This window comes from Kitasatospora sp. NPDC053308, from assembly GCF_055585785.1.
Genome location: NZ_JBVJJY010000003.1, coordinates 455,465 through 512,098, shown reverse-complemented (window position 1 = coordinate 512,098; position 56,634 = coordinate 455,465). Strand labels below are relative to the sequence as shown.

Here is a 56,634-nt window from a genome sequence, read left to right as displayed (position 1 = left end):
TGCCGGAGCTGGTGAGCGGACGCCGGCTGTTCCCCAGCGGGCAGGCGCCCCGGGGCGCGCCGCACTGCGCCGTGAACGGTCGTCCGGTCCCCGACTCCTGACAGATGACTCCTGACAGATACCGGGCAGTAGGCATACGCTTCCGGCGTCCTGACCCCTCCCCGGGGCCCGTCCCCCTCCAGGAGCGCACCGTGACGAGCTTCGCCTCCCTCGCCGAACTGACCGCCGCCGTCGGCACCGAGCTGGGCACCAGCGAGTGGCACACCATCGAGCAGCGGCAGATCGACCTGTTCGCCGAGGCGACCGGCGACCACCAGTGGATCCACGTGGACCCGGAGCGCGCCAAGGAGAGCCAGTTCGGCTCCACCATCGCGCACGGCTACCTCACCCAGTCGATGATCCCGGTGCTGGCGAAGGAGTGCTACGCCGTCGAGGGCGTGCGGATGGCGCTGAACTACGGCTCGGAGAAGGTGCGCTTCCCGGCGCCGGTGCCGGTGGGCACGGCGATCCGGGCCACCGCCGAGCTGGTCTCCGCCACCGAGGTGCCGGGCGGCGTCCAGGCCGTGGTCCGCTTCACCATCACCAGCGAGCGGAGCGCCAAGCCGCACTGCGTCGCCGAGACGATCACCCGTTTCTACGCGTGACCCCGTTCCGGCCTCGCTTGTTCCGGCCCTGACCCCGTTCCGGCCTGAGCCCGTCCCGACCGCGCCGCGACCGGGGCCGCTCCCGGCCGGAGCGCGGCCGGGGCACGGTGGGGCCGGGGCCCGGCCGGGTACGCCGATTGGACCGCGCCGGGCCCTCCACCGGGTCCGGACGGCCCACGGCGAGTAACCTCCGACGAGATGGTTGTCGTCCTGCAGCGGCCCCGCCCGCCGCTGCGGTGCGCGCCCCGGCCTGCCCGGTCGCCGTGACCGTCCTTGGAGGAGCCGTGCCCCGCCCCGCCCCGTGGTTCTCCCGCCTCACCGGTCTGGCCTCGCAGTTCGCCCCGCCGTCCGCCGGCCCCGCCGCCGACCGCGCCGTCCCCGGCCTGGCCGGGCTGCCCCGGGCCGCCTGGCACCGGGTCCGGACCGACGCCTTCGGCGCCGAACCCCGCGGCGAACGGCTGGCCCGGATCCGCCGCTCCCCGCAGTTCGCCGACGGTGCCTTCCGCAACCCGGTGCCCACCCGCCGCCTGGTGTACGAGCGCAGCCCGCTGGAGATCACCCGCGCCCAGCTGTCCGGGGACAAGACCCGCCGACTCCCGGCCGCCGCCGTCCCGGTGCACCGGCTGCTCCCGACCGACCTGGCCGAACCGCCGGAGTCCGGACTGCGGCTGACCTGGCTGGGCCACGCCACCGTGCTCGCCGAGATCGCCGGGCGGCGCGTCCTGCTCGACCCGGTCTGGGGCGACCGCTGCTCCCCGTTCGGCTGGACCGGCCCCAAGCGGCTGCACCCGGTGCCGCTGCCGCTGTCCGAACTCGGGCCGGTGGACGTCGTCGTGGTCTCCCACGACCACTACGACCACCTGGACATGCCCACCGTCCGGGCGCTGATCGGGACGGACGCGGTGTTCGCCGTGCCGCTCGGGGTCGGGGCGCACCTGGAGCACTGGGGCGTACCCGCCTCGCGGATCGTCGAGCTGGACTGGTGGGAGTCGGCGGAGGTCGCCGGGCTGACCCTGACCGCCACCCCGGCCCGCCACTACTGCAGCCGCGGCCCGCGCACCAGCGCGCTGTTCCTCTGGGCGTCCTGGGTGGTGGCCGGCGGCGGGCACCGGATCTTCCACAGCGGGGACACCGGCTACTTCCCCGGCTTCGCCGAGATCGGCCGCCGGCTCGGCCCCTTCGACGCGACGATGGTGCAGGTCGGCGCGTACAGCGACTTCTGGCCCGAGGTGCACATGACGCCCGAGGAGGGCGTGCGGGCGCACCTGGACCTGGGCGGCGAGCTGCTGCTGCCGATCCACTGGTGCACCTTCAACCTGGCGCTGCACCCGTGGGACGAGCCCGCCGAGCGGGTGGTCGCGGCCGCGCAGGCGCTCGGCGCCCGACTCGCGGTGCCCCGCCCCGGCAAGCCCTTCGAGCCCGCGGCACCGCCCGCGCTGCGCCTGTGGTGGCGGGCCGTGGCCGCCGCCGCGAGCGGCATCGAGCCGGTCGTCGGCCGGGCGGAGCCGACGGCGGGCACGGCGCCGGAGGCGAGTGAGCCGCGCGAGCAGGTGACGGAGTTCAGCTGAGGCCGTGCGGCTGACGGGGCCCGGCGAACAACTTTCAGCAGACAACTTTCAGCGAACAGATTTCAGCGAACAGATGATGAAATCTGTTCGCTGAAATCTGTTCGCCCCCGCCGGGGACGCCCCGGGACACCCCTGGATATTCCAGGCACTCCGGACACCGGGGACATCAGGGGCACTCATAACTGGAACGTGTTCTACGGACAAGCCCCCACCCCCGCCGGACCGCGAGGGCGTTACCCACGTCACACCACCACACGGTTGGCTTCTGCCACTATGACCTCGTGACCGACCTGACCGAATCGCCCGTCCGCACCGCCCGGGCCACCGGCGCGCCCTCCCCCTTCGCGGAGCTGCTGCGGCTGGAGCAGCTGGACGAGAACACGTTCCGGGGCCGCTGCCACGCCGGTGCCCCGATGCGCGCCTTCGGAGGCCACGTCGCCGCACAGGCACTGGTCGCCGCCGGACGCACCTGCGAGGACGGGCGCCCGGTGCACTCGCTGCACGGCTACTTCCTCCTGCCGGGCGACCCGACCCGGCCGATCGACTACGTGGTCGAGCGGGTGCGCGAGGGCGTCTCGTACACCACCCGCCGGGTGACGGCGGTGCAGAGGCGCAACGAGATCTTCTCGCTCTCCGTCTCGCTCAAGCACCCCGAAGCGGCCGCCGACCGGCACCGTGAGATGCCGACGCTGCCCGCCCCGGAGTCCCTGCCCGACGCCGTCGCCCACGCGCCCGAGGAGGTCCGCCGGATGGTCGCCGCGAGCGGCGGCTTCCGGGACCTCGACGTGCGCTTCGTCCCGCCGGGCGCCCCGGGCGTGCCGCCGTCCGTCCCCGGGCTGCTCCAGCAGTTCGTCTGGATGCGCACCGCCTCCCCGCTGCCCGACGGCGACCCGCTGCTGCACACCGCCGCGCTCGCCTACCTGTCCGACCTCACCCTGGCCTCCACCGCCGGGCTGGACGAGCAGCCCAACTTCTTCCAGCGCACCGCACCGCCCACCCTGCTGATGGCCTCGCTGGACCACGCGATGTGGTTCCACCGCCCCTTCCGGGCCGACGAGTGGCTGCTGTTCGCCCAGCGCAGCCCGTCCTCCTCGGACGGCCGCGGCCTGGCGCTCGGCGAGTTCTACGACCGGGACGGCCGACTGGTCGCCTCGGCCGTCCAGGAGGCGCTGATCCGCCGCCAGCCGTAGGCGCGCCCGGCCCGGTGACGGCCGGGCGAACGCGAGGGGGCCGGTCGGCGTCATACTCCTGAGCGGCCCCGCCCCGTATCATGGTGCGGGTGACCAAGGTTGACCTGTCACCACGGCCGGTGGAGGCGATGTCTCCGCGTCAGCTCGAACGCCGCGAAAGCCTGATCGCGGCCGCGCTCGCCCTGGTGAACGAGATCGGCGTCGAGCGGCTGCAGATGAAGCAGGTCTGCGAGCGGTCCGGAGTCGCCCTGGGGACGGCGTACCGCTACTTCTCGTCCAAGGACCACCTCCTGGCGGCGGCGATCGCCGAGTGGCACCGCCGACTGCTGGCGGACCTGGTGGCCGAGCTGCGCGGGCCACGGGCCGGGCTGGGGGACACCGACCGGGCGGTCCGGTTCGTCCGGGGCGGGATGCGCGCCTACCAGCGGCAGCCCGAACTCGCCCGGCTGCGGGTGGCCGTCGCCGCCTCCACCGACCCCTTCGCCAGCGAGGCCCTGCAGGGCATGGCCCGGGCCGACAGCACCGCCCTCCAGGCGGTGACGGCCGACGTGCCGGCCGCCTCCAGCGACCTGGTGCGGCACATCGTCGCCCATGCCTGGCAGGGTGAGCTGACCGCCTGGGTGACCGGCCGCACCACCCTCGGGGACGCCCGCCGTCGCCTGGAGGACGTGGTCCGGCTGGTGCTGACCCCGTACGAGACCCGGTACCCGGCCCCGTACGAGGTCCAGTCCACCGGCTGAGCCCCCGTCCGGCCCCGGGTCCGGACCGGTCGCTGACCCTCAGGCGGGTCCGGTCGGCCGTCCGGCCCCGGGGCGGGCTCGGACCACCGTCACCGGGTGGGCCACCACCGCACCGAACAGGTAGCCCTCCCGGTTGGGCTCCGCCCGCTCGGGCTGGCCGTTGCCCAGACGGTCCGTCGCGCGGGCGCGCAGCTCGTACCGGCCCGGCCGGTCAGGGCGCCAGTCGATGCTCCAGCGCGTCCAGTCGTCGGCGTGCGAGCCTCCCCGCAGCGCGGCGCGCCGCCAGGTCCGGCCGCCGTCGGTGCTCACCTCCACCCGGCGCACCGCCGCCGCACCGGACCACGAGCGCCCGTGCAGCCGGTGGCACCGGCCCACCTCCAGCACCGCGCCCGGCACCAGCTCGAAGGCGCTGCGGACCACCTGCACGCTGAGCGGCGCGCTCCCGCCGGGCGGATACCCGGGACCGAACATCCGGTAGAAGTCGGTGTCCCAGGGCGAGTGCAGCGGGTGGTCGGCGACCTCGATGCTGCCCACCCACTTGATCGAGGCGACGCCCACCCAGCCGGGCACCACCAGTCGCAGCGGCGCGCCGTGGTCGGGCGTCAGCGGCTCGTCGTTCATCTCGTACGCGAGCAGCGCGTCGTCCAGCGCCTTGGCCAGCGGCAGCGGGCGGCGCACCGGCCCGTGGTTGACGCCGTCGACCACGTAGTCCGCGTCCAGGCCGGTCGGCAGCAGGTCCACCGCCTCCCCGGTGAGCCCCGCCACCCGCAGCACCTCGGCCAGCCGGACGCCCCGCCAGAGCGCCGAACCGATCCCGCCGAGCGTCCACGGCGTCCCCGGCACCCGCAGGCCCTGCTGGCGGCGGAAGTAGTCGCGGCCGTTCCCGGCGCACTCGATCACCGCGCTGATCCGGGTGGCGGGCAGCGCCCGCAGTTCCGCCAGGTCGAACTCCACCGGGCGCTCGGCGGTCGGGCGGCCGCGCAGTCCGCTGCCGAACAGCCGCAGCCGCCAGGTGTCGGGGTCGATCAGCGGGGTGCCGGTGTGATTGCGGACGAACCAGCGCTCCACCGGCACGTGCCGCCCGACGGTGGCCGCGCCGTCGGCGTCCCGCAGGGCCTCCCAGCGCATCTCGGCGTTGGTGCCGTGCCGGACGAACCACTCGGCGGGCAGCGGCTTGACGATCCCGGGCGCGGCGCCGTCCGACGGGACCTCGCGGGGCGCGGCGCCGTCCGACGGGACCTCGCGGGGCGCGGCGTCGGACGGGACCTCGCCGGACGGGACCTCGACGCGCGCGGCGCCGTCGGACGGGACGATCCGGGGCGGGACGTTTCCGGACATGGGGCCTGGACACCTCCTCGGCGGCCGCACGGCCCGGGGCAACACCGGCGCGGCCGACGCGGGCACGGCGAGCGCCCCGGCGGCGGAGAGCGTTCGTACGGTACCCGAACCGCACTCCGTCCCTCAGCGTAGGCGCTCCGGAGCGGAACGTGACCAGGGCGTCGGTCCCCGACCGCCTTCGGATCGGCTGCGGATCGCCCTCCGGATCGCCTGCGGATCGCCTGCGGAGCCGCGTACTTGACCTTCTCACCAGTGTGAACGCCTACCGTCCCCGATGTCGAAGGCACCCCCGCCGGATGCGCCACCGCACGCATCACCGCGAGCGCCCCGGGAATGCCGCCGGAACCACCACGAAGGAGCACCGTCATGCCGTCCGTCACCCCGCCCGCGCCGCTCGCCAGGACCGTCCGGGGCTCCGGCCCCGGCCTGCTGCTCGCGCACGGCGCCGGCGGCAGCGCCCGCGACAACTGGGGCCCGCTGCTGCCCGACCTCGCCGCCCACCGCACCGTCGTCGCCCCCGACTACCCCGGCTCCGGCGACAGCCCGTACGAGCCCGGCGCGCTCACCCTGGACGGGCTGGCCGATCGCCTGGTGGCCGCCGCCGACGAGGAGGGGCTGGAGACCTTCGACCTGGCGGGCTACTCGCTCGGTGCCGCCGTCGCCGTCCGGATCGCCACCCGCCACCCCGAGCGGGTCCGCTCGCTGCTGCTGCTCGCGGGCGTGGCCGGCGGCTCCGCGCGGATGCGGACCCTCTCCGAACTGGTCGTCGACCTGGAGTCGCGCCCCGAGGACCTCAGCCGGCTGATGCTCGGCGTCGTGTTCGGCGGGAGCTGGGTGGACGCCCTGCCCGCCGATCAGCTCGCCGGGCTGCGCGAGGCGCTCAAGGCCCCGCAACCGGCCGGTCTCGCGCAGCAGTTCCGGCTCGCCGGGGAGACCGACGTCCGCGCCGAGCTGGCCGCGGTGGCCGTGCCGACGCTGGTGGTCAGCACCGCCGAGGACATGCTCGTCCCGCCGTCCCAGCACCGCCTGCTGGCCGAGGGCATTCCCGGCGCCCGCCTCGTCCGGATCGCCTCCGGACACCTGCCCACAGTCGAGGCACTGCCCGAACTGCGCGACGTGGTAATGGAGTTCCTGAAGGGCCTGGACGAGCACTGAGCGGTCGGGAACACCCCGTCAGGCGGCGGCGTTCACCCGGTCATGCGCATCGGAGAACTCTCCCGCCTGACCGGGGTGTCCACCCGGCTGCTCCGCTACTACGAGGAGCAGGGCCTGTTGCAGCCGGCCCGCACCACGGCCGGCTACCGCGAGTACGACGAGGAGGACACCGTCCGGGTGTGGCAGGTCCGCAGCCTGCTCGCGGCCGGGCTGAGCACCCGGGTCATCGCCGAGCTGCTGCCCTGCGCCACCGGCCCCGTCCCCGTCCTGGAGGCCTGCCCGGACCTGCTCGCCACCCTGCGCGGCGAACTCGCCGACCTGGACGCCCGGATCGACGAACTCAGCCGCAGCCGCCGGGTGCTCTCCCAGTACCTCGCCACCGCGCGCGAACCGATCGGGGAACACGCCGCCTGACGGGACGCAGGTCCCGTCCCCGCGTCCGACCGGCGCGCCCTCGCGACGCTCGCGGAACCGACTGGACATAGTGCGACATACAGCTCGAAGCCACGTATGTCGAAAGGTCAGCCCGATGAGCAGCCAGCCGCCTCAGCCCGACCAGCGCGTGAGGGAGCCCGGCGAACCCGCCGCGACCCTCCCCACCGACCGGGCGGTCTTCGGCATCAGCGCCGTCCTGGTGCTGGCGGTGGTCGCCTGGGGCGTCCTCGCCGAGGACTCGCTCGGCCGGACGTCGAGCCGCGCGCTCGGCTGGGTCCTGCACAACGTCGGCTGGCTGTTCGTGGTCGCCGCGGACGTCTTCCTCGTCCTCACCCTGCTGCTCGCCTTCAGCCGCTTCGGCCGGATCCGGCTCGGCCGCGACGACGACGAACCCGAGTTCTCCACCCTCGCCTGGGTCGCCATGATGTTCAGCGCCGGCATGGGCATCGGCCTGATGTTCTACGGGGTCGGCGAACCGCTCCAGCTGTTCGCCGCCCCGCAGCCCGGTTCCGGCCAGGAGCCGCAGAGCCCGGCCGCCGGCCTGCAGGCCCTGGAGTTCTCGCTCTTCCACTGGACCCTGCACCCGTGGGCGATCTACGCGGTCGGCGGCCTCGCGCTCGCGTACACCACCTTCCGCAAGGGCCGCGGCAACCGGATCTCCGCCGCCTTCGTCCCGCTGATCGGGCAGCGCGGCGCGGACGGCTGGGCCGGGCGGACCATCGACCTGCTGGCGGTCTTCGCCACCGTCTTCGGCTCCGCGACCAGCCTCGGCCTCGGCGCGCTGCAGGTCGCCGACGGCCTCGGCTACATCTCCTCCGTCCGCAACACCCAGAACGCCCAACTGGTCATCATCGGCTCGCTGACCGCCGCGTTCGTGCTCTCGGCCTTCTCCGGCGTGCACAAGGGCGTGAAGTGGCTCTCCACCGCGAACGTCGTGCTGGCCTCGCTGATCATGCTGTTCGTGTTCGTGTTCGGCCCGACGGTCTTCACGCTGGACGCCATCCCGGCCGCGGTCGGCGGCTACCTCTCCGACCTGCTCACCATGTCCACCCAGACCGGGGCCTTCACCGACGAGAACTGGCTCGGCAGCTGGACGATCTTCTACTGGGCCTGGTGGCTCTCCTGGGCACCCTTCGTCGGCACCTTCATCGCCCGCATCTCGCGCGGCCGCACCATCCGGCAGTTCCTGCTCGGCGTACTGCTGGTGCCCAGCGGGGCGACGGTCGTCTGGTTCTGCGTGATGGGCGGCACCGCGATCCGGCTGGTCACCACCGGCGCGTCCGACCTGGTCGCGACCATCCCGCAGGGCGCGGAGGCCTCGCTGTTCGAGATGCTGCGCTCGCTGCCGTTCGGCTCGGTCACCAGTGTGGTCGCGGTGCTGCTGGTGATGACCTTCTTCATCACCAGCGCCGACTCCGCCTCCCTGGTGCTCGGCTCGCTCTCCAGCCGGGGCTCGCTGCACCCGCGCACCGGGCTGGTGGTCGTCTGGGGCGTCCTGATGGGCGGCGTCGCGGCGGCCCTGCTGCTGGCCGGCGGACTCACCGCCCTGCAGAACGCCACCATCCTCGTCGCGCTGCCCTTCGTCGTGGTGATGCTGCTGCTGTGCGTCTCCCTGGTGAAGGAGCTCCGCGAGGACCCGGCCGCCGGGCCCTCCCGCCTGCACCCGCAGCACGGCCTGCGGGACGCCGTACGGGTCGCCGTCGGCGATTCGGGCCCACCGCGCTGACCTGCGCATACGCCCCGCTCGTGAGGAGTGGGGCGTATGCCTCCAACCGACGCTCAACCCCCGTCCGGACTTCACCCGCGCGTACCGACCGTTCACGACGCCCTGGAAACATCCCTGCCATGAACGCCAGCCCTCAGGCGCCCTACCAGGAACCGCGCTTCCCCCTCCCGCAGCGGCACCGCCGCCTCCTCGCGTGCACCGCCGTGCTCGCCTCCATCGCCCTCGGCACCTTCGGTGTCGGCGCCACCGTGGAAACCGTCGAACACGGCCCCGTCTCCGCCGCCACCGCCAGCAAGTAACCGCACCCCGTCCCCAGCACCGCCGTCCCCAGCACCGCCGTCCCCGCACCCGGACGCGGTGCTTCCGCCTTTCCGGGCACCGTGACACCAGCCGCTCGGCGCGGGGCCCGGCCGGGACGGGGACGAAGGGGCCGCACGGAAACGGCAGTTCGTGCCGGGGCGGGGGTCCCGCCCTCCGCGCTCCCCGGAGCCCACGAGGGCCCCGTCCGGCCGCCGTCAGGCGCGCTGCTCCGTGCGGGGGCCCGGCGGGGTGGGGACGAAGGGGGCCGGACGGGAGTGGCGGCCGGTGCCCGGGGTGGGGTGCAGGTCGGGGGCCGGGGCGAAGCGGGCGGCGTGCGGGCGGAGGTGCCAGGTCGGGGGGCGCTTGGGCTGGGGGGTGGGCGTGATCAGGCCGAGGCGGTGGAGCAGGTCCAGGGCGTCCCGGCGCAGCGCGGTGCGGTCGGAGAGGTAGCGGGCCGGGAGGCCGTACTCGTCGGCGATGTCACCGAGCACGCCGTCTATCAGCGCGTCGGGGATCGGGACGTCGCCCTCCGCCGCCTCGCCGGGCAGCGGGCGGACCTCCTCGACCAGGCGCTCGACCAACAGCAGGGCGGCCTGGGCGAGGGTGCCGGCACCGGGGAAGGCCAGGTCGGTCAGCTCGGCCGCCGGGTCGAGCAGGGCGACGCCCTCGGCCCGCAGTTCGGTCTCCAGGCCGAGGAAGTCGGCGAGCGCGGCGGGGCCGCTGAGCCGGTGTTCGGACAGCCAGGCGCGGCACTCCTCGGAGAGGTCGGCGGCGAGGACGGCGGGCGTCTCGGCGAGGAGCCGGCGTACGGCGGTGGCGGGTTCGGCCTCGGCGGCGCGGCGGACCAGGTCGGCGGCGTCGGCCGCGAGGGCGGGCGGCCCGGCCGGGACGGCGCGGGCGAGTTCGCGGTCCACGGTCAGGACGAGCGTGTCGTCGACGGGGTCGACGGCGTCGGCCGGGAGGTCCCCGAGCACCTGCCACTGCGCCAGCACGGCCAGCGCCATGGCGAGGTCGGCCGGGGTGGCGGCCAGCTCGGGCGCGGCGGCGGCCATCGCGTCGAGCAGCCGCCCGAGCCGGAGTTGCTCCGGGGCGTCGACCAACAGCGCGAGTGCGAGAGCGAGTTGGGCGTAGCCCCCAGGGGTGAAGGGCACGCCGGTGACGGGGTGGTCGAGGCGGCGGGCGGCGCCGGGGCCGAGGCCTGCCTTGCAGAGCCGGGCGTGCCAGGGCCCGACGTCGAGGCGGTAGCCGAGCAGGGTGTCGAAGCGCTCGGCGAGCCAGTCGCGGTGACGGCGGATCAGCGGGAAGCCGTCGGCGTGCGGGCCGGAGGCGGTGACCAGCGGGTGGGCGAGCAGCAGCCGGGCGGCGATCCGGCGCTCGGCGGCCGGGAGGTCCTGGCCGGAACGATCCTGCGCGACCGGGGCGAGGTCGGGGCGGACGGGCCCGGCCACCTCCAGTGCCACCGGGTTGCGCTCGGGCTTGCGGTGCTTTCCCGGCCTGCCCGGCTTGGCGCCTGACCGGACGACGGGCAGCGCCTCGGCAGCGCGCCTGGCGCGGCGCGGGCCGCCGACTGCGCGGGACTCGAGGGAGCGCGGGGAGGCGGCGGGGTGCGCGGTGGGGCCGTGCCACCAGCTGATCCCGGGGTCGGCGGGTTCGGCGGACGCGCCGAGATGGCGGGCGGGGTAGAGGCCGAAGGAGGCGGCGCAGAGGTCGTCGGCCATGGCGGGGGTGGCGGCGGCGAACCAGTGGGCCAGTCGCAGCAGGCCGGGGTCGGGCGAGAGGGCGGCAGCGTGGAGCGCGTCGCGGGAGGCTTCGGGGGACGCGTCGGGGAGCATGTCGGGAAGCGCGTCGTCGTGGGCGCCCTGAAAGGCGCCGTGCGGTGAAGCGACGGCCTGCGCGCCGTCAGCACCGCCCGCAGGGGCGGTGCCAGGTTCGGCGTCAGCGGCCTCGGCAAGGCCGACGAGGCCCACAGCGTCGACGAGGTCCACGGCGTCGGCGAGGTCCCCCGCAGCGTCGGCGTCGGTCCGCGCGGCTCCGCGTACGGCGAGGACGGCGTCGGCGGTTCCCCGACCTGCCCCGCCCGTTCGTCCGTCCGGCCTGCCGACGGCCACCCGGGTGGCGCCGACCGCGTACTCCTGCTGATCCATGTCGGGGTCCAGACTAGACGGTGCCCGGGTCACCCGGTGGCAGCAACCGGCCTCCCGGGGAAGTCTTCGCACGACCCCTCGAACCGGCCGCGCGCCCTCCGCTCCCGGTCGGGCCGCCGGGCGGCGCCTCCCCGGCCGAACCGTCACCCTCCGGGCCCCGACCGGGTTACGCACCGGTAACCTGTCCTTCCGCCGCCGGTCCGCCTCCCCTGGGGTCGGCGCGGATCCCCACTGTCCGACCGTCGGAGGACGCTCCAGCATGAGTATTCGTACGACCACCCGTGCCGTCCTCGGTGCGCGGCTGCGCTCGGCCTCCGGCCTGCTGGGCGGCTTCGCGGCCACCTCGGCGGCGCACCTGGGCTCGATCCTCTCCGGGGCACCGGTCCCGCAGAACGCCACCAAGCCGGCGCTGATGCCGCTGCTGGCCGCGCACAGCGTGGCGGCGGCCAGGGAGGCCGGGCGGGAGGCGCCGAAGCTGCTGGCACCGGCGCTGCTGCTGAGCACGGGCGGGGACGTGCTGCTCCAGCTGAAGAACGACCCCGCGTTCCTCGCCGGGATGGGCTCCTTCGCGGCGGCGCACGTCTGCTACGTGACGATGTTCGTCCGGCGCGGGGCGCTCACCGACCGCCGTCGGGCCCTGGTCGTCGCGGCCGCGTACGCGACGGCCTGGGTGGTCCTGGTCGGCCGGCTCTGGCCGGACCTCGGGGACCTCCAGGTCCCGGTGGCCGGGTACAGCCTGCTGCTCACCTCGACGGCCGTCACCTCGGCCGGGCTGGGCCGGCGGACCGGGCTGGGCGGGGCGCTGTTCCTGCTCTCCGACACGCTGATCGCCACCAAGCTGGCGAGGTGGCGGGAACTGCCGGGGCATCAGTTCTGGATCATGGCGACCTATGTGCTGGCCCAGTACCTGCTGGCCAGTGGCATCCTCGCGCACGAGGAGCGGTGCGAGCAGGAGGACGGGCCCGAGCGGACGGGCGGCCTCCCGCGGCGGGACGCGCTCCAGCCGGCCTGACACCCTTCAGCACTGCCACACCCCCGCCGCCCTGACACACCGCCGCGGCGCCCGGCACACCGCCGCTGGGCCCGGCACGCAGTCGGAGGACCCGGCCCGTCGCCGCAGTCCTGGAACACCGCCGCGCCGCCGGTCCCCGTCAGGGGGCCGGCGGCGCGGGGAACGCTGGGCGCGCGGGACGTCAGACACCGCGCCTGCGCAGCAGCCAGAAACCGCCGAGCCCGCCCGCGACCAGCGCGAGACCGCCGGCCAGCTCGGCCGGATTCTCCGCGACCGAGCCGCCGAGGCCGGTCTGCACGGCGCCGTGCGGGGCGACCTGCTGGCCGCCGGCACCGGACTGCCCGAGCGATCCGGCCCACTCCCCTGCCGCCTTGCCCCAGTCGCCGAGGCCCTTGTCGGGGGTGCCGGCGGAGACGGTGGTGACCGTCACGCTGGTGGAGAAGGCCCCGCCGTCCGGGCAGGTGCCGTCGACCTTGCTGTCCCCGGAGTGCTGGGAGGCGAGCCGGGCGGAGCCGGTGTGCTTGCCGTCGGGGCCCAGGGTGAGGGTCGCGGGACCGCCCTCGAAGGCGGCCGAGTGCGCGGTGATCGTCTTGGCGTCGGGCTTGTCCGACTTCTCGCAGGAGACCGTGACCGTCACGGTCTGGCCCGGCGCGGCCTGGGACGGGCTGACCGAGGCCGCGCCGTCCCTGGCGGACGCGAGGGGGGCCGTCAAGCCGGTCAGCGCCGTCGCTCCGATCAGCGCGGCGGCGGCCGTACGCATGGGGCGCATGCCGGAACCTCCGGGATTCTCGGGCACAGCCGGGGACTCCCATGTCCACGTGGTCGAACAACTGCACCCGGTCATTCACCGACGGTAGGGACGCGCCCCGGGCTCGGCCAGCGCTCAGGACCGTTCGGGTTACGGTCCGTTACCCGGCGTGACGCCGGGTGGGGCTCACAGGTCGAGGTCGACCACGACCGGCGCGTGGTCCGAGGTGCCCTTGCCCTTGCGGGCCTCGCGGTCGACGTAGCTGTCGGTGACGGCGTCGGCGAAGGCCTTGTTGGCGAAGGTGAGGTCGATCCGCATGCCCCGGTTCTTGGGGAAGGCCAGCTGGCGGTAGTCCCAGTAGGTGTAGGGGCGGTCGTACTTCAGCGGGCGCGGCACCACGTCCTGCAGGCCGATCTCGCCGAGGGCCTCCAGCGCGGCGCGCTCGACCGGGGTGACGTGCGTGAGGCCCTCGAAGGCCGCGACGTCGAAGACGTCCTCGTCGCTCGGGGCGATGTTGAAGTCCCCGAGGACGGCGAACGGGCGGGAGCCGGCGGCGTCCTCGACGGCGGCCTTGCGCAGCGCCTCCAGCCACTCCAGCTTGTAGTGGTAGTGCGCGTGGCCGACCTCGCGGCCGTTGGGCACGTACACCGACCAGACCCGGACCGGGCCGCAGGTGGCCGCGATGGCGCGCGGCTCGACGTCGGGCAGCAGGGCGCCGTCGGCGAGGTAGCCGGGCTGGCCGGGCAGGTCCCGCACGACGCCCTCCAGGCCGAGCCGGGAGACGACGGCGACGCCGTTCCACCGGCCGGTGCCGTGGGCGGCCGTCTCGTAGCCGAGCTCACGGACCTCGTCGTAGGGGAAGGCGTCGGCCGCGCACTTGAGCTCCTGGAGGCAGAGCACGTCGGGCTTGGCGCTCTCCAGCCACTCCAGGAGCTTGGGCAGCCGCGCGGTGACGGAGTTGATGTTCCAGGTGGCGATGCGGACGGTCACGGCGGGCGGCCTTCCCGGTGGTTCGGTACGGACGGGGTACGGGCGGAGCACGAACGGGGTGGGCCGCCCCTCACGAGGGAGGCCCACCCCGAACATACCGCCCGGCACTGACAATCCGGGGCGGCCCCGGCGCCGGGCCGCCGGGGCCGACGCCTGTCCGCGCGCCGACGCCTCGGTCAGCGCGCCGCGCGGACCACCGCCGCCGACCCGCCGCCGCGGCGCACCGGTTCCGCCGCGGCCACCCAGCGGCCGTCCGGCAGGCGTTCCACGCCGGTGGCGGCGCCGATCTCGGCCACGCTCGCGAAGGCGTGCCCCAGCGCCTCCAGCCCGGCCCGCTCGGGCAGGGCCAGGAAGGCGGGCTCGGCCTGGGTCGCCGCGGTGTTGCGCTGGCTGGCGCGCGGCGCGGCGATGGCCTGCTCCAGGCTCAGGCCGCGGTCCAGCCGACCGAGCAGCACCTGCAGGGTGGTGGTGATGATCGTCGCGCCGCCGGGGCTGCCGGTGGCGAGGAAGGGCTCGCCGTCGCGCAGGACCACGGTCGGGGACATCGAGGAGCGCGGGCGCTTGCCCGGGCCCGGAAGGTTGGGGTCGGGGACGCCGGGGGCGAGCGGGGTGAAGTCGAAGTCGGTCAGCTCGTTGTTGAGCAGGAAGCCGCGGCCGGGAACGGTGATGCCGCTGCCGCCGGTCTGCTCGATGGTGAGCGTGTAGGAGACGACGTTGCCCCAGCGGTCGGCGACGGTCAGGTGGGTGGTGTTGGGGCCCTCGTACGGTTCGGCGACGGCCTGGCCGGTGTCCGCGCAGTCGGCCGGGTGCCGCGGGTCGCCGGGGGCGAGCGGGCTGGTGAGCGCGCGGTCGGGGCTGATCAGGCAGGCCCGGGAGGCGGCGTAGCGCTCGGAGAGCAGCTGCCTGGTGGGGACGTCGACGGCGGCCGGGTCGCCGACCCAGCGGTTGCGGTCGGCGAAGGCGATCCGGGAGGCCTCCAGGAAGTGGTGGTAGTACTGCGTGCCGCTGTAGCCGGAGACGTCACCGCCGTCCTCCAGGATGTTGAGGGCCTCGCCGACGGTGGTGCCGCCCGAGCTGGAGGGGGCCATCGAGTAGACGTCGTAGGCACCGTGGGCGACGTGGGTGGGCGCCTGCTCGCGGACCCGGTAGGACGCCAGGTCGGCGGTGTCGACCTTGCCGGGACGGGCGTTGCGCCCGGAGGCCGGGTCGACCGGCGGCCGCTGCAGGGTGTTGACGATGTCCTGGGCCAACTGCCCCTGGTAGAAGGCCTTGACGCCGTCCTTGGCGAGCAGCCGGTAGGTGGCGGCGAGGTCCGGGTTGCGCAGGACGCTGCCGGTCTCCGGGGGCTTGCCGCCGGGCAGGTAGAGCTTGGCGGTGGCCGGGAAGTCCTTGAACCGGGCCTGGTTGTCGGCGGTCTGGCCGCGGAAGGTGTCGTCCACGACGAAGCCCTGGTCGGCGATCCGCTCGGCGGGCTGGAGTACCTGGGCGAGCGAGCGGGTGCCCCAGGTGCGGAGCGCGGCGTCCCAGGTGGCGGGGGTGCCGGGGACGCCGACGGACAGGCCGCTGGTGACGGCGTCGGCGAAGGGCAGCGGCTTGCCGTCCTCCAGGAACAGCCCGGCGTCGGCGCCGCGGCCGGCCGCCTCGCGGCCGTCGATGGTGTGCACCCGGCCGGTGGCGTGGTCGTAGTAGACGAAGTACCCGCCGCCGCCGATGCCGGAGGAGTACGGCTCGGTGACCCCGAGGGCGGCCGCGGCGGCGACCGCCGCGTCCACGGCGTTGCCGCCCTTGCGCAGCACCTCGATCCCGGCGGCGGTGGCGTCGGCGTCGACGGTGGCCACGGCTCCGCCCCAACCCACCGCCTCGGGCACCTTCGACGGCGGCGCCGCGGCCCCGGCCGGCAGTGCGGTGGACCAGACCAGTGCGGTGGTGAGCAGCAGTGGTGGTGCCAGGCGGGTCAGAGCCCTCATCCGAGTCCTCCTGAGTCGACGTCAACTCAGTTCTTCCACAGGAGGGATGATCCGACAACCTCATCGTCCGGCTACCGACGGGTAGTTGACAGGGCGGAAGCAAACGGCGGACGGGGAGCGGCGAACAGATTTCAGCGAACAGATTTCATCATCTGTTCGCTGAAATCTGTTCGCTGAGATCTGTCGGTTGAACTCTGTTCGCCGGCCCCGCCCCCCGGACCCTGCCGGCGGAACCCCGCTCCCCGGCCCCCCGGACCCCCGGCCCCCCGCCTGCCGGAAGCCGTCAGCCGTCAGCCGCCGGTCGTCGTGCGCTCCACCCGCCGCCGCTTGATGGTCCGGAAGCGCCGGGCCACCTGGCGGGCGAGGTCGGCGGCGCCGACCAGGCCGGCCTCGTTGCCGAGGGCGGCGTGCACGATGCCGGCCTCCGGGCGGAAGCCGCGGCCGGTGAGGGTGCGCCGGTAGGTGTCCCGGGCCGGGCCGAGCAGCAGGTCGCCGGCCTCGGAGACGCCACCGCCGATGACGAAGCGGCCCGGGTCCAGCCCCGCCGCCAGGTTGGCGATGCCGACGCCGAGCCAGGTGCCGACCTCGTAGAGCAGCTCGATGGCGGTCGGGTCGCCGTCCTTCGCCGCCTCGGTGACCAGCGGGCCGGTGATGCCCTCGACCGTCCCGCCCGCCCGGGCGAGCAGCGGCTGCACCACCGGCGACTCCTCGGCGACCAGTTCGCGGGCGTCGCGCACCAGCGCGTTGCCCGAGGAGTACTGCTCCCAGCAGCCCCGGTTGCCGCACGGGCAGCGGTGGCCGCCGGGCAGCACCTGCATGTGCCCGAACTCGCCCGCCAGGCCGTACTTGCCCCGGTCGACGTACCCGTCCCGGACCACCGCGCCGCCGATGCCGGTGCCCAGGGTGAGCATCACCATGTGGTCCTCACCGCGCCCGGCGCCGAAGCGCCACTCGGCCCAGGCGGCCGCGTTGGCGTCGTTCTCCACGATCACCGGGAACCGCAGCCGCTCGCTGAGCGCCTGCTGGAGCGGCTCGTTGCGCCAGTTGAGGTGCGGGGCGAACAGCACCCGGGAGCGCTCGGCGTCGACCCACCCGGCCGCGCCGATGCCGACGGCGTGGACGTCGTGCCGGTCGGCGAGCTGCAGCACCAGCTCGACGATGACGTCCTCGACCACCTTGGCGCTCTTGCTCTTGTCCGGCGTGTCGGTGCGCAGCTTCTCCAGCACCTTGCCCTCGCCGTCCACCACCCCGGCGACCACCTTGGTGCCACCGATGTCGACGCCGATCGTGGGCAGTCGCAGTATGCCCGCGGGCAGGGCGCGGCGGCGGCGCTCGGCGCGCGGGCCGAGGCCGAGCAGGGCGGGCAGGACGGGTGGCCGGGTGCTGCCTTGAGGGCTGGTCACGGCTGCGAACGCTCCTCACGGGAGTCGGAGAGGGAGGGACGGGCCAGCTCGTGCGACAGCTCGGCGAGGTCGGAGCCGCCGGCCATCTCGGTGGTGAGCTGTTCGAGGCTGATCTCGGCGCGCGGGTGGCTGCCCGCCATCCGGCCCCGCTTGAGCAGGGTGAAGTGGTCGCCGACCAGGTACGCGTGGTGCGGGTTGTGGGTGATCAGGACGACCCCGAGCCCGGCGTCGCGGGCGGCGGTGACGTACTTGAGCACCACCCCGGACTGCTTGACGCCGAGCGCGGCGGTCGGCTCGTCCAGGATCAGCACCTTGGCGCCGAAGTGCACCGCGCGGGCGATCGCCACGCACTGGCGCTGTCCGCCGGAGAGGGTGCCGATCGGCCGGTCGACGTCGTGCAGGTCGATGCCCAGCCGCGCGAGCGCCTCCCGGGTGGTGGCACGCATCCCGTCGGCGTCCAGGCGCAGGCCGCCCCAGCGGCGCAGGCCCCGCTCGGAGCCGAGGAAGAAGTTGCGCCAGACGGGCATCAGCGGGACGACGGCGAGGTCCTGGTAGACGGTGGCGATGCCGCGGTCCAGGGCCTGGCGCGGGGAGTCGAAGCGGACCTCCTCCCCGCCCAGGGTGTAGCGGCCCTCGTCGTGCCGGTGCAGCCCCGAGATGATCTTGATCAGGGTGGACTTGCCCGCGCCGTTGTCGCCCAGCACGCAGCTGATCTCGCCGGCCCGCAGGGTCAGCGAGACGTCCTGGAGCGCCCGCACGGAGCCGTAGCTCTTGCCGACGCCCTCCAGGGACAGCAGCTCGGTGTCGTCGGTGCTCATCGCCGCATCCTCGGTGCTCATCGCGGCCCCCGTTCGGCCCGGCGCTTGACGTAGGCGTTCAGCAGCGCGGCCAGCAACAGCATCGCGCCGAGGAAGAACTTGAACCAGTCCGGGTTCCACTCCGCGTAGATGATGCCCTTGCTCGCCATGCCGAAGATCAGCGCGCCGAGCGCGGAGCCGACCACCGAGCCGTAGCCGCCGGTGATCAGGCAGCCGCCGATGACGGCCGCGACGATGTAGATCAGCTCGTTGCCGACGCCCTCGCCGGACTGCACGGTGTCGAAGGAGAACAGCAGGTGCTGGCCGAGCACCCAGGCGCCGAAGCCCACGCCGAGGTAGAGCACGGTCTTGGTGCGGGCGACCGGCACGCCGACCGCGCGGGCGGCGGCCGCGTCGCCGCCGACGGCGAAGATCCAGTTGCCGAAGCGGGTGCGCAGCAGCACCCAGCTGCCGACCACCAGCAGGCCGAGCCACCACCAGACGGTCGCCTTGATCGTCAGCCCGCCGACGGTGACCTCGGAGGCGAACAGCCGCCGGCAGGTCTCGAAGCCCTCCATGTCGGCGATCGACTTGGTGGAGACGGTGCCGGAGACCGCCTTGGTGACGCCCAGGTTGGCACCGGTCAGCATCAGGAAGGTGCCGAGGGTGACGATGAAGCTGGGCAGCTTGGTGCGGCCGAGCATCCAGCCGTTGAACCAGCCGATCGCCAGCGTGGTCGCGAGCGAGACCAGGACGCCGACCCAGGTCACGGCGGTGAACTGGTACGAGACCATCGAGGAGGTCAGCGCGGCGGTGGTGACCAGCACGCCGGCCGAGAGGTCGAACTCGCCGCCGATCATCAGCAGCGCGACCGGCACCGCCATGATCCCGATGGTGGACGCCGCGTAGAGCACGGTGCCCAGCGAGGAGACCCGCAGGAAGGGCTCGGCGACGACGGCGAAGACCAGGAACACCGCGACGGCGGCGATCAGCGAGCCCAGCTCCGGGCGGGCGAGGAGGCGTCTGAGGGCCGCCGGACGGTCCTGGAGCAGGCCGTCCCGGGCGAGGAGGTCCGGACCGCTCACCTGGTCCCCCTCGCGACGTACTCGGCGAGCGCGTCGGCGTCGTCCTTGGTGAGGATCTGCGGGCCGGTCTCGACGGGCTTGCCGCCGCCGAGCATGTCCAGGTTGGACTTGTACAGCCAGAGCAGGTCGACGCCCTCGTAGCCCTGGAGGTAGGGCTGCTGGTCGACGGCGAAGCCGACGCTGCCGGACTTGAGCCCCGCGACCACCTGCTGCCCGAGGTCGAAGGTGTCCAGCTCGACCTGGCGGTGGGCGTCCTGGACGGCCTGCAGGCCGGTGGCGGCCATCGAACCGGAGAGGGTCAGCACGGTGTCGATGGACTGGTCGGCCTGGAGCTTGGCGGAGATCGCGGCGCGGGCGTCGGGCATGTCCACGCCGTTGACGTAGAGGACCTGGAAGGACCCGCCGGCCTTGGACTGGGCGCCGGAGCAGCGCTGCTCCTGGCCGACGTTGCCCTGCTCGTGGATCACGCAGAGCACGTTCTTGCGGCCGCGGGCGGCGAGCTGGGTGCCGGCCGCCTGGCCGGCGGTGGCTTCGTCCTGGCCGATGTGGGTCAGCGCGCCGAACTTCTGCGAGAAGTCCTGGCCGGAGTTGATGGTGATCACCGGGATGCCGGCCGCCTTCGCCTTGGCGAGGACGTCGGCCATCGCCTCGCCCTTGGCGAGGGTGACCAGCAGGCCGTCGACCTTCTGGTCGATGGCGGCCTGGACGAGCTGGACCTGGTTCTGGGTCTGCGCGTCGTTGGAGTACAGGAAGGTGATGTTGTCCTTGGCCGCAGCCTGCTCGGCGCCCTTGCGCACGGTGTCCCAGAAGGCGTCACCGGCGCCGGAGTGGGTCACCATGGCGATCTTCCAGCGCGGGGTGGTGACGGCGCTGCCGCCGGCGGCCGCGGCCTTGGCCCGGGCCTCCTCGGCGCGTCTGCCCCCGGTACTGCTGCAGCCCGCCGCGGCGACCGCGAGGGCCAGGACGGCACACACGGGCCACAAGCGGCGGGACGGACGAAAGCGGCTGTTGCTCATCCCCCTAGTTTCCCTGGCCGGGTCGCGTGCGATCACACCGCCTCGCCCAGCGGCGCGGACGGCGCGGACGGTAAGGTGCCCCGGGGGACCTTTCCTGGAAGTTCGCTGAACATCTGGTCCGGACGACCTCCGTCCGGGTGACAGACTTAGGCGCCGATCCGAAGGGGTTCATCACGCGGGCGTGATGTTCCTCTCAGGTTCCGCACAGATTCGGACGGCAACCGATCATCAGTCACGGCCGTCTGATGCCATTGACGTGCGTTCGGGCGACTGGGGCCCGGGCGGCGAGCGACCCGGATACGAGAACGCGATGGAACTGACAGGTACGCCATTCCTCATCCTCACCGTCATTCTTGTGCCGGTGTCCATCACCGTGGCGTTGCTGTTCTGGGGGAAGGTCGGCGGCCCTGCGCCGGTGAAGACCCTCACCCGGATCGTCATGATCATGTTCTGCCAGGTCACGGCCGTCCTGATGGTCTTCGTGATGGTCAACAACGCCAACCTGATCTACGGCAACTGGGACGACCTGCTCGGCACCGGCAACCACGTCCGCGCGGTGCCGCCCGTGCCGCCGGCGGACCAGGGCGCCGGCGGCCAGGGCGGTGACGCCGGCAAGCAGTTGCCGAAGGTGAAGCAGAGCTTCGGCGGCGTGAACGACCCGGCGGTGCCGGGCGACGTGCAGAAGACCGACCTCAAGGGGCAGGTGTCCGGCGTCGACGGCGAGGTGCTGGTCTGGCTGCCGCCGCAGTACAACGACCCGGCGTTCAAGGACAAGAAGTTCCCGGTGGTGGAGCTGATCCCGGGCTTCCCCGGCTCCTCCTCCACCTGGTACGGCACGCTCAAGGTCTCCGAGCAGCTCAAACCGCTGATGCAGCAGGGCAAGGTCGCCCCGTTCATCCTGGTCTCGCCGCGCACCCTGCTGCTCGGCAGCAGCCAGGACGCCGGCTGCACCGACATCCCCGGCAAGGTCAACGCCGACGCCTGGATCACCCGGGACGTCCCGCAGATGGTGCTGGACAACTTCCGCGCCGACCCGTCCGCGGACCGCTGGGCGATCGCCGGCTACTCGGCCGGCGCGCACTGCGCCGCCAAGCTGTCGCTGGCCCACCCCAACCGCTACCGCGCCGCCATCGCGATGTCCGGCTACAACGACCCGGCGACCGAGAAGGACTCGCTGGTCGGCAAGGACCCGAAGCTCCGCGAGGCCAACAACCCGGTCAACATCCTCAAGGCCGCCCAGCAGCCCCCGAAGGTCGCGATGCTGATCAGCGGCGCCAAGGGCGACGGCTACGAGGACGGCGAGGCGATCCGCACCGCCGCCAAGGCGCCGACCAACGTCCAGGTCCAGGAGGGCACCGGCCCGCACACCACGGACCTGTGGAAGCGGATGGTGCCGGGTGCTTTCGAGTGGCTGACCACGATCATCCCGGCGCAGTGACGCCCCTGACGCCGTAACGGAGCCCGGACACGGCCGAGGCCCCGGACACGGAGCCCCGGACACGGCCGAGGCCCCGGACACGGCGCCCCGGGCGCCGAGGACCCGGGCACGGCCGAGGCGCCGGACACGCAGGGCCCGCCGCGATCACCCGCGGCGGGCCCTGTCGCGTTCCCGGCGTCCCGTCAGGCCAGCTCCAGCGCCAGGTAGAAGTCCACCCGGTCCTCCAGCCGGGAGAGGTCGCGCCCGGTCAACTCCTCGATCCGGCCGATCCGGTACCGCAGCGTGTTGACGTGGACGTGCAGCTGCGCGGCGCAGCGCGTCCAGGAGCCGTCCGACCGCAGGAAGGCCTCCAGGGTGCGGACCAGGTCCGCCTGGTGCTCGATGTCGTACGCGATCACCTTGTCCAGCAGGCGGCTGCGGAAGGCGCGGCGCACCTCGTCCGGAACGGCGGCGAGCAGCAGGACGTGCGAGGCCAGCTCCTCGGGGCCCGCGACGCAGACCCGGCCGACCCGGGAGGCGGCGATCCGGCGGGCGTGCCGGGCCTCCTCCAGGGCGCCGCGCAGGGCGCCGGCCTCGGAGGCGGGGGCGGAGACGCCGAGAGTGATCCGGCCCTCCGAGCCGAGCCCGGCCTCCAGCGGGGCGAGCAGGTCGCGCATCGCGTCGGCGGGCACCGGACTGTCCGGGGCGGGCATCACCACCACGGCGCCCACGCCCGTCCCCGCGACCAGGGCGCGGTCGCCGGTGGCGCTCAGCGCCTCCTCCAGGACGGCCCGGACGGTGCCCTCCGGCAGGCCGGTGCCCTCGGCGCTGAGGACCAGCCAGGATCCCTCCTCGGCCGGGGACTTGGGCTCGGGGCCCTCGTAGCGGGCGGCCATCGCCGAGGAGGCGTAGAGGGTGCGGCTGATCTCGGCCGGGTCGGCGTCGCGGCGCAGCAGGGCGAGCACCTCGTCGGCGAGGCGGCGGCGCAGCCGGCGGCCCTCGTCGCGGCGGTGGCGCTCGGCGGCGACCAGGCGGGCCAGGTTCTCGGCGAGCTGCTGGCGCTTGGTGGTCCATTCGGTGATGTCGCCGGCCACCGCGAGCATCCAGTCGGCGAGCGGCACCTCGTGCTCGGCGGAGGCCGCGGCGGGCAGCAGCGAGTAGGAGCCGGCGGCCAGGCGGGCGCGGTGCGGGGGGCGGCGGCGCTGGCGCTGGGCGGCGAGGTGGGCGCGGACCAACTGGTCGCGGTCCTCGGCGGAGAGCCGGTCGGCCGGGCCGGCGATCACCGTGCCGGTGGGGGCGAGCACCCAGCAGTCCAGGTCGAGGTCGCCGCCGAGCAGGTCGAGCACCGCGTCCAGTCCGCCGCCGCCGGCCGCCGACACCAGCAGCCGGTGCCGGTCGACCAGGGCGGCGAGGTCGGCGGCGCGGTCGGCGGAGACCTGACGGCCGATGAACTCGGTGACGGTGCCGAAGGCGATGTCGTCGGGGACGGCCAGCAGCGGCATCCGGTGCCGGCGGCAGGCCTCGACCAGGTCCTCGGGCACCGGCCCGACCTCGGCCTCGCCGGCCGCGAGGGCGACGGCGCCGCCGGCCGCGAGGGTCCGCACGAAGCGCTCGGAGTCGGCCGGCACGGTGCGCCAGAGCATGCCGGTGAGCACCAGTTCGCCGCCGTGCAGGTAGCGGCCGGGGTCCTGCAGGTCCGTCGTCATCACGCCGCTGACCTGCCGGTCCAGCTCTTCCTCGGCCGCGAGCAGGCGCAGTCGCGGGGCGCCGGGGGCGAGCAGGTCACGGACACGCATCCGCGGACTCCTTCGGGACGGGATCGGGGGGAGATCGGGGGGGATGGTTCGGGGGTTCAGGGGGAGTGGTTCGGGGGCGGTTCGGGGGGTTCGTTCGGAGGGTTCGTTCGGGGGAACGAAGGGGAAGGGACGGCCGAGCGGGAGGTCCGGGGGTCACAGTGTGCCCGAACATCCGTGCTCGGCGTTACGCACCAGCGGGCTGCCGGATCACGGGCCCGTAGCCCGCCCGTCACGGCCGGATTACGGTCGTAGGTAGCACCCGGGTAACACCTGGACTGCGAAATTCTGCTCCTTAGAGGAACGTACAGGATGCCGGGCGGGACCACAGCCGGGGCTTCATGCCATCGGTGACTGCCAGTGGGCCGCGTCACAGGAGTTCACTGGGCGACACGCCGCCGGACACCCGGCGGGCGACGACTTGAGGAGACACCCGCATGGAGTTCCTTCGGCCCGCCACCTGGGACGAGGCGCTCGCGGCGAAGGCTGAGTACCCGACCGCGCTGCCCATCTCGGGCGGTACGGACGTCATGGTCGAGATGAACTTCGACGTGCACCGGCCATCCGCGATTCTCGACCTGAACCGCATCACCGAGCTCACCGAATGGTCCAACGACGGCAGCGTCGTCAAGCTCGGCGCCTCGGTCCCGTACTCCCGGATCATCGACGAGCTGTCCGGCCCGCTGCCCGGGCTCGCCCTGGCGGCGCACACCGTCGGCTCGCCGCAGATCCGCAACCGCGGTGGCGTCGGCGGCAACCTCGGCGGCGCCTCCCCGGCCGGCGACGCGCACCCCGCGCTGCTGGCGGCCGGGCGGGACGTCTTCGTGGAGGCGGCCTCGGTGCGCGGCACCCGGATGATCCCGATCGACGAGTTCTATGTCGGGGTGAAGCGCAACAGCCTGGAGGCCGACGAGCTGATCCGGGCCGTGCACATCCCGGTGGCGGACGGCCCGCAGCAGTTCTCGAAGATCGGCACCCGCAACGCGATGGTGATCGCGGTCTGCGCCTTCGGCTTCGCCCTCCACCCGAAGAACGGAACCGTCGGCACCGGTATCGGTTCGGCTGCCCCCACGCCGCGCCGCGCCGTCGAGGCCGAGGAGTACCTGCAGGGTGTGCTCGCCGAGCGCGGGCTCTGGGAGTCCGGCGACCTGCTCGGCGCCGAGGTGGTCCAGCGGTTCGGCGAGCTGGTGAAGGCCGCGGCCTCGCCGATCGACGACGTCCGGGGCACCGCGGACTACCGGCGCCACTCGCTGGCCGTGATGGCCCGGCGCACCCTCACCTGGTGTTGGAACGACTACAGCAAGCAGATCAGGAGCGCGGCATGAGGGTCACTTTCACCGCCAACGGCAAGCCGGTCGAGGCCGACGACGTGTGGGAGGGCGAGAGCCTGCTCTACGTGCTGCGCGAGCGGGTCGGCCTGCCGGGCTCGAAGAACGCCTGTGAGCAGGGCGAGTGCGGCTCGTGCACCGTCTACCTGGACGGCGTCCCGGTCTGCTCGTGCCTGGTCGCGGCCGGCCAGGTGCAGGACCGCGAGGTCCGCACCGTCGAGGGCCTGGCCGACGAGAACGGCGAGCTCGGCCTCGTCCAGCAGGCGTTCATCGACGCCGGCGCCGTCCAGTGCGGCTTCTGCACCCCCGGCCTGCTGGTGCAGACCGACGCCCTGCTGGAGCGCGACGCCCAGCCGAGCGACAACGACATCCGCGAGGCGCTGTCCGGCAACCTGTGCCGCTGCACCGGCTACGAGAAGATCATGGACGCGGTGCGGCTCGCCTCGGCCCGCAAGTGCTCCGGAAAGGCCGTGACGGAATGAGCGAGCGAATCATCGAGACGTGCGCACTGTGCGAAGCGCCCTCCGAGCGCAGCGAGGTGGCCGCGTGAGCACTCGCACCATCCAGGGCCAGAAGAACCTGCAGAACATCAACCAGGCGTCCAAGGACGGCATCGGCGGCTCGCCGCTGCGCCCGGACGGCAACCTGAAGGTCAAGGGCGAGTTCGCGTACTCCTCCGACCTGTGGCACGAGGACATGCTGTGGGGTATGGCGCTGCGCTCGCCGCACCCCCGGGCCGACATCCTCTCGGTGGACATCTCCGAGGCGCTGAAGGTGCCCGGCGTGTACGCGGTGCTGACGCACGAGGACATCCCCGGCTCGAAGTACTACGGCCTGGAGATCCAGGACCAGCCGGCCCTGGCCATCGACAAGATCCGGTACCACGGCGAGGCGATCGCGCTGGTCGCCGCCGACCACCCGGAGACGGCCCGCCGCGCGGTGAAGAAGATCAAGGTCGAGTACCGGGTGCTCACCCCGATCGTCACCGAGGAGCAGTGCCTCGACCCGGAGACGCACGGCTACGTCCACGAGCCGCACGAGTACAAGTCGCACGCGTACGGCAACATCTGCCACGAGCAGAAGCTGGTCTCCGGCCTCGGCGTGACCGACGAGGTGCGGGCGATGGCGGACGTCATCGTCAGCGGCGACTACGAGGTCGGCATGCAGGACCAGGCCTTCCTCGGCCCGGAGTCCGGCCTGGCCGTGCCCGCCGAGGACGGCGGCATCGACCTCTACATCGCCACCCAGTGGCTGCACGTGGACCGCGAGCAGATGGCCCCCGTGCTGGACCTGCCCGAGGAGAAGGTCAGGCTCACCCTGGCCGGCGTCGGCGGTGCGTTCGGCGGCCGCGAGGACATCTCGATGCAGATCCACGCCTGCCTGCTGGCCCAGCACACCGGCAAGCCGGTCAAGATCGTCTACTCCCGGGACGAGTCCTTCTACGGCCACGTGCACCGCCACCCGGCGCGGATGCACTACGAGCACGGCGCCACCCGCGACGGGAAGCTGGTCTTCGCCGACTGCCGGATCGTGCTGGACGGCGGCGCCTACGCCTCCGCCTCGCCGGCCGTGGTCGGCAACGCGGCCTCGCTCGGGCACGGCCCGTACGTGATCCCGAACGTCCGGATGCACGCCATCGCGCTCTACAGCAACAACCCGTCCTGCGGGGCGATGCGCGGCTTCGGCGCGGTGCAGGCCGCGTTCGGCTACGAGTCCCAGATGGACAAGCTGGCGGCCGAACTGGGCATGGACCCGGTGGAGTTGCGGCAGCTGAACGCGATGTCGGAGGGCGACTTCATGCCCACCGGCCAGCAGATCGACTCGCCCGCCCCGGTGGCCGAACTGCTGCAGCGCGCCAAGGACATGCCGCTGCCGCCGCCGCTGGACACCGAGAACCTGGACGTGCGCGCGCTGCCCGGCGCGCTGTCCAACACCTCGCACGGCGAGGGCATCGTGCGCGGCGTCGGCTACTCGGTCGGCATCAAGAACGTCGGCTTCTCCGAGGGCTTCGACGACTACTCCACCGCCCGGGTGCGGCTGGAGGTCATCGGCGGCGAGCCGGTCGCCATGGTGCACACCGCGATGGCCGAGGTCGGCCAGGGCGGCGTCACCGTGCACGCCCAGATCGCCCGCACCGAGCTGGGCGTCGAGCAGGTCACCATCCACCCGGCCAACACCGAGGTGGGGTCGGCCGGTTCGACCTCCGCGTCGCGTCAGACCTACATGACCGGCGGCGCGGTGAAGCTGGCCGCCGAGGCGGTCCGGCGGGAGCTGATCGAGAAGGGCCGCAGCCGCTACGGCTGGACCCACAAGGACATCACGCTGGCCGGCGGCAAGGTCGTCTCGGAGAGCGCCGGCGTGCTGGTGTCCATGGTGGACCTGCTCGGCGACGAGGCCATCGACCTCACCCGCGAGCACCACCACCGGCCCACCCAGCCCTTCGACAAGGAGACCGGCCAGGGCTTCGGCCACGTCCAGTACACCTTCTGCGCCAACCGCGCCGTGGTGGACGTGGACGTGGAGCTGGGCCTGGTCAAGGTGGTCGAGCTCACCGCCGTCCAGGACGTCGGCAAGGCGCTCAACCCGCTCTCCGTGGTCGGCCAGATCCAGGGCGGCTGCACCCAGGCCCTCGGCCTCGCGGTGATGGAGGAGATCATCGTGCGGGACGGCAAGGTCCGCAACGCCTCCTTCACCGACTACCTGATCCCCACCATCCTGGACACCCCGCCGATCCCGGTGGAGATCCTGGAACTGCCCGACCCCAACGCGCCGTACGGGCTGCGCGGGGTCGGCGAGGCGCCGACCGTCTCGGCGACGCCGTCCATCGTGGCCGCCATCCGCAACGCCACCGGTCTCGCGCTCAACCGGATCCCGGTCCGCCCGGAGCACCTGACCACCGAACAGCCCGGCTGAGACCCGGGGACACTCGGCCGCACCCCCGGCCGACGCCCGGAGTCCGCACGTCCCCGGGGCGGCGACAGTCTTCCCCGCCGCCCCGGGGGTCCCACCCCCCACACCACCTGCCCTACCCGCGCCGGGGTCCCGCAGAGGTGCGCACCACCCTCCAATGCACCGTCGGCACTCCCCCGTACGGGAGTGCTCCCCACAGTGAGTCGATACGTCCCCCTATGCCGCTCATGCGCCGGTAGTCAGGTCGGCTCGCCCACCCCAACCCCCTTTGACACTTGGGAGTGGACATGACCAGGATCCCCACGGAGCCCGGCACCACCGAAGACAGACCCGCCGAGGACGACACCCACGCGTCGACCCCGGCCCCCCACCCGAAGAGCGCGCTGGACGCCTACTTCAAGATCTCGGCCCGGGGATCGACGCTCGCCAACGAACTGCGCGGTGGTCTCACCACCTTCATGGCGATGGCGTACATCATCCTGCTCAACCCGCTCATCCTGAGCGGCGCGGACGTCACCGGCGTCAAGCTGGACCACGCCGCACTCACCACCGCCACCGCCCTCGCGGCCGCCGTCACCACCATCCTGATGGGCGTGGTCGGCAACGTACCGCTGGCCCTCGCCGCCGGCCTCTCGGTCTCCGGCGCGGTCTCCGCGCTGGTCGTCCCCCACACCACCTGGCCCCAGGCCATGGGCCTGTGCGTGATCTACGGCCTGCTGATCGTGCTGCTCGTGGTCTCCGGACTGCGCGAGAAGATCATGAACGGCATCCCGCTGCCGCTCAAGCACGCGATCACCATCGGCATCGGCCTGTTCGTGACGATCATCGGCCTCTACAAGGCCGGGTTCGTGCACACCGGCGGCCCCACCCCGCTCTCGCTCGGCCCCTTCGGCGAGCTGTCCGGCTGGCCCGTCCTGATCTTCTGCCTCACCGTCCTCACGATCTTCGTGCTGATGGCGCGCGGCGTCCGCGGCGCGATCCTGATCGGCATCGCCGGCGGCACCGTCGTCGCGATCGTCGTCAACAAGCTCGCCGACGTCCCCGCCAAGGCCTGGGCGAACTCCGTCCCGGTGTGGCCCGGCAACCCGGTCTCCGCGCCCGACTTCAGCCTGTTCGGCCACGTCGACCTGTTCGGCGCCTTCGGCGGCAAGGGCATGGGGGCGATCAGCGCCTCGGTCGCGGTGTTCACCCTCGTCCTGGCCGGCTTCTTCGACGCGATGGCCACCATCATCGGCGTCGGCACCGAAGCCGGGCTGGCCGACCGGCAGGGCCGGATGCCCGGCCTGTCCAAGGCCCTGTTCATCGACGGCGCCGGCGGCGCGGTCGGCGGCCTGGCGGGCGCCTCCGGCCAGACGGTCTTCGTCGAGTCGGCCACCGGCGTCGGCGACGGCGCCCGGACCGGCCTCGCCTCCACCGTCACCGGCGGGCTGTTCGCCCTGATGCTGTTCTTCTCCCCGCTGGCCGGCATCGTCCCGGTCGAGGTCGCCTCCGCCGCCCTGGTGGTCATCGGCTCGATGATGATGAGCCAGGCCCGGCACATCGACTGGTCCGACCGCGAGGTCGCCATCCCCGCCTTCCTGACCTGCGTGCTGATGCCGTTCACCTACAGCATCACGGCGGGCGTCGCGGCCGGCGTCATCTCGTACACGGTCATCAAGGCCGGTCTGGGCAAGTGGCGCGAGCCCGGGGTGCTCATGTGGATCCTCACCGCGGTGTTCGTGCTCTACTTCGCGCTCACGCCGATCAAGTCCTGGCTCGGCGTGCACTGACCGGCCCCCGCGGCTGTCCCAGGGGATCCGTCCCCGCACCACCCCCGCCGCACCACCGCCCGGCACCACCGCCCCGGCACCACCGCCGCCGTACGGGACCGTTTCCCGTACGGCGGCGTCCCCGCTACTGTCGAAACCGAGTAAGGAGCCCCCGCCATGCAGGACATCGCCGAGCAGCTGCAGGCCTGGCACGCGACCGGGCACACCTTCGCCGTGGCCACCGTGGTCGGCGTCTCCGGCAGCGCTCCGCGCGACCCGGGGGCGGCACTGGCCGTCGACGCGGACGGCGAGGCGATCGGCAGCGTCTCCGGCGGCTGCGTCGAGGGCGCGGTGTACGAGCTGTGCCAGGACGCGATCGAGAGCGGCGAACCGGTGCTGGAACGCTTCGGGTTCAGCGACGAGGACGCCTTCGCCGTCGGCCTGACCTGCGGCGGGATCCTGGACGTGTTCGTCCAGCCGGTCGTGCCGGGGACCGACGCCGGGCTGGACGCCGGGATCGCGCACATCGCCGCCGGCACGCCGGTGGCCCTGGCGCGGGTGATCGACGGCCCGGTCGGTCTGCTCGGCGCTACCCTCGCGGTCACCGCCGACGGCGTCACCGGGGCGCTTTCCACCGGCCCGTCCACGGTCGGCGGCCTGCAGCGGGCGATCGCGGCCGAGGCCCGGGCCATGCTGGAGGCCGGACGGACCGGCCGGCTCGTCCTCGGCCTGGACGGCCGCCCCTGCGACGAGGACGAACGCGGCACCGTCACCTGCTTCGTCGAGTCCTACGTGCCCGCCCCGCGGATGCTGGTGTTCGGGGCCATCGACTTCGCCGCCGCGGTGGTACGGATCGGCAGGTTCCTCGGCTACCACGTCACCGTCTGCGACGCCCGGCCCGTCTTCGCCACCGCCCGTCGCTTCCCCGAGGCCGACGAGGTCGTGGTCGACTGGCCGCACCGCTACCTCGACTCCCAGCTCGACCGGATCGACGGGCGGACCGTGCTCTGCGTGCTCACCCACGACGCCAAGTTCGACGTGCCGCTGCTGGAGCGCGCCCTGCGGCTGCCGGTCGGCTACGTCGGCGCCATGGGCTCGCGCCGCACCCACCGGGACCGCCAGGCGAAGCTGCGCGAGGCGGGACTCACCGAGGCCGAACTGGCCCGGCTGCGCTCCCCCATCGGCCTCGACCTCGGCGCGCGCACCCCGGAGGAGACGGCGGTCTCCGTCGCCGCCGAGATCATCGCGCACCGACGCGGCGGCAGCTGCCTGCCGCTGAGCGCCGGCGACGGGCCGATCCACCACGACACCGGCCTGACCGCCCCGGCCGCTCCGACCGCTCCCGCCGAACCGCGGGAATCCCGGACCCACGCCGCGTAGCCGCCCGCGCGCCCGGGCCCGCCCGCGCCCCGGGCTGACCCCGCCCGGGCGTCCGGGCCCCGGCTCAGTCGGCGAGCGCCAGCTTCAGGCCGAACCCCAGCACGACCGCGCCGGTCACCCGGTCCATCACCCTGCGCGCGGCCGGCCGGCGCAACCAGCCGCGCAGCACCCGGGCGAAGCCCACCAGGACGGTCGACCAGAGCAGGCCCTGCGCGACGTGGACGCAGGTCAGCGCCACACCGGCGGCGAAGTGCGGGGCGCCGGCGGGGATGAACTGCGGGAGCACGGCCACGTAGAAGACCCCGACCTTGGGGTTCAGCAGGTTGGTCAGCGTGCCCCGCCGCCAGCCGTGCCCGAACCCGCCCCCGGTCGTCGGCTCCGCCTCGTCGGCCGCCCGGACGCCCCGGACGCCCCGGACGCCCCGGTCGCCCCGGTCGCCCCGGTCGCCCCGGTCGCGCCGGTCGCCCCGGTCGCGCAGCATCCCGACGCCCATCCACACCAGGTACGCGGCCCCCGCCCAGCGCAGCACCTCGTAGGCCACGTGCGAGGCGGTCAGCAGCGCCGTCACCCCGGCGGAGGTCAGCGTGCCCCAGATCAGCGTCCCGGTCTGGATCCCCAGCACCACGCCCCACGCCTGACGCCGCCGGCCCAGCGCGGAGGTCCGCAGGACCAGCGCGGTGTCGAGCCCGGGCGTCAGCGTGAGCAGCCCCACGACGAGGGCGAAGGACCACAGCGCGGTTGTCGTCTCCATGGACCCGGATGCTCTCACAGCCCGGGGACGGCCGACCCGGGTCCGTCAGGCCGTCAGTCGGCGGTGCCGGGCGGCACGACCCACCGGGTCGGCTGGCCGGTGACGGCGGCGATCATGTCGTAGTCGCCGTCGTAGTGCAGGACGGTGGCGGCATGGCGCTCGGCAGTGGCCGCGATGACGAGGTTCGGTACCGACAGTGCCCGCCAGTTGCCCCCGGCCGTGAGGAGCGCCTGCACCTCGATGGCGCGGTCCCAGACCTCGTCAGGGGTGGACAGCCAGTCGAAGCCGCTCAGGCCCTCCCGGACCCGAATGGCGTCCGACTCGGAGCGGGCACTGTGCATGATCTCCAGTTCGACGGCGCCACAGATCGCCACCACTCCCCTGATGATCAGCGGGTGGAGGACCTCCCTGACCACCGGTTTGGAGAAGCGGGCGAACGCAGACGCGTCGATCAGGAAGCGGTCACTCATCCTTTTCCACCGGCCCGGTGAGATCGGGTAGTCCGCCCTCAGCCAGCCAGGCCATGAACTCCTCGCGCTTGCGCCGCTTCACGAGGTCTTCGAGGGCTGCGTTGACGGTGGCGACCTTGGTCGTCGTACCGAGGATCTCGGCGGCCTCGGCGAGCAGTTCGTCGTTGACGTCTATCACGGTGCGGGCCATGGTCGACCTCCTGGACCGGAGCGAGCCTGCGATATCAATTCCAAGACTCTTGATATCGCAGGCGTGACTGGTCCGTTCCGGTGACGTTCCCCCGGTCAGGTGACGTTGAGGCGGGCGGCCAGGCGGAGCAGGCCGGGGCTGAGGCGGGAGAGGAAGCGGGCGGCCTTGGCCTCCGGGGTCACCGGGACCACGGGCTTGCCGGTGCGGACGGCGGCGAGGATCGCGGTGGCGACCACCTCCGGCGGGAAGCCGCGGCGGGCGTAGAGCTTGGCCGCGCGGGCCCGCTTGGCGGCCTGTTCGGCGGCGCTGGTGGCGGAGAAGGTCGAGGTACGGGTGATGTTGGTGTCGACGATGCCCGGGCAGATGGTGGAGACGCCGATGCCGTGGCCGACGAACTCGGCGCGCAGGCAGTCCGAGAGCATGAACACCGCGGCCTTGCTGGTGGCGTAGGCGGTCAGCGCCTTGGAGGGCAGGTAGGCGGCGGCCGAGGAGACGTTGACGATGTGGCCGCCCTGGCCGCGGTCCGCCATCAGGGTGCCGAAGGCGCGGCAGCCGTGGATCACGCCCCAGAGGTTGACGTCCAGGACCCGCTGCCACTCCTTCTCGGTGGTCTGCAGGAACGTCCCGGAATGGCCGATGCCCGCGTTGTTGACCACCACGTCGGGCACCCCGTGCTCGGCCGCGACGCTCTGCGCGAAGGCGTCCACGGCGGCGCCGTCGGAGACGTCCACCCGGTAGGCGTGCGCCACCGGGCCGACCAGCGAGGCGAGTTCGGCGGTGCGCTCGGCGGCGGCGAGGTCGACGTCGCAGACCACCACCCGGGCGCCCTCCTCGGCGAAGGCGAGCGCGGTGGCCCGGCCGATGCCGCTGCCGCCGCCGGTGACGACCACCAACCGGCCGTCGTCCAGGGCGAGTTCGTCCCCGACGGCCTGCCCGGCGCGCTCGGCCTCGGTGCGGGCGGTGAACTCGCGGACCAGTCCGGCCACGGTGGCTCCCTTCTCCAGCAGCGCCGACCAGTGGCCGGCGTGCAGCGTCCTGCGGGTCAGCTTCGGCACCCAGCGCTCCAGGCCCTCGGAGAGGTAGGTGCCGACGTAGCGGTCCCGGGTGAGGGTGACCAGCTGGACCGGCACCTCGGTCCGCCGCTCGCGCGGACTTCCCATCGTCGGGCGGAAGTTGGCCCGGTACAGCTCGATGCCGCGGACCGCGTCGCGGCGCAGGCTGCGCTGCGGGTGGCCGGCCCGCGGCGTGACGTGCTCCAGGTCGCGCAGCACCCGCGGCCAGGCCCGCGCCAGGCCCAGGCGCCAGACGCCGGGGGCGAGGAAGGGAAGGTGGAAGGCGGTGATGTACCAGGAGTGCAGGCCCTGGTGGACCAGCTGCTTCAGGTGCCGCGGGGTCGGGCGGCGCAGCCGGTGGCGCAGCCAGAACCCCATGTGGTCCAGGCTGGGGCCGGACATCGTGGTGTACGAGGCGATCCGGCGCTCGGCGCCGGGCGCGGTGACGGCCTCCCAGGACTGGATCGAGCCCCAGTCGTGGGCGAGCAGGTGGACCGGGCGCTCCGGGCTGACCGCGTCGGCGACGGCGAACAGGTCCTCGGCCAGGTGCTCCAGCCGGTAGCCCTCGCGGTCGGCGGGGACGCCGGACTCACCGGCGCCGCGGACGTCGTAGCGGACCACGTGGTGGTCCCGGGCGAGGTCGGCGGCGATGTCGTCCCAGACCGCGTGGGTGTCGGGGTAGCCGTGGACCAGGAGGACGGTGGGGGCCGCGGGGTCGCCCTGCTCGAAGACGGCGAGCGGCAGGCCGCCGGAGTGGACGGTCCGGCGGCGGACCGGGCTCGGCGAGGGCGTCATCGGGTGGCCTCCAGGGCGGTCGGCTCGGTGCTCGGGCCGGTGCTCGGCTCGGTGCTCGGCTCGGCGGCGGGCTGCTCAGGGTCCGTCTGCTGGGCAGTCTGCTCGGGCGCAGTCCGATCGGCGGTGGCGGAGGCGGTCCAGCGGCGGACGTGCGGCAGGTCGTCGTCCAGCCAGTAGGCGTCGTCCTCGGTGACCACCAGCAGTTCCTCGAACTTGATGCCCACACCGCGGAAGGCGATGTGCGGTTCGACCGCCCACAGGCCCGGGGTGGGCGCGTGCCGGGACGACCGGCCGTCCGCCCACAGCGGTGACCGGCCGTGCAGGCGCTCGGAGACGAACTCGCGGCCGAGGGTCTGCAGGGTGCGCACGCCGAAGCCGAAGACGTTCACCCCGGCCGGGCCGCGCGCCGTGGTGCGGGTGACCTGGTGGCCGATCACCCGGCCCGGGTACACCTGGTGGCGGTTGTCGTAGCCGTGCGCGGCGAGCTGCGCGTCCACCGCCGCGTACACCTCGTTCAGCGGCTTGCGGGCCCGCACCTCGGCGAGGATCAGCTCGCGGTACACCCGGAGGTCGGCGGCGAGCCGGTCCCAGATCCGGTTCTCGCCGACCTTGCCCCCGTACCCGATGTCGGCTGTGTAGCCGTCCACGACGGGCGCGCAGTCCAGCACGTACGGCATGCCCTCCTCCAGTCGGCGGTTGCCGGCGAAGAACTGCAGCGGGGTGTGGAAGTGGCGGAACGCCGTACGGTCGCCGAACCAGGCGAAGGGGACGTGGAAGAAGTCCTGCACCCCGGCGGCGACCAGGCAGCGGCGCAGCTCGGCGGTGGCCTGCCGCTCGGTGACGCCCGGTTCGATCCAGGCGGCGACCTGTTCGGCGCAGTGGTAGGCGAGTTGCTGGGTCTCGCGGAAGCGGGCGAGGTCGCGCTCGCCGTAGCGGAAGGCGGGGGTCGCTTTCGCCGAGGAGGGCATCGGGGGCTCCTTCTGGAGGTCGGGCTAGAGGTCGAGCACGAGGGTCTCGCCCTCGGCGGCCCGGGAGACGCAGGGCAGCAGGGCGCCGGCGGCACGCTGCTCCGGGGTGAGGCGGCGGTCCCGGTGGTCGGGGGACCCGGCCAGCACGCGGACCTCGCAGGTGCCGCAGAAGCCCTGGCGGCAGGAGTACGGGAGGTCCGGGCGGGCCTCGCGCAGCACGTCCAGGGCGGACCGGTCGGCGGGCACGTCCAGGGTCGGGCCGTCGGCGCCGAGGCGGACGGCGAAGGGCACGCCGTCGGTGATCGGGGCGGCGCCGAAGCGCTCGAAGTGCAGGGCGGTGGCCGAGGAGCCGTCCAGCGCGCGCTGCACGGCGGAGAGCATCGGGGCCGGGCCGCAGCAGTAGACGGCGGCGCCGTCCGGGGCGTGGGCGAGCAGCTCGGCGCCGGTGGGGACGCCGCCGTGCTCGTCGTCGGCGCGCAGCACCACGCGCGCGGGGTCCAGGGCCCGCAGCTCCTCGGCGTACGGGAGGGTGTCGGCGCTCCGGCCGACGTGCACCAGGCGCCAGTCCAGGCCGTGCCGCTGCGCCTCCCGGGCCATCGGCAGCAGCGGGGTGATGCCGATGCCGCCGGCGAGCAGGAGGACGGCGGGTTCCGCGCAGAAGGCGAAGCCGTTGCGGGGGCGGCGGGCGGTGAGCCGGGCGCCGGGGTGCAGGGTGTCGTGGACCTCGACGGACCCGCCGCCGCCCTCGGGGAGCCGCCGGACGGCGATGCGGTAGGCGGTGCGGTCGGCCGGGTCCCCGCAGAGGGAGTAGTGGCGCTCGCGACCGGAGGGCAGGACGAGCCGCAGGTGGGCTCCGGGTTGCCAGCCCGGCAGCGGACCGCCGGACGGGTCGGCGAGGCTCAACTCGACGACATCGGCGGCGAGTTCGCGGCGTGCGGTGACCACCAGCTGCAGCGGCGGGAGGGGGCGGCTGAACGGGCGGCGGGGGTTGCGGCGCAGCAGCGGGCCGCCGAGGGCCGGGGAGTAGCGGTCGCCGAACGCGGTGATCCACCGGATGAAGCCGTCGGCTCGGGGGCGGCCGTAGAGGTCGGGGGGCGGGGTGAGCAGGTCCATCCGGCGGGTCCTTGGCGTGGGAGAGGGGCGTGGCGGGGGGAGGTCCGCGAGCAGCGGACAGCGTGCGGGCGACGGGGGACGGGGACAGATGACAGATAACAGATGACAGATAACGTTTTCTGTTTGCTGAAAGCTGTCGTCTGAAATCTGTCCGCTGAAACCTGTTCGTTGAAACCTGTCCGCCGTCAGCCCCTCGCGGCGGCCGCGCGGGCGGCCGGGGAGCTGGCGAGGTAGCCCAGCGCCTGACTGGAGGAGCCCTCCTGGGTCGGGTGGTAGCCCGGCCGCAGGTACCGCAGCCCGGAGCGGATCGACTTGAGCGGATCCGGCAGCAGGCCGCGCTTGGCGATCCGCCCGGCCTCGCGCCAGGTGGGCTTGAGTCGCCCGTCCAGGGTCGGATCGGCGGCGAGCATGAAGCGGGCGCCGCGCACCCACAGGTGGACCAGCAGCGGCCCGGAGATCACCATCCCGCGGACCCGCCGGAGGTAGCCCGGGTCCAGGTGGACCATCAGGTCGAAGGCGACGCTGCGGTGCTCGACCTCCTCGGCGCCGTGCCAGCGCAGCAGGTCGAGCATCGTCGGGTCGGCCTCGGCGCGGTCCAGGCCCGGGGAGTTGAGCGCCCAGTTGCCGAGGAAGGCGGTGAAGTGCTCGATGGCCGCGATGAAGGCGACCCTCTCGATGACGTTCTCGCGCCGCTGGGCCGGCGTCAGCCCCGGCTTGTCGCCGAGGATCCGCCGGAACAGCCAGGAGACCTGGCGGACGTACGGCCGGGGGTCGAGCCCCTGGCCCAGCAGGTGGTCGAGGACCTCCTGGTGGGCCTCGGCGTGGATGGCCTCCTGCCCGATGAAGCCGAGCACCTCCTCGCGCAGCCGCTCGTCCCGGATGAGCGGCAGCGCCTCCTTGAACACCTTGACGAACCAGCGCTCGCCCTCGGGCAGCAGCAGGTGCAGCACGTTGATGACGTGGGTGGCCATCGGCTCGTCCGGGATCCAGTGCAGCGGCAGCCCGGCCCAGTCGAAGCGGACGTCCCGGGGCTCCAGGACGAGGCTGTCGTGCACGCGGGCGGCGGGAGCGGCGAGGGCGGGGACGGGGGTGGTGCGGGGCATGGCAGGCCCTCCTGACCTGGGAGCGGCGGCTCGACTCCCAGCAACGTACTCGCGGGTAACGGCCGGGACAAGGGTTTCGGCGGCCCTTATCGACATCGAGTCTAATAAGTGATGTGCACCGGCGGACGGCCCGGGAAACGCGGGGAGCCCCACCGGTTCTCCCGATGGGGCTCCCGCGAACTCCCGTGCCGTCCGGCCGTCAGACCGCCATCGCCAGCAGCAGTGGCGCCGCCCGGGCGGCCAGCAGCTCGGCGGCGGCCTTCAGCTTGTGGATGTTGGCCACCGGCATCGAGGTGGCCAGGCAGCCGACCGTGCTGCCCGCCGTGATCGGCACCGCCGCGCACACCGTGCCCAGTGCGTACTCCTGGATGTCCAGCACCGGCACCGTGGCGGGCTGGCGCTCCAGCCGGTGCATCAGCTGGTCGGCGTCGGTGACGGTGCGGGAGGTGAGCCGGGCGACCGGGTGGCGGGAGAGGTGGTCGCGCCGGGCGTCCGCGTCCAGCTGGCCGAGCAGGCACTTGCCGATCGCACTGGCGTGCGCGGTGGCCCGGAAGTCCACCCACTCCTGCACCGCCGGCGCGTACTCGGCCGCCGAGACCGCCTCGACCGACAACTCGCCCTCGTGGTACCGGGTGAAGTACACCGCAGCGCCCAACTCGTCACGGAGTTCGGCGAGTTTGCGGTCGAGCCGGGCCTTCACCAGCTGCTCCCGGTTGTGCTGCCCGAGCAGCGCGAAGGTGCCGCCGAGCACCCAACCGCCGTCCTGGCACTGGAGGTAGCCCTCGATCTCCAGGATCTCCGCGAGCCGCCGGACGGTCGGCAGCCCGAGCGAGGTCTCCCGCGCGAGGCCCACCAGGGTGGCGCCGTCGGGGTGGCGGTCGACCGCCTCCAGCAGTCTGAGGGCGTGCTGCAGGGAGGTGAACGGACCGGTCAGGCCCTGGTCCAGCGCGGCGTGACGACCCGGGGCTGGTGTCGACATGTCGTCCCCTTCCGATGTCCCCCCACGGAGCGACCGCGGGCAAGCCCAGCCTAACGACCCGGTGGCTCCGGCGACTGCCGTCCGTGAATATCCGTGAACATTCCGTGCAGCAACCTCCGGTCGGGGCCGGCCGCGCCCCGGAAGCACCACGACGGGCCCCTCCCCCACTGCCCTGGGGGGAGGAGCCCGTCCTGCGGCCGCCGGGTGCGGGCCCGGCGGCCATTCGGGAGGTGCGGTCGAAGGTTGGTCGGCCGGTCGCCCGGCGGCCGGCGGCTTGGCGGCTTGGCGGCTTGGCGGCCGGTCAGGCCTCTTCGCCCGCGCGGAGCTTGGCGACGGCGGCCGCGAGGCGGGCACCGTACTCCTCGTCCGCGGCGTGGAAGTGGGCGAGGTTCTTCTCGATGATGTCGTCCCGGGTGACCTGCGCCAGGAAGCCCGCGATGTTGTCGATCAGGCGGGTCTTCTCACCGGCCGACATCAGCCGGTACAGCTCACCGGCCTGGAAGAAGTCGTCGTCCTTGCTGTGGGCCGGCGTGGTGTAGGTGCCGGTGTGGCCGTCGACCTTGACCGGCGCGGCGAGCGCGTTGTCGGTCTGGGCGGGGCCGTCGTACGAGTTGGGCTCGTAGTTCTTGCCGCGGCCCGCGGTGTTGGCGGCCATGAAACCGTCCCGGCCGTAGTTGGCGGCCTCGGTGGCGCGCGGGGCGTTCACCGGCAGCTGGGTGTGGTTGACGCCGAGGCGGTAGCGCTGGGCGTCCGCGTAGGCGAACAGCCGGCCCTGGAGCATCTTGTCCGGGGACGGGCCGATGCCGGGCACGAAGTTGTTCGGCGAGAACGCGGACTGCTCGACGTCGGCGAAGACGTTCTCCGGGTTCTTGTTGAGGACCAGGCGGCCGACCTTGACCAGCGGGTAGTCGGCGTGCGGCCACACCTTGGTGAGGTCGAAGGGGTTGAAGCGGTAGTCCGCGGCCTCGGCGACCGGCATCAGCTGGACGTAGAGGGTCCAGGACGGGAACACCCCGCGCTCGATGGCCTGGTGCAGGTCGCGCTGGTGCGAGTCGGCGTCGGCGCCGAGCACCTCGGCGGACTGGGCGGCGTCCAGGCAGCGGATGCCCTGGTTGGTCTTGAAGTGGTACTTCACCCAGTAGGCGTCGCCGTCGGCGTTGACCCACTGGTAGGTGTGCGAGCCGTACCCGTTCATGTGACGGTACGAGGCCGGGATGCCGCGGTCGCCGAACAGCCAGGTGATCTGGTGGGTCGAGGCCGGCGAGTGGGCCCAGAAGTCCCAGACGTTGTCCGCCTCCTGCACGCCGGTGTACGGGTCGCGCTTCTGGGAGTGGATGAAGTCGGGGAACTTGATCGGGTCCTTGATGAAGAACACCGGGGTGTTGTTGCCGACGAGGTCGTAGTTGCCCTCCTCGGTGTAGAACTTCACGGCGAAGCCGCGCGGGTCGCGCACCGCGTCGCTGGCGCCCAGGTTGCCGGCCACGGTGGAGAAGCGCAGGAAGACCTCGGTGCGCTTGCCGACCTCGGAGAGGAAAGCCGCCCGGGTGTACTGCGAGACCTCGTCGGTGACCTCGAAGTAGCCGTACGCGCCGGAGCCGCGGGCGTGCACGACGCGCTCCGGGATGCGCTCGCGGTTGAAGCGGGCCAGCTTCTCCAGCAGCTGCTGGTCCTGGATCAGCAGCGGGCCGTACTCGCCGGCCGAGGCCGAGTTCTGGTTGTCGGCGACCGGGGCGCCGGACTCCGTGGTCAGGATCTTGGACATGGAGGGTCCTTCAGGGTCGATAAGGGCGGTGCGTGGAGGAAGGGCTGACGGCGCGTCGCGCGGGCGCCGCGAGTGCCCGGCGCGCAGGCCTGGCACGCGGCGAGCGCCGGGCCACGCCGGAGACCGGAAAACCGGAGAGCGGAAGGCCGGAGGCCGGGGCCCGGGCGGGCCGGCTCAGACGCCGAGCAGGCGCCAGACGGCCGAGCGGCGGCGGGAGGACTGCTCGCCGTCGGGGCCGTCGGCCGGCTGGAGCGCCGCGACGGCGGCGCCGGCCGCGGCCGGGTCCGCGAGCGGACGGGCGGCGGTCAGCGCGGCCGCCTCGTCGGCGGTCAGCCCGGCCCCGGTGAGAGCCGCGGTGGCCTCGGCGGCCGGGAGGGCGTCGAACCAGCGCAGCGCGAGGGCCGCGCGCCCGGCCTCGGTGAGGCGGCCGGTGAGCCGGAGGCGGGCGAGCCCGCCGTCCGGGTAGACGTTGATCCGCACATGGGTCACCGGGCGGCCGGCGTCCAGCCGGAAGCGGTGCCGGGTGTCGGGCTGGAGCCGGGTGCGGGGCAGCAGCTCGAACCACTCGCCCTCGGCCGGGTCGGCCCCGGTCGAGGCGTCGAAGCCGATCAGGTCGGCCCAGCCGGGGGCGTTGGCGACGAAGTGGGTGGTGTCCACCTCGGCGGCCAGGACCTCACCGCCCCCGGCCAGGGCGATCTGCACCCAGTCGTTGGCCTTGTCGCGCCGACGCCGGGTCTCCCAGCCCTCGCCCATGACGGAGGCGCGACCGGGAGCGTTCAGGTTGTGCGGGGAGGAGAAGTAGCGGTCGGACGCCGCCTCGGCCACGCCGCCGTACTCCTGGGCGGCCAGGTCGAAGGTGAGGCCGTCCAGCTCGCGCGGGTCGGGCAGCACCTCGCCGTGCACCCGCAGCCGGGCGACGCCGCCGTCCGGGAAGATGTTGAGCCGCACGTGGGTGTAGCGGGTGGCGTCCTCGACGGCGAACTCGTGGGCGGTGTTCCCGCGCAGCGGGGTGCGCGGCACGATCGTGGTCCACTCGGCGTCCTGCAGCTCCTCGGGCGAGGGGTGGCCGGGGACGGACGCGGCCTCGACGGAGCCGGACTCCGGGTAGTTGCCGGTGAAGTGGGCGGTGTCCACGATCACGCCGCGGATCACGCCGCCCACGCCGAGCCGGACGATCGCCCAGTCGTGGTCCTGGTCGGTGGGGTGCGGCTGCTCGGCGGAGACGCCGCGGCGGCGCTTGGACTCCCAGCCGTCCATGATCTGGCCCTTGTGGCCGAAGGTGTGCGGGCGGAACTCGGCCGGCTTGGCGACCAGCAGGTTCTCGGCGTCCGCGAAGGTGTCCTCGTTGGTGGCGACGACGCCCGCGCCGAGCAGTCGGGAGGCCAGGTTGACCAGTTCGGTGAAGGGAGCACTCGGGGTGTCTGCGGTGGTCACTGACTCTCCTCTAGGCACGATCGGAGGGGTGGGCGGGGGCGGCGGGGGCGGCGGGCCGGGTGAGCTGCCGGCCGAAGGGGCGGGCGCCGGTGTCCACCTCGCGGCCGCGCAGCCAGGTGGTGCGCACCGCGCCGGTGAGGGTGCGGCCCGCGTACGGGGTCACCGGGTTGCGGTGGTGCAGCCCGCTCGCCCGGACGGCGAACTCGCCGTCGGGGTCGAAGGCGACCAGGTCGGCGTCGTGGCCGGGCGCGATGGCGCCCTTGGTGCCGGTGAGGCCGACCAGTTCGGCCGGTCCGGCGGACATCCAGCGCACGACGTCGGACAGGGTGTGGCCGCGGCGGCGGGCCTCGGTCCAGACGGCCGGCAGGCCGAGCTGCAGCGAGGCGATGCCGCCCCAGGCGGCCGCGAAGTCCCCGTTGCCGCCGTACTCGGGCAGCAGCTTGAGGTCGGGGGTGGAGGGCGAGTGGTCGGAGACGACGGCGATGAACTCGCCGTTCGCCAGGGCCTCCCAGAGCGCGTCCCGGTTGGACTCGTCGCGGATCGGCGGGCAGCACTTGAAGGCGGTGTCGCCGTCGGGCACCTGCTCGGCCGCGAGGGTCAGGTAGTGCGGGCAGGTCTCGGCGGTCACCCGGACGCCGTCCTCGCGGGCCTGGCGCAGCAGTGGCAGCACGGCGGCGGAGGAGACGTGCAGGATGTGGACCCGGGCTCCGGTGCGCCGGGCGGTGTCCAGCAGGTGGGCGACGGCCGCGGTCTCCGCGTCGTCGGGGCGGGAGGCCAGGAAGTCGCGGTAGTGGACGCCGGGTTGCTGCGGGGCGGCGGCGAGGACGGCCGGGTCCTCGGCGTGGATGATGGCCAGCGCGCCGATCCGGGCCTGCTCGGCCAGGGCGGCCTCCAGGTCGGCGGCCTCGACGTGCGGGAACTCATCCACCCCGGAGGGCGCGAGGAAGCTCTTGAAGCCGAACACGCCCTCGCGGTGCAGGGGTTCGAGGTCCGGCACGTTGCCGGGGACGGCGCCGCCCCAGAAGCCGAGGTCGACCCAGGCCTGGCCGTCGGCGGTCTTCCGCTTGGCCAGCAGGCCCTCCACCGTGGTGGTGGGCGGGATCGAGTTGAGCGGCATGTCGATGATCGTGGTGACGCCGCCGGCCGCGGCGGCCCGGGTGGCGGTGGCGAAGCCCTCCCACTCGGTGCGGCCGGGCTCGTTGACGTGCACGTGGGTGTCGACCAGGCCGGGCAGCAGGGCGGTGTCGCCGAGGTCGGCGAGTTCGCGGTCGCCGACCGTGAGCTCGCCGTGCGCGACGACCTGCTCGATCTTCCCGTCCCGGATCAGCACGTCCGCGGGGCGCTCCCCGTCGGGCAGGAACACCCGCCGGGAGCGGATCACCGTCGGCTGGCTGAAAGGCATGGGAGACCTCCGGAACCTGGGAGTTGGGGTGGTGTGGGGGGGTGGGCCGGACCCGGGGAGGCGAGGGATTGCGGGGAGCCTAGGCCCGCCTTCAACAAAACGTCAATGGAGGAACGTACGAGGGTCCGCTGCGAACCGGCCGGGGGTTCAGCGCGCCAGCAGCTCGCCGGCCAGCCTCTCCCCCGCGACCTCGGCCAGCTCGGCCGCCCTGGTCATGCTGTCCCCCGGCTGCTCGGCCAGGTCGGTCAGGGCGATCGCGGCGGCGAAGCCGGCCGCCCGCCACTCGGGCTCGGCGAGCTCCAGCCGACCTGCCACGGCAGCCACCCGAACCCCCGCCCGGGCGGCCGCCGCGGCAACTCCGGCGGGGGCCTTGCCGTGGAGCGTCTGAGCGTCCAGGCAGCCCTCGCCGGTCACGACGAGGCGTGCCCCACGCACGGCCTCGTCGAAGCCCAGCAGATCGAGCAGCAGCTCGATGCCGGGTCGCATGGTGGCGCCGAGCAGGGCGAGGGCGGCGAAGCCCACCCCGCCCGCGGCCCCGGCGCCGGGGGCCTCCCGCAGGTCACGGCCGGTGGCCGCGGCGACCAGGTCGGCGAACCGGGTCAGGCCTTCCTCCAGGACCACCAGGTCCTCGCCGTCCGCGCCCTTCTGCGGGCCGTAGACGGCGGTGGCGCCGCGCGGCCCGAGCAGCGGATTGTCCACGTCACAGGCCACCACGACCTCGACGCCGGCCAGCAGGTCCGCCAGCGGGCCGGGGTCGACCTCGGCGAGCTTGCGCAACGCGGCTCCGCCGGGCGGGAGTTCGGCGCCGTCGGCATCGAGCAGGCGTACCCCGAGCGCCTGCACCATGCCCGCTCCGCCGTCGGTTCCGGCGCTGCCGCCGAGGCCCAGCACGATCCGCTTGGCGCCGAGCGACACGGCCCGGGCGATCAGCTGGCCGACCCCGTAGGACCCGGCCGTGAGCGGGGCGGTGCGACCGCCGGGCAGCCGGGCGAGGCCGGAGGCCTGCGCCAGCTCGACCACGGCGGTGTCGCCGCGGACGGCGAGCGCGGCGTCCACCGGCAGGCCGGTCGGACCGGCCACCTTCGCCGCGACCCGGTCGAAGCCGGCCGCCAGGGCGGCGGCCAGGGTGCCCTCGCCGCCGTCGGCGACGGGCAGCTCGCGCACCTCGGTGCCGGGCGCGGCGCGGCGGATCCCGGCGGCGATCCGGGCGGCCACCTCGGCGCCCTCCAGGGTGCCCTTGAACTTGTCGGGGGCGACGACCACATGGCCCTGGTGAGGGGTGGGGGGCATGGTGCGGTCCTCGCTTCCGTACGGGTGTGGCGTGGTTCTTGCGGAGTGCGTCCAGCATGGGCCCGGAGACCCGGGGGTGCGACCCCCTCCCGGAGACCCGGGGAGTGCCGGCCTCCGCGGGAAGATCCGCGGGGGTCTGACCTCCGCAGGGAGATGCGCGGGGGTACGACCTCCACGGGGAGATCCGGAGGGGTGCGACCCCTCCCCGCCGTTCCCCCCGTCCCGCTTCCGACGTACGGGGGGCTCCCCTCGGCGGGGAGGGGCCAGGCGACGCGCAGGCACGACCGAAGTGCCCCCTGGGAGGGGTTACGCATCACCGGCTGGATCGACCGGCGGGCGGGCGGATGAGCCCCGGCCCGCTCGCCGGTCGGGTCGTACCTCCTGGCGGCGCGGGCACGACCGGATGGGTACACGCCGCCAGGAGGAGTTCGGGGGCGGGGGCTCCGCGCGGAAGCCCCCGCAAGGGTGGGCCGGGGAGCTCCGCGCGGGAGCTCCCCGGGGTACTACTTGACCTCGCGGCCGGAGAGGCGCTCGACGCCGCGCAGCAGCGCCGAGTGGTCGAGCGAACCGTCGCCGTTGGCCCGGGCGGAGGCGACCAGCTGGGCCACCACGGCGCCGACCGGCAGCGCGGCGCCCACGGCGCGGGCGGCATCGGTGACGATGCCCATGTCCTTGTGGTGCAGGTCGATCCGGAAGCCCGGGGCGAACTCGCGGTTGAGCATGTTCGCCTTCTTGCGGTTGAGCACGGTCGAGCCGGCCAGGCCGCCACCGAGCACGTCCAGGGCGGCCTGCAGGTCGACGCCGGCGTTCTCCAGGAACACCACGGCCTCGGCGAGCACCTGGATGTTGACGGCGACGATCAGCTGGTTGGCGGCCTTGACGGTCTGGCCGGCTCCGGCCGGGCCGACGTGGATGACCGTGGTGCCGAGCGCGTCGAACAGCGGCTTCGCCTCGGCGAAGTCCTCGGCGGCGCCACCGACCATGATCGACAGGACGGCCTCGATGGCGCCGGCCTCGCCGCCGGAGACCGGGGCGTCCAGGGTGCGGATGCCCTTCTCCTTGGCGGCCGCCTCGACCTTGATCGAGGTCTGCGGGGTGATCGAGGACATGTCGATCACCAGGGTGCCGGGCTTGGCGTTCTCCAGCACGCCGCCCTCGCCCAGGATGACCTGCTCGACCTGCGGGTCGGCCGGGACCATGGTGATGACGACCTCGGCGTCCTTCACCGCGTCCGCGATGGAGGTGGCGCCGTGGCCGCCGGCCGCGACCAGCGCGTCGATCTGCGGCTGGGTGAGGTTGAAGCCGGTGACGTGGTGGCCGGCCTTGACCAGGTTGGCGGCCATCGGGCTGCCCATGATGCCGAGGCCGATGAAGGCGATCTTGCGGCTCATCGCGTCGAGTTCCTTACGTGTGCGGGGGGGGAGGTCGGGTTGCCCGGCGGCACGCGGTTCGCGTGGCCGACGCGGCCGGACGGCTCGCGGCGGCGGGCGCTGCCGGGTGCGCGCGTCAGCGGGCGGCGCGCAGCTCGCGCGGCAGCCACCCGAAGCTGTCGGCGCTGACGCCGGTGGAGGGGCGGTACTCCAGGCCGATCGGGCCGGTGTAGCCGGCGGCGGTGAGCCGGGCGAACAGGTCCTCGAAGTCCAGCTCGCCGGTGCCGGGCTCGTTGCGGCCCGGGTTGTCGGCGATCTGCACGTGGCCGATCCGGTCGGCGTGGGTGTCGATGACCTGCGCCAGGTCCTCGCCGTTCTTGGCCAGGTGGTAGAGGTCGCACAGGAACCGGGCGTTGCCCAGGCCGGTGGCGGCGTTCACCTTGTCCACCACCTCGACCGCGGCGGCGGCGGAGACCAGCGGGTAGTCCGGGGACTCCGCCCGGTTCAGGGCCTCGATCAGCAGGACGGCGCCGATCTCGTGCGCCGCCCGGGCGGCGAGCACCAGGTTCTCCAGTGCGAGCGCGTCCTGCTCGGCCGCCTCGACGCCCTCCACCCGGTTGCCGTAGAGCGCGTTGAGAGCCTTGGTGCCGAGCGAGCCGGCGAGGCCGGCGGCGACCGGGACGTTGGCCCGGAAGCGGTCCCGCTCGGACGGCACCGAGACGGTACCGCGGGCGCCCCGGCTCAGGTCGTCCAGGAAGTTGAGGCCGCTGAGCTGCACCCCGGCGTCGGTGAACGCCTTGCGGAGCGCGTCCAGCTCGGCCTCGGAGGGGTCGTGCTCCTCGCCGAAGGGCCACCAGAGCTCGGCGGCGGTGAAGCCGGCCGCGGCGGCCGCGGCGGGGCGCTCCAGCAGGGGCAGCTCGCCGAACAGGATCGACAGGTTGACCGTGAAGTGGTGCTTGGCAGCGGCCGTCACGTCAATCACCTCTCATCTCTCTTCCGTCATCCGCAACTTCCACGATCCGGAAGAGGGATTCTGTGTGGTGGAAGCATCTCCGGCCGACGAAGCGAGTGTCAAGGGACTCGCAACATTTTGTTGAAGACGCTCGTGAGGTGCGCCGATGCCGGGATCCCCGCTGTTCGATCACCCAGGCCCTGCCCGACCGCACCCCCGCTCGATACAGTGATCCCGTGCGATTGATGGTGGAGTTCACGACAGAACCGTTCGAACTGGACACGTTCCCGGAGCACGCCGCGGCGGCCCGCAGGGCCGTCGACGAGGCCGGGCTGGCCGTCTCGGTCGGCCCCTTCGGGACCGGCGCCGAAGGCGAGGCCGAGCAGGTCCTCGCCGCGGTGGGCAAGCTGCTCCGGGAGACGCTGGACGCCGGGGCGACCCGCATCTCCGTCCAGCTCAGCGTCCTGGACGAGCTGGACGAGGAGGTCGGTAAGCCGTGACCGAGCACGTGGAGCACCCGCTCGCCGCGGCGGTCAAGCCGCTGCTGGACGCGGTCGGCGCGACGCCCGTCCCGCTGGGCGAGGCGAAGTCCGAGGACGTCGTCCTGGAGTGGGAGGGCGCGCCGGCCCTGGCCGTCCGGCTGCCGCACCTGAGCAGCGCCCTGGACCGGCTGCTGGCCGAGATGGCCCGCCAGTTCGACGGCCGCCCGCTGGCCGAGCTGGACCGCCTGGAGAAGCAGCGGGTCGTCGCCCTCCTGGAGGAGCGCGGCGCCTTCACCGTCCGCCACGGCGTGGAGACGGTCGCCTCCGCCCTGGGCGTCAGCCGGTTCACGGTGTACAACTACCTGAACCGCCAGGAGGGCTCGAAGCCCTCCTCCTGAAGGGCTCCGAACGGGTGGCCCCCGCCGGTACGGCCAGTCTGGATCCGGCCGCGGCGGGGCACACTTGGCGAATCGCACACGAAAGGGCCCGGCACCGGGGGCCGGTTCAAAACGTAACCACCAAGCGTTCAACAAAGTGTTGACGACCGGGTGGGGTCGATCTAGCTTTTGCGGGTGGCACCACTCTTCAGGAGGTCCACTCGTGACCAACCACCCCCACGCCCTTGACGCCCTGGCCGCGGCCGATGCCGCCGAGCTGGAGGCGATCCTGCTGGAGGTATGCTCCAGCCCCCGTTGGGCCGCCGCGGTCGCGGAGGCCAAGCCCTGGTCCGACCGCGAAGCCCTGTTCGCCGCCAACGCGGCGGCCATGGCGTCGCTGACGGTCGACGACCTGCACGACGCGATGGCCGGCCACGCCCGGATCGGCACGCCCAAGGCGGGCGACGCCACCTCCGAGCGCGAGCAGGCCGGCATCCAGGGCGTGAACCGGACGGTCCTCGACGAACTGCGCGAGGCCAACGCCGCCTACGAGGCGAAGTTCGGCCACGTCTTCCTGATCTGCGCGACCGGCCGCACCGCGGCCGGCATGCTCGCCGCACTGCGCGAGCGCTACCCCAACGACGCCGCCACCGAGGCGGAGATCATCCGCGGGGAGCTGCGCAAGATCAACGACATCCGCCTCGGCCGCCTGCTCGACGGCTCCTGACGGGGCGTTCCTGACGTACCGTCGGAACAGTCGTCGCGGGCGCCGGCGCCCTCCCACCGGGGTACCGTCGACCGCAACCTGACGCACCATCACCTCTGCCATCAGTAAGGTCACTTCACCCATGACTGGCATCTCCACCCACGTGCTCGACACCAGCCTCGGCCGCCCGGCCGAGGGTGTCCCGGTCGAGCTCGCACTGCACACCGAGGGTGGCTGGAAGGTGCTCGGCACCTCCGCCACGGACTCCGACGGCCGGGTCAAGGACCTGCCGGCCGTGGAGGCGGGCTCGGTCGTCCGGCTGCTCTTCGACACCGGCGCGTACTCCGCGCCCACGTCGACCGAGCCGCCGTTCTTCCCCGAGGTCTCGATCGTCTTCACGGTCGCGCCCGAACAGCACCACTACCACGTGCCGCTGCTGCTCAACCCGTTCGGATACTCGGTCTACCGCGGAAGCTAGTAGACCGACCTGGAAGCTCTAGGAGCCACGTCATGGCCCACGTGCTCGGTCAGAACCAGTACGGCAAGGCGGAGAACCGCATCGTCCGGATCTACCGCGACTCCACCCGGCACGAGATCAAGGACCTGAACGTCTCGGTCTCCCTCCAGGGTGAGTTCGAGGACGTCCACCTCACCGGGTCCAACGCCAACTGCCTCCCCACCGACACCACCAAGAACACCGTCTACGCCTTCGCCAAGGAGTACGGGATCGAGTCGGCCGAGGCCTTCGGCATCGTCCTGGCCCGCCACTTCGTCGACGACACCGAGCGCGGCGTCGTGCACAGCGCCCGGATCCGGATCGAGGAGTACGCCTGGGACCGGATCAAGACGCCGGACAACTCGGCGCGCTTCATCGGCTCGGAGGAGGTCGGCCACTCCTTCGTCCGCAACGGCCAGGAGACCCGCACTACCGAGGTCGTCTACGACGGCGAGTCCGTCCAGGTCATCTCCGGCCTGAAGGACCTCATCGTGATGAACTCCACCAACTCGGAGTTCTGGGGCTACATCAAGGACAAGTACACCACCCTGCAGGAGGCGTACGACCGCATCCTCGCCACCCAGGTCACCGCCCGCTGGAAGTACGGCTACAGCGGCAAGGACGGCGAGGCCCAGCCCAACTGGAACCGTTCCTACGCCCACGTGAAGCGCCACATGCTGGAGGCGTTCGCCGAGACCTACTCCTACTCACTGCAGCAGACCCTGCACGCGATGGGCACCCGGGTCCTCAACAACCGCGCCGAGGTGGACGAGGTACGCCTCGAACTGCCCAACAAGCACCACTTCCTCGTCGACCTGGAGCCCTTCGGCCTCAAGAACGACAACGAGGTCTACTACGCCGCGGACCGCATGTACGGCCTGATCGAGGGCACCGTGCACCGTGAGGGCGTCGTCCCGGTCATCCCGGTCGCCTGACCTCCCCGCACACGTGGACTCCGCCCGGAATCGCCGCACCCTCCGGCCCCGACGGGCCGGTCGAGTCCGGGTGGGCCGGTCCGCTCCCCGCACGACCCGTTCCACCGGTGCCACCTGTTCCACCGGCACCACCTGTTTCACCGGCACCACCCGCACCACGTGTTCCACCCGCACCACCTGTTTCTCCACCCCCACCCACCGGAGTTCGTGTCTGCCTCACGGCGGCCGGCCCGGGGCACTGGAGAAGCGCCCCGAGGAATCCTTGCTCCGCCGTCCCGTCCTCGGGGGATCTCCAGCGCCGCGGGCGCGCCGGGAGCCACGGGCACAAGAGGGGCTCGACATGGCACCCAGCAACACCAGCAGTACAGACGGCGGTTCCACCCCTGCAAGACTCCCTGGCCCGGACGCGACCACCAGCCTCCCCGGCGACGCGCCCGGGCCGGGAACCCACCCCGTGGACGAGGTGCTGCCCCCGGTGAAACTGATCTCCACCGGACTCCAGCACGTCGCCGCGATGTACGCGGGAGTCGTCGCACCCCCGCTCATCGTCGGCGCCGGCGTGGGGCTCTCCCCCACCGACCTCGCCCTGCTCATCTCGGCCAGCCTGTTCACCGCCGGACTGGCCACCCTCCTGCAGACCCTCGGTGTCTGGAAGATCGGCGCGCGACTGCCGTTCGTGAACGGCGTCTCCTTCGCGGGGGTCGCGCCCATGATCGCCATCGCCAAGGAGCACGGTCCGAAGGACGCCCTCCCGGTGATCTTCGGAGCGGTGATCGTCGCGGGGCTCCTGTGCTTCCTCGCGGCACCGTACTTCTGCAAGCTCATCCGGTTCTTCCCCCCGGTCGTCCAGGGCACCGTGATCACCCTCATCGGCGTTTCCCTGCTCCCGGTGGCGGTCAACTGGGCGCGCGGCGGCTCGCCGGGCGCCCCCGGGTACGGCTCCATGCGGGCCATCGGCCTCGCCGCGCTCACCCTCGTCGCGGTGGTGCTCTGCAACCGGCTGCTGCGCGGCTTCTGGCAGCAGCTGTCCCTGCTCATAGGCCTGGCGTTCGGCACCCTGATCGCCCTCCCCCTGGGGCTGGCCGACTTCGGCGCGGTCCGGGACGCGAAGGTCTTCGCGCTCCCCTCCCCGTTCCACTTCGGCGCGCCGGTGTTCGACGCCGCCGCGATCGTCTCGCTCTGCATCGTCATGGTGGTCTCGATGACCGAGTCCACCGCCGACATGCTCGCCCTCGGGAAGATCGTCGATCGCGAGGCCGACGAACCCACCCTCGCCGCCGGCCTGCGCGCCGACGGCCTGGCCACCGCGATCAGCCCCGTCTTCAACGGCTTCGCCGCCAGCGCCTTCGCCCAGAACATCGGGCTGGTGGCGCTGACGAAGATCCGCAGCCGCTTCGTGGTCGCGGCCGGCGGAGGCATCCTGGTCCTGCTGGGGCTGTTCCCCGTGCTGGGCTCGGTCGTCTCCCTGGTGCCGCAGCCCGTCCTCGGCGGCGCCGGGATCGTGCTCTTCGGCACGGTCGCGGCGAGCGGCATCCGCACCCTCGCGGAGGCCGGCATGGAGTCCAGCTCCCACACCATCCTGGTGTCGGTCTCGCTCGGTGTCGGCATCATCCCGATCGCCGTGCCGACGTTCTACGACTCCTTCCCGGAGGCCGTCCGGACCCTGATGCACTCGGGGATCTCGGCCGGCTGCGTGATGGCCGTCCTGCTCAACCTGCTCTTCCACCACGTCGGAACCACCCGCCGGTCCAGATCCGGCCAGGGCTCCGGCGCGACGGTGCCGACGGCGACACCGTCCTGACCGGTCCCGGAGGAGCGCACCTCGCCCGATGTGCGCTCCTCCCGGCCCTCCCCCATAGGAGTGACACCATGGCAGTCCAGCCCCCACCCGCCGACCAGCGGATCGTGATCGAGAACGCCGCGATCGCCACCGTCGACGCCAACGACACCGAGTACGCCCGCGGCCACGTGGTCATCCTCGGCAACACGATCGAGTCCGTCGGCGACGGCCCCGCCCCGGCGTGGCTGGACAACGTGGTGCGCCGGATCAACGCCGAGGGCCACCTGGTCACCCCCGGCCTGGTCAACACCCACCACCACTTCTACCAGTGGATCACCCGCGGCCTCGCCCAGGACAACATCCTGTTCGACTGGCTGGTCGCCCTCTACCCGACCTGGGCCCGGATCGACGAGAAGCTCGTCCACGCCGCCAGCCAGGGCTCCGCCGCCGCCCTGCTCAAGTCCGGCTGCACCACCGCCTCGGACCACCACTACGTCTTCCCCAAGGACGGCGGCGACGTCCTCGGCGCCTCGATCGAGGCCGTCCAGGAGCTCGGCCTGCGCTTCACCGCCCTGCGCGGCTCGATGGACCGCAGCAAGAAGGACGGCGGCCTGCCGCCGGACCACGCCGTCGAGGAGCTGGACGACATCCTGGCCGCCTCCGAGGCCGCCGTGGACACCTACCACGACTCCTCCTTCGGCTCGATGCTGCACGTCGCCATCGCGCCCTGCTCGCCCTTCTCGGTCTCCACCGACCTGCTCCGCCAGTCCGCCGAACTCGCCCGCCGCAAGGGCGTACGGCTGCACACCCACGGCTCGGAGACCGCCGAGGAGGAGCAGTTCTGCAAGGAGCTGTTCGGCATGGGCCCGACCGACTACTTCGAGTCGGTGGGCTGGCTCGGCGAGGACGTCTGGATGGCGCACTGCGTCCACATGAACGACTCCGACATCGCCAAGTTCGCCGAGACCGGCACCGGCGTCGCCCACTGCCCGTCCTCCAACGCCCGCCTCGCGGCCGGCATCGCCCGCGTGCCCGACATGCTCCGGGCCGGCGTCCCGGTCGGCCTCGGCGTGGACGGCACCGCCTCCAACGAGTCCGGCGAGCTCGGCACCGAGCTGCGCAACGCCCTGCTGATCAACCGGCTGCACGGCTCCCCGACCGCCCTCACCGGGCGTCAGGCGCTGCGCCTCGGCACCATGGGCGGCGCCCGGGTGCTCGGCCGGCAGGACGAGATCGGCTCGATCGAGGTCGGCAAGCTCGCCGACCTGGCGCTCTGGAAGGTCGACGGGGTCCTGCACTCCTCCATCGCCGACCCGGTCGCCGCGCTCACCTTCGGCGCGCTCCCGCCGCTGTCGGTGCTGTTCGTCAACGGCAACGCGGTGGTCGAGAAGGGCCAGCTGACCACCGTCAACGAGGACCGGATCGCGCGCGACTGCGCCCGCGCCGCCAAGGAACTGGCGGCCCGACCGGTCTGACGCCCCCTCGGACTCCGGGCGCGCCCAGGGACGGTGCGCGCCCGGACCCCGCGGGCCCGGCAGGGCCCACGGACTGCGGCCCCGAACCCACGGCGAGGGTTCGGGGCCGCAGCGTTCGGCGGCCGGAAGGCGGCGAACACGTGACAGGCGACAGATGACAGACGACAGCGAACAGATGACAGATGACAGATGACGAAATTGTCAGCTGTCATCTGTTCGCTGTTCGCTGTCAGCCGTCCGCTGTCGGCTGTCCGGCGTCAGCTGTCAGCCGTCAGGCCTCCCGCCCCAGCGTCGCCAGGTACGCGCGCCAGCCGCCGTGGTGGGTGATCTCGCGGTGGACGCCGCGCTCGACCTCGCCGCGGGCGAGCAGCATCGAGAGGCACGCGGAGCCGTCCGCCAGCTCGATCACGCCCAGCTCCAGCTCGCGCGGCTCGCCGGGCAGGATGTCGTCCCGAAGCCGCTCCAGGCTGATGTCGTACAGCTCGCCCTCGATGGCGGTGTCGACGGCCGGGTCGGGCAGCAGCCCCGGGCAGACGTCCGTCCCGCCGCTGTGGTCGATGGAGAAGAAGCGGTAGCCGGGGGCGGTGCGGGCCGGCCCGATCAGCGCGTCGGCGACCTTGGCGTGGAAGGGGCCGCCGACCATCGCCTGGCCGTTGAAGAAGATACGCGGCATGGGTGAACTCCTCTGCAGAAAAAGACCGTTCCGCACGGCGACGAGAGGACAGGTGGATGTCGTCGCCGTACGGAACGGAGTAACGGGCCGCCGGAGTGCTACAGCCTGGCAGGCGCCGGCGGTGGCGTCGGCGGATAGATTGGGCTCAGCCCAGCAGGGGCAGCGCGGGAAGGGTCAGGAAGTCCGCGAACTCCTCGGCCAGGGCGACCTGTTCGAAGAGCTGGGCGGCCTCGCGCCAGCGGCCGGCGCCGTAGGCCTCCTCGCCCGATTCGGCGCGGAGCTCGGCCAGTTCGGTGGCGACCAGGGTGCGGACCAGTTCGGCGGTGGCCTTCTCCCCGGTGTCGGAGAGCACGACGCCGTTGTGGATCCACTGCCAGATCTGCGAGCGGGAGATCTCGGCGGTGGCGGCGTCCTCCATCATGTTGAAGATGCCGACCGCGCCCAGTCCGCGCAGCCACGCCTCGATGTAGCGGATGCCGACCTGGACGGCGTTGTGCAGCCCCGCGTGGGTGCAGGTGCCGCCGGCGCCGGCGATGTCGAGCAGCTGGGCGGCGGTGACCGGCTCGGACGGGCCGGGGTTGTCCTTCTGGTGGGGCCGGTCGCCGAGCACCGCGTCGAAGGAGGCCCGGGCGACCGGCACGAGGTCCGGGTGGGCGACCCAGGAGCCGTCGAAGCCGTTGCCGGCCTCGCGGTCCTTGTCGGCCTTGACCTTCTCCAGCGCGGCCGCGTTGACCTCGGGGTCCTTGCGGCTGGGGATGAACGCGGCCATGCCGCCGATCGCGTGGGCGCCGCGCTTGTGGCAGGTCTGCACCAGCAGGCGGGTGTAGGCGGCCATGAACGGCGAGGCCATGGTGACGGTGTTGCGGTCCGGCAGGATGTAGTGCTCGCCGGCGTCGCGGAAGTTCTTGACGATCGAGAACAGGTAGTCCCAGCGCCCGGCGTTGAGGCCGGCCGCGTGGTCGCGCAGCTCGTAGAGGATCTCGTCCATCTCGAAGGCGGCGGTGATGGTCTCGATCAGGACGGTGGCGCGGATGGTGCCGTGCGGGATGCCGAGCACGGCCTGGGCGTGGGTGAACACGTCGTTCCAGAGCCGGGCTTCCAGGTGGCTCTCGGTCTTCGGGAGGTAGAAGTACGGCCCGGAGTTGGGGTCGTCGGCGCCCTTGGCGAGCAGCCGGGCGGCGTTGTGGAAGAAGTACAGGCCGAAGTCGAGGAAGGCGCCGGCCACCGGGGTGCCGTCGACCAGCAGGTGGTTCTCGTCCAGGTGCCAGCCGCGCGGGCGGACCACGACGGTGGCGAGTTCGGCGGCGGGCTTGAGGGTGTACGCCTTGCCGGCCGGGGCGGTGAAGTCGATCCGGCCCTCGAAGGCGTCGATCAGGTTGACCTGGCCGCCGATCACGTTCTCCCAGGTCGGGGAGGTGGCGTCCTCGAAGTCGGCGAGCCAGACCTTGGCCCCGGAGTTGAGGGCGTTGATGACCATCTTGCGGTCGGTCGGGCCGGTGATCTCGACCCGGCGGTCCTGGAGGGCACGGGGCGCCTCGGCGACCTTCCAGTCGCCGGCCCGGACGTCGGCGGTCTCGGGGAGGAAGTCCAGCGTGCCGGCCGCCGCGATCTCGGCGCGGCGGGTCTTCCGCCTGGCCAGGAGCTCCTGCCGGCGGTCCTCGAAGGCGCGATGGAGGCCGACGACGAAGGCGACCGCCTCCGGAGTGAGCACCTCCTCCGCCCGGTGGACGCGCGGACCGGCGACAGTGACGACCGGAGCGGCGGGGGAGGCGCCGACGGGCCCCTGATCTGCAGCCATGAGCAGGACACTCCTAAGACGGTTGAGCCTGACGAAGGGAGCCCCGGTGGGAGCTTCCTCTGGAAGCCCCTCGGGAACTTCCTCGATCGTTACCCGCCTGTCGGCGGGTTCGATTCTGTAAGGTGGAGACTAGTTTCCGCGATACAGAATTTCAACGGTTTGTTGAAGAGATCGCCGGGACTCTACTCCTCCCCGACAGCGAAGGGAACGCCGGTGGTTGCGACCCCCGACACAGCATCGACGACAGGCTCCGACCGCGCGAGCGGCGGCGTGCAGTCCGTCGAGCGCGCCTTCCAGCTCCTGGAGGCGCTGGCCGACTCCGGCGGCGTGGCCACGCTCAGCGAGCTCTCCACCAGTTCCGGCCTCCCGATGCCGACCATCCACCGACTGGTTCGTACCCTCGTCCAACAGGGCTATGTCCGCCAGGACACCGCGCGCCGCTACACCCTTGGCCCCCGGCTGATCCGCCTCGGCGAGACCGCCGGCCGCCTGCTCGGCAGCTGGGCCCGTCCCTACCTGGCCGAACTCATGGAGGCCACCGGCGAGACCGCCAACCTGGCCGTCCTGGAGGGCGGCGAGGTGGTCTACGTCGGGCAGGTGCAGTCGCGGCGCTCGATGCGGATGTTCACCGAGGTCGGACGACGGGTGCAGCCGCACTGCACCGGCGTCGGCAAGGCGCTGCTCGCCCAGCTCCCCGAGGAGGAGGCCCGCGCCGTCCTCGGCCCCAACCCGCTGCCCGCGCACACCGAGTACACCGTCACCGACCCGCAGGAGCTGATGAACCAGCTCGCCGAGGCGCGCGAGCGCGGGTACGTGGTCGACGACCAGGAGCAGGAGATCGGCGTCCGCTGCATCGCCCTCGCCGTCCCAGGCGCGCCGACGCCCACCGCGCTCTCCGTCTCCGGACCGGAGGCCCGCATCCGGGCGCTGGAGGAGCAGGCCGGGGCCGCCTCGCTCGTCCCCGTGATGCACCAGATCGCCGCCCGCCTGGGGCAGGTCCTCGCACCCTGACGACTCCTGAGCCGACGCCCCGTCAACCCCGCTCTGCGGTGGGCGGGGCCTGCCCTCCTCCGTCCGGGCGGAGGGCCGGCGGCACGGCTCGGGTTACCGTCCGGTCGCCGCGACGGCTCGGCCACCCTGATGCCGGACGCGGCCCGCGACGGCGCGGGCGGCCGGAGCACGAGAGCAGGGTGAGCGGGATGCCGGACCAGGATGTACGGGGCGGCGCGCCAGGGCGGGGCCGCACGAGGAGCGGGAGGATCGGCGGGGCCCGGGTGGTGGCGGCCGTGACGACGGGCTGCGCGGTGGCGGTGCTGGCCACCGGCCCGTCCTGGGCGCTGCGCCGGCCGGAGCCCCGTCCGGCGGTGGAGGTCGGCGCTCCGGGGGCGGCGGGCTCGTCCACCGTGGTGTCCACCCTGCCCGCCGTGGTGCCCGCGCCCTCGCACTC

Annotated in this window: 50 protein-coding genes and 1 pseudogene (2 of these 51 only partly in view); 25 read left to right on the top strand and 26 right to left on the bottom strand. The window is 73.3% G+C overall.

Going from position 1 to position 56,634, the window contains the following annotated elements:
* From ACZ6Y7_RS10205 to ACZ6Y7_RS10185, 5 genes are all read left to right on the top strand, one after another.
* Nucleotides 1-101 carry the end of a pyridoxamine 5'-phosphate oxidase family protein gene (locus ACZ6Y7_RS10205; protein WP_465757401.1) on the top strand. The gene continues 367 nt to the left of window position 1, outside the view, so the window shows 101 of its 468 coding nt (coding positions 368-468); the start codon falls outside the window, past its left edge; the stop codon is at nt 99-101.
* 90 nt (nt 102-191) lie between these two features.
* Nucleotides 192-644 carry a MaoC family dehydratase gene (locus tag ACZ6Y7_RS10200; RefSeq protein ID WP_402210335.1) on the top strand — a complete coding sequence of 151 codons (453 nt, stop codon included), beginning with the start codon at nt 192-194 and terminating at the stop codon, nt 642-644.
* Nucleotides 645-1,027: 383 nt separating this feature from the next.
* Nucleotides 1,028-2,212: an MBL fold metallo-hydrolase gene (locus tag ACZ6Y7_RS10195; RefSeq protein WP_465757511.1), complete on the top strand. Its 1,185-nt coding sequence runs from the start codon at nt 1,028-1,030 to the stop codon at nt 2,210-2,212.
* A 281-nt stretch (nt 2,213-2,493) separates the two neighbouring features.
* Nucleotides 2,494-3,402, top strand: a complete 909-nt coding sequence (locus ACZ6Y7_RS10190; protein ID WP_465757400.1) for an acyl-CoA thioesterase — start codon at nt 2,494-2,496, stop codon at nt 3,400-3,402.
* Between the two features lie 89 nt (nt 3,403-3,491).
* Complete coding sequence (locus tag ACZ6Y7_RS10185; RefSeq protein ID WP_465757399.1) at nt 3,492-4,142, top strand: TetR/AcrR family transcriptional regulator; 651 nt, start codon at nt 3,492-3,494, stop codon at nt 4,140-4,142.
* A 39-nt stretch (nt 4,143-4,181) separates the two neighbouring features.
* Here ACZ6Y7_RS10185 and ACZ6Y7_RS10180 read toward each other — a convergent pair whose 3' ends face one another.
* Nucleotides 4,182-5,480: a sulfite oxidase gene (locus ACZ6Y7_RS10180; RefSeq protein WP_465757398.1), complete on the bottom strand. Its 1,299-nt coding sequence runs from the start codon at nt 5,478-5,480 to the stop codon at nt 4,182-4,184.
* Between the two features lie 366 nt (nt 5,481-5,846).
* Between ACZ6Y7_RS10180 and ACZ6Y7_RS10175 the strand changes: the two genes are divergently transcribed.
* From ACZ6Y7_RS10175 to ACZ6Y7_RS10160, 4 genes are all read left to right on the top strand, one after another.
* Nucleotides 5,847-6,635, top strand: a complete 789-nt coding sequence (locus tag ACZ6Y7_RS10175; protein WP_465757397.1) for an alpha/beta fold hydrolase — start codon at nt 5,847-5,849, stop codon at nt 6,633-6,635.
* A gap of 42 nt (nt 6,636-6,677) precedes the next feature.
* Entirely contained in the window at nt 6,678-7,049 is a 372-nt protein-coding gene (locus ACZ6Y7_RS10170) for a MerR family transcriptional regulator (protein WP_465757396.1), read from the top strand.
* Nucleotides 7,050-7,164: 115 nt separating this feature from the next.
* Entirely contained in the window at nt 7,165-8,796 is a 1,632-nt protein-coding gene (locus ACZ6Y7_RS10165; protein WP_465757395.1) for a BCCT family transporter, read from the top strand.
* A gap of 119 nt (nt 8,797-8,915) precedes the next feature.
* Nucleotides 8,916-9,095 carry a hypothetical protein gene (locus tag ACZ6Y7_RS10160; RefSeq protein WP_465757394.1) on the top strand — a complete coding sequence of 60 codons (180 nt, stop codon included), beginning with the start codon at nt 8,916-8,918 and terminating at the stop codon, nt 9,093-9,095.
* A 216-nt stretch (nt 9,096-9,311) separates the two neighbouring features.
* On the opposite strand, the gene ACZ6Y7_RS10155 is transcribed toward ACZ6Y7_RS10160, so the two are convergent.
* Complete coding sequence (locus ACZ6Y7_RS10155; RefSeq protein WP_465757393.1) at nt 9,312-11,240, bottom strand: DUF2398 family protein; 1,929 nt, start codon at nt 11,238-11,240, stop codon at nt 9,312-9,314.
* A gap of 259 nt (nt 11,241-11,499) precedes the next feature.
* Here ACZ6Y7_RS10155 and ACZ6Y7_RS10150 point away from each other — a divergent pair, with 259 nt between their 5' ends.
* A complete protein-coding gene (locus ACZ6Y7_RS10150) occupies nt 11,500-12,252 on the top strand; it encodes a lysoplasmalogenase (RefSeq protein WP_465757392.1) in 753 nt (250 codons plus the stop codon).
* 181 nt (nt 12,253-12,433) lie between these two features.
* Here ACZ6Y7_RS10150 and ACZ6Y7_RS10145 read toward each other — a convergent pair whose 3' ends face one another.
* The 7 genes from ACZ6Y7_RS10145 to ACZ6Y7_RS10115 all read right to left on the bottom strand — a co-directional run bounded on the left by ACZ6Y7_RS10145 (nt 12,434) and on the right by ACZ6Y7_RS10115 (nt 20,258).
* Nucleotides 12,434-13,021 (bottom strand): hypothetical protein, encoded by a 588-nt coding sequence (locus ACZ6Y7_RS10145; protein WP_465757391.1) that lies wholly within the window; start codon nt 13,019-13,021, stop codon nt 12,434-12,436.
* Nucleotides 13,022-13,186: 165 nt separating this feature from the next.
* Nucleotides 13,187-13,990, bottom strand: coding sequence for an exodeoxyribonuclease III (locus tag ACZ6Y7_RS10140; protein WP_465757390.1), 804 nt, complete (start codon nt 13,988-13,990; stop codon nt 13,187-13,189).
* A gap of 176 nt (nt 13,991-14,166) precedes the next feature.
* On the bottom strand, nt 14,167-15,957 hold the full coding sequence (gene ggt, locus ACZ6Y7_RS10135; protein ID WP_465757389.1) for a gamma-glutamyltransferase: 1,791 nt from the start codon (nt 15,955-15,957) through the stop codon (nt 14,167-14,169).
* Between the two features lie 290 nt (nt 15,958-16,247).
* Entirely contained in the window at nt 16,248-17,360 is a 1,113-nt protein-coding gene (locus ACZ6Y7_RS10130) for an ROK family glucokinase (protein WP_465757388.1), read from the bottom strand.
* Nucleotides 17,357-18,199, bottom strand: coding sequence for an ATP-binding cassette domain-containing protein (locus ACZ6Y7_RS10125; RefSeq protein ID WP_465757387.1), 843 nt, complete (start codon nt 18,197-18,199; stop codon nt 17,357-17,359). The genes ACZ6Y7_RS10130 and ACZ6Y7_RS10125 overlap by 4 nt, the downstream gene beginning before the upstream one ends.
* The gene (locus ACZ6Y7_RS10120; RefSeq protein ID WP_465757386.1) at nt 18,196-19,242 is read right to left on the bottom strand and encodes an ABC transporter permease; all 1,047 of its coding nucleotides are present in this window, start codon (nt 19,240-19,242) and stop codon (nt 18,196-18,198) included. Before ACZ6Y7_RS10120 ends, ACZ6Y7_RS10125 begins: the two co-directional genes overlap by 4 nt.
* Nucleotides 19,239-20,258: a sugar ABC transporter substrate-binding protein gene (locus ACZ6Y7_RS10115; RefSeq protein WP_465757385.1), complete on the bottom strand. Its 1,020-nt coding sequence runs from the start codon at nt 20,256-20,258 to the stop codon at nt 19,239-19,241. Before ACZ6Y7_RS10115 ends, ACZ6Y7_RS10120 begins: the two co-directional genes overlap by 4 nt.
* 361 nt (nt 20,259-20,619) lie before the next feature.
* On the opposite strand from ACZ6Y7_RS10115, the gene ACZ6Y7_RS10110 reads away from it, so the two are divergent.
* Nucleotides 20,620-21,696, top strand: a complete 1,077-nt coding sequence (locus ACZ6Y7_RS10110) for an alpha/beta hydrolase (protein WP_465757384.1) — start codon at nt 20,620-20,622, stop codon at nt 21,694-21,696.
* 182 nt (nt 21,697-21,878) lie between these two features.
* Here ACZ6Y7_RS10110 and ACZ6Y7_RS10105 read toward each other — a convergent pair whose 3' ends face one another.
* Complete coding sequence (locus ACZ6Y7_RS10105; RefSeq protein WP_465757383.1) at nt 21,879-23,471, bottom strand: PucR family transcriptional regulator; 1,593 nt, start codon at nt 23,469-23,471, stop codon at nt 21,879-21,881.
* Between the two features lie 434 nt (nt 23,472-23,905).
* On the opposite strand from ACZ6Y7_RS10105, the gene ACZ6Y7_RS10100 reads away from it, so the two are divergent.
* The 5 genes from ACZ6Y7_RS10100 to ACZ6Y7_RS10080 all read left to right on the top strand — a co-directional run bounded on the left by ACZ6Y7_RS10100 (nt 23,906) and on the right by ACZ6Y7_RS10080 (nt 30,834).
* Nucleotides 23,906-24,793, top strand: a complete 888-nt coding sequence (locus tag ACZ6Y7_RS10100; RefSeq protein WP_465757382.1) for an FAD binding domain-containing protein — start codon at nt 23,906-23,908, stop codon at nt 24,791-24,793.
* A complete protein-coding gene (locus ACZ6Y7_RS10095) occupies nt 24,790-25,278 on the top strand; it encodes a (2Fe-2S)-binding protein (protein WP_402210282.1) in 489 nt (162 codons plus the stop codon). Before ACZ6Y7_RS10100 ends, ACZ6Y7_RS10095 begins: the two co-directional genes overlap by 4 nt.
* Before the next feature lie 64 nt (nt 25,279-25,342).
* A complete protein-coding gene (gene pucD / locus ACZ6Y7_RS10090) occupies nt 25,343-27,709 on the top strand; it encodes a xanthine dehydrogenase subunit D (RefSeq protein WP_465757381.1) in 2,367 nt (788 codons plus the stop codon).
* A 284-nt stretch (nt 27,710-27,993) separates the two neighbouring features.
* Nucleotides 27,994-29,475 (top strand): NCS2 family permease, encoded by a 1,482-nt coding sequence (locus tag ACZ6Y7_RS10085; protein WP_465757380.1) that lies wholly within the window; start codon nt 27,994-27,996, stop codon nt 29,473-29,475.
* Nucleotides 29,476-29,631: 156 nt separating this feature from the next.
* Nucleotides 29,632-30,834, top strand: a complete 1,203-nt coding sequence (locus ACZ6Y7_RS10080) for an XdhC family protein (RefSeq protein ID WP_465757379.1) — start codon at nt 29,632-29,634, stop codon at nt 30,832-30,834.
* A gap of 64 nt (nt 30,835-30,898) precedes the next feature.
* Here ACZ6Y7_RS10080 and ACZ6Y7_RS10075 read toward each other — a convergent pair whose 3' ends face one another.
* The 14 genes and pseudogenes from ACZ6Y7_RS10075 to ACZ6Y7_RS10010 form a co-directional block, all read right to left on the bottom strand.
* Nucleotides 30,899-31,585 (bottom strand): LysE family translocator, encoded by a 687-nt coding sequence (locus ACZ6Y7_RS10075; protein WP_465757378.1) that lies wholly within the window; start codon nt 31,583-31,585, stop codon nt 30,899-30,901.
* 53 nt (nt 31,586-31,638) lie between these two features.
* Complete coding sequence (locus tag ACZ6Y7_RS10070; RefSeq protein WP_465757377.1) at nt 31,639-32,055, bottom strand: PIN domain-containing protein; 417 nt, start codon at nt 32,053-32,055, stop codon at nt 31,639-31,641.
* Nucleotides 32,048-32,245, bottom strand: coding sequence for a type II toxin-antitoxin system VapB family antitoxin (locus ACZ6Y7_RS10065; RefSeq protein WP_465757376.1), 198 nt, complete (start codon nt 32,243-32,245; stop codon nt 32,048-32,050). Before ACZ6Y7_RS10065 ends, ACZ6Y7_RS10070 begins: the two co-directional genes overlap by 8 nt.
* A 95-nt stretch (nt 32,246-32,340) precedes the next feature.
* A complete protein-coding gene (locus ACZ6Y7_RS10060; RefSeq protein ID WP_465757375.1) occupies nt 32,341-34,092 on the bottom strand; it encodes an SDR family oxidoreductase in 1,752 nt (583 codons plus the stop codon).
* The gene (locus ACZ6Y7_RS10055; protein ID WP_465757374.1) at nt 34,089-35,060 is read right to left on the bottom strand and encodes a M24 family metallopeptidase; all 972 of its coding nucleotides are present in this window, start codon (nt 35,058-35,060) and stop codon (nt 34,089-34,091) included. The genes ACZ6Y7_RS10060 and ACZ6Y7_RS10055 overlap by 4 nt, the downstream gene beginning before the upstream one ends.
* Before the next feature lie 24 nt (nt 35,061-35,084).
* A complete protein-coding gene (locus tag ACZ6Y7_RS10050) occupies nt 35,085-36,173 on the bottom strand; it encodes a PDR/VanB family oxidoreductase (RefSeq protein ID WP_465757373.1) in 1,089 nt (362 codons plus the stop codon).
* Between the two features lie 185 nt (nt 36,174-36,358).
* Entirely contained in the window at nt 36,359-37,276 is a 918-nt protein-coding gene (locus ACZ6Y7_RS10045; RefSeq protein ID WP_465757372.1) for a metal-dependent hydrolase, read from the bottom strand.
* Nucleotides 37,277-37,475: 199 nt separating this feature from the next.
* Nucleotides 37,476-38,255, bottom strand: a complete 780-nt coding sequence (locus ACZ6Y7_RS10040) for an IclR family transcriptional regulator (protein WP_465757371.1) — start codon at nt 38,253-38,255, stop codon at nt 37,476-37,478.
* Nucleotides 38,256-38,556: 301 nt separating this feature from the next.
* The gene (locus ACZ6Y7_RS10035) at nt 38,557-40,017 is read right to left on the bottom strand and encodes a catalase (RefSeq protein WP_465757370.1); all 1,461 of its coding nucleotides are present in this window, start codon (nt 40,015-40,017) and stop codon (nt 38,557-38,559) included.
* A gap of 387 nt (nt 40,018-40,404) precedes the next feature.
* Nucleotides 40,405-41,472 (bottom strand): annotated as a pseudogene (gene alc / locus ACZ6Y7_RS10030) (allantoicase); the annotation flags it as partial.
* The gene (allB, locus tag ACZ6Y7_RS10025; protein WP_465757369.1) at nt 41,462-42,853 is read right to left on the bottom strand and encodes an allantoinase AllB; all 1,392 of its coding nucleotides are present in this window, start codon (nt 42,851-42,853) and stop codon (nt 41,462-41,464) included. The pseudogene alc and the gene allB, both read right to left, overlap by 11 nt.
* A 147-nt stretch (nt 42,854-43,000) precedes the next feature.
* Nucleotides 43,001-44,143, bottom strand: coding sequence for a glycerate kinase (locus ACZ6Y7_RS10020; RefSeq protein ID WP_465757368.1), 1,143 nt, complete (start codon nt 44,141-44,143; stop codon nt 43,001-43,003).
* A 503-nt stretch (nt 44,144-44,646) separates the two neighbouring features.
* Nucleotides 44,647-45,534, bottom strand: coding sequence for a 2-hydroxy-3-oxopropionate reductase (locus ACZ6Y7_RS10015; protein WP_465757367.1), 888 nt, complete (start codon nt 45,532-45,534; stop codon nt 44,647-44,649).
* 115 nt (nt 45,535-45,649) lie between these two features.
* Nucleotides 45,650-46,495: a TIM barrel protein gene (locus ACZ6Y7_RS10010; protein ID WP_465757366.1), complete on the bottom strand. Its 846-nt coding sequence runs from the start codon at nt 46,493-46,495 to the stop codon at nt 45,650-45,652.
* A 215-nt stretch (nt 46,496-46,710) separates the two neighbouring features.
* Here ACZ6Y7_RS10010 and ACZ6Y7_RS10005 point away from each other — a divergent pair, with 215 nt between their 5' ends.
* From ACZ6Y7_RS10005 to ACZ6Y7_RS09975, 7 genes are all read left to right on the top strand, one after another.
* Entirely contained in the window at nt 46,711-46,965 is a 255-nt protein-coding gene (locus ACZ6Y7_RS10005; protein WP_465757510.1) for a thiamine-binding protein, read from the top strand.
* The gene (locus ACZ6Y7_RS10000) at nt 46,962-47,345 is read left to right on the top strand and encodes a helix-turn-helix domain-containing protein (RefSeq protein WP_465757365.1); all 384 of its coding nucleotides are present in this window, start codon (nt 46,962-46,964) and stop codon (nt 47,343-47,345) included. Before ACZ6Y7_RS10005 ends, ACZ6Y7_RS10000 begins: the two co-directional genes overlap by 4 nt.
* A gap of 202 nt (nt 47,346-47,547) precedes the next feature.
* Nucleotides 47,548-48,051, top strand: a complete 504-nt coding sequence (uraD, locus tag ACZ6Y7_RS09995; protein WP_465757364.1) for a 2-oxo-4-hydroxy-4-carboxy-5-ureidoimidazoline decarboxylase — start codon at nt 47,548-47,550, stop codon at nt 48,049-48,051.
* A gap of 121 nt (nt 48,052-48,172) precedes the next feature.
* Nucleotides 48,173-48,508, top strand: coding sequence for a hydroxyisourate hydrolase (uraH, locus tag ACZ6Y7_RS09990; protein ID WP_465757363.1), 336 nt, complete (start codon nt 48,173-48,175; stop codon nt 48,506-48,508).
* Nucleotides 48,509-48,540: 32 nt separating this feature from the next.
* Nucleotides 48,541-49,461, top strand: coding sequence for a factor-independent urate hydroxylase (pucL, locus tag ACZ6Y7_RS09985; protein WP_465757362.1), 921 nt, complete (start codon nt 48,541-48,543; stop codon nt 49,459-49,461).
* Between the two features lie 340 nt (nt 49,462-49,801).
* Nucleotides 49,802-51,262 (top strand): nucleobase:cation symporter-2 family protein, encoded by a 1,461-nt coding sequence (locus ACZ6Y7_RS09980; protein ID WP_465757361.1) that lies wholly within the window; start codon nt 49,802-49,804, stop codon nt 51,260-51,262.
* 68 nt (nt 51,263-51,330) lie between these two features.
* A complete protein-coding gene (locus ACZ6Y7_RS09975; RefSeq protein ID WP_465757360.1) occupies nt 51,331-52,716 on the top strand; it encodes an 8-oxoguanine deaminase in 1,386 nt (461 codons plus the stop codon).
* Nucleotides 52,717-52,987: 271 nt separating this feature from the next.
* Here the strand turns inward: ACZ6Y7_RS09975 and ACZ6Y7_RS09970 are convergent, their stop codons facing one another.
* Nucleotides 52,988-53,389, bottom strand: a complete 402-nt coding sequence (locus ACZ6Y7_RS09970; protein WP_465757359.1) for an allophanate hydrolase-related protein — start codon at nt 53,387-53,389, stop codon at nt 52,988-52,990.
* A 145-nt stretch (nt 53,390-53,534) separates the two neighbouring features.
* Nucleotides 53,535-55,187, bottom strand: a complete 1,653-nt coding sequence (gene aceB / locus ACZ6Y7_RS09965; protein WP_465757358.1) for a malate synthase A — start codon at nt 55,185-55,187, stop codon at nt 53,535-53,537.
* Between the two features lie 213 nt (nt 55,188-55,400).
* On the opposite strand from aceB, the gene ACZ6Y7_RS09960 reads away from it, so the two are divergent.
* Complete coding sequence (locus ACZ6Y7_RS09960; RefSeq protein WP_465757357.1) at nt 55,401-56,198, top strand: IclR family transcriptional regulator; 798 nt, start codon at nt 55,401-55,403, stop codon at nt 56,196-56,198.
* Nucleotides 56,199-56,473: 275 nt separating this feature from the next.
* Nucleotides 56,474-56,634 carry the start of a hypothetical protein gene (locus tag ACZ6Y7_RS09955; protein ID WP_465757356.1) on the top strand. It continues 388 nt past the right edge of the window, so 161 of the gene's 549 nt are visible here — the first part of the coding sequence; its start codon is at nt 56,474-56,476; its stop codon lies off the right edge, out of view.

Coding starts and splice junctions, on each gene's coding strand:
- ACZ6Y7_RS10180 (WP_465757398.1), bottom strand. CDS start 5,480: ATGTCCGGAAACGTCCCGCCCCGGATCGTCCCGTCCGACGGCGCCGCG.
- ACZ6Y7_RS10175 (WP_465757397.1), top strand. CDS start 5,847: ATGCCGTCCGTCACCCCGCCCGCGCCGCTCGCCAGGACCGTCCGGGGC.
- ACZ6Y7_RS10170 (WP_465757396.1), top strand. CDS start 6,678: ATGCGCATCGGAGAACTCTCCCGCCTGACCGGGGTGTCCACCCGGCTG.
- ACZ6Y7_RS10165 (WP_465757395.1), top strand. CDS start 7,165: ATGAGCAGCCAGCCGCCTCAGCCCGACCAGCGCGTGAGGGAGCCCGGC.
- ACZ6Y7_RS10160 (WP_465757394.1), top strand. CDS start 8,916: ATGAACGCCAGCCCTCAGGCGCCCTACCAGGAACCGCGCTTCCCCCTC.
- ACZ6Y7_RS10155 (WP_465757393.1), bottom strand. CDS start 11,240: ATGGATCAGCAGGAGTACGCGGTCGGCGCCACCCGGGTGGCCGTCGGC.
- ACZ6Y7_RS10150 (WP_465757392.1), top strand. CDS start 11,500: ATGAGTATTCGTACGACCACCCGTGCCGTCCTCGGTGCGCGGCTGCGC.
- ACZ6Y7_RS10145 (WP_465757391.1), bottom strand. CDS start 13,021: ATGCGCCCCATGCGTACGGCCGCCGCCGCGCTGATCGGAGCGACGGCG.
- ggt (WP_465757389.1), bottom strand. CDS start 15,957: ATGAGGGCTCTGACCCGCCTGGCACCACCACTGCTGCTCACCACCGCA.
- ACZ6Y7_RS10125 (WP_465757387.1), bottom strand. CDS start 18,199: ATGAGCACCGAGGATGCGGCGATGAGCACCGACGACACCGAGCTGCTG.
- ACZ6Y7_RS10115 (WP_465757385.1), bottom strand. CDS start 20,258: ATGAGCAACAGCCGCTTTCGTCCGTCCCGCCGCTTGTGGCCCGTGTGT.
- ACZ6Y7_RS10105 (WP_465757383.1), bottom strand. CDS start 23,471: ATGCGTGTCCGTGACCTGCTCGCCCCCGGCGCCCCGCGACTGCGCCTG.
- ACZ6Y7_RS10100 (WP_465757382.1), top strand. CDS start 23,906: ATGGAGTTCCTTCGGCCCGCCACCTGGGACGAGGCGCTCGCGGCGAAG.
- ACZ6Y7_RS10095 (WP_402210282.1), top strand. CDS start 24,790: ATGAGGGTCACTTTCACCGCCAACGGCAAGCCGGTCGAGGCCGACGAC.
- ACZ6Y7_RS10085 (WP_465757380.1), top strand. CDS start 27,994: ATGACCAGGATCCCCACGGAGCCCGGCACCACCGAAGACAGACCCGCC.
- ACZ6Y7_RS10080 (WP_465757379.1), top strand. CDS start 29,632: ATGCAGGACATCGCCGAGCAGCTGCAGGCCTGGCACGCGACCGGGCAC.
- ACZ6Y7_RS10075 (WP_465757378.1), bottom strand. CDS start 31,585: ATGGAGACGACAACCGCGCTGTGGTCCTTCGCCCTCGTCGTGGGGCTG.
- ACZ6Y7_RS10070 (WP_465757377.1), bottom strand. CDS start 32,055: ATGAGTGACCGCTTCCTGATCGACGCGTCTGCGTTCGCCCGCTTCTCC.
- ACZ6Y7_RS10065 (WP_465757376.1), bottom strand. CDS start 32,245: ATGGCCCGCACCGTGATAGACGTCAACGACGAACTGCTCGCCGAGGCC.
- ACZ6Y7_RS10060 (WP_465757375.1), bottom strand. CDS start 34,092: ATGACGCCCTCGCCGAGCCCGGTCCGCCGCCGGACCGTCCACTCCGGC.
- ACZ6Y7_RS10055 (WP_465757374.1), bottom strand. CDS start 35,060: ATGCCCTCCTCGGCGAAAGCGACCCCCGCCTTCCGCTACGGCGAGCGC.
- ACZ6Y7_RS10050 (WP_465757373.1), bottom strand. CDS start 36,173: ATGGACCTGCTCACCCCGCCCCCCGACCTCTACGGCCGCCCCCGAGCC.
- ACZ6Y7_RS10045 (WP_465757372.1), bottom strand. CDS start 37,276: ATGCCCCGCACCACCCCCGTCCCCGCCCTCGCCGCTCCCGCCGCCCGC.
- ACZ6Y7_RS10040 (WP_465757371.1), bottom strand. CDS start 38,255: ATGTCGACACCAGCCCCGGGTCGTCACGCCGCGCTGGACCAGGGCCTG.
- ACZ6Y7_RS10035 (WP_465757370.1), bottom strand. CDS start 40,017: ATGTCCAAGATCCTGACCACGGAGTCCGGCGCCCCGGTCGCCGACAAC.
- allB (WP_465757369.1), bottom strand. CDS start 42,853: ATGCCTTTCAGCCAGCCGACGGTGATCCGCTCCCGGCGGGTGTTCCTG.
- ACZ6Y7_RS10020 (WP_465757368.1), bottom strand. CDS start 44,143: ATGCCCCCCACCCCTCACCAGGGCCATGTGGTCGTCGCCCCCGACAAG.
- ACZ6Y7_RS10015 (WP_465757367.1), bottom strand. CDS start 45,534: ATGAGCCGCAAGATCGCCTTCATCGGCCTCGGCATCATGGGCAGCCCG.
- ACZ6Y7_RS10005 (WP_465757510.1), top strand. CDS start 46,711: ATGGTGGAGTTCACGACAGAACCGTTCGAACTGGACACGTTCCCGGAG.
- uraH (WP_465757363.1), top strand. CDS start 48,173: ATGACTGGCATCTCCACCCACGTGCTCGACACCAGCCTCGGCCGCCCG.
- pucL (WP_465757362.1), top strand. CDS start 48,541: ATGGCCCACGTGCTCGGTCAGAACCAGTACGGCAAGGCGGAGAACCGC.
- ACZ6Y7_RS09980 (WP_465757361.1), top strand. CDS start 49,802: ATGGCACCCAGCAACACCAGCAGTACAGACGGCGGTTCCACCCCTGCA.
- ACZ6Y7_RS09975 (WP_465757360.1), top strand. CDS start 51,331: ATGGCAGTCCAGCCCCCACCCGCCGACCAGCGGATCGTGATCGAGAAC.
- ACZ6Y7_RS09970 (WP_465757359.1), bottom strand. CDS start 53,389: ATGCCGCGTATCTTCTTCAACGGCCAGGCGATGGTCGGCGGCCCCTTC.
- aceB (WP_465757358.1), bottom strand. CDS start 55,187: ATGGCTGCAGATCAGGGGCCCGTCGGCGCCTCCCCCGCCGCTCCGGTC.